Origin of the sequence: Streptomyces sp. NPDC002734 (assembly GCF_040295685.1) — a bacterium.
GTDB lineage: Bacteria > Actinomycetota > Actinomycetes > Streptomycetales > Streptomycetaceae > Streptomyces.
In genome coordinates, this window is record NZ_JBEOVU010000036.1 from 1 (window position 1) to 57,671 (window position 57,671).

At 74.2% G+C, this 57,671-nt stretch carries 37 protein-coding genes and 1 pseudogene (1 of these 38 running past the window's edge); 17 read left to right on the forward strand and 21 right to left on the reverse strand.

Annotated features, from left to right (window positions below; genetic code table 11):
* Positions 1-167: 167 nt before the first annotated feature.
* Genes ABT026_RS26530 through ABT026_RS26550 form a run of 5 tightly spaced genes read right to left on the reverse strand, consistent with a single transcriptional unit; the run spans position 168 to position 5,793 of the window.
* A complete protein-coding gene (locus tag ABT026_RS26530; protein ID WP_351117666.1) occupies positions 168-1,511 on the reverse strand; it encodes a DUF58 domain-containing protein in 1,344 nt (447 codons plus the stop codon).
* The gene (locus ABT026_RS26535; RefSeq protein ID WP_351117667.1) at positions 1,511-2,527 is read right to left on the reverse strand and encodes an AAA family ATPase; all 1,017 of its coding nucleotides are present in this window, start codon (positions 2,525-2,527) and stop codon (positions 1,511-1,513) included. Before ABT026_RS26535 ends, ABT026_RS26530 begins: the two co-directional genes overlap by 1 nt.
* Positions 2,524-3,777 carry a DUF4350 domain-containing protein gene (locus tag ABT026_RS26540; RefSeq protein ID WP_351117668.1) on the reverse strand — a complete coding sequence of 418 codons (1,254 nt, stop codon included), beginning with the start codon at positions 3,775-3,777 and terminating at the stop codon, positions 2,524-2,526. The genes ABT026_RS26535 and ABT026_RS26540 overlap by 4 nt, the downstream gene beginning before the upstream one ends.
* Positions 3,774-4,505, reverse strand: coding sequence for a DUF4129 domain-containing protein (locus ABT026_RS26545; protein ID WP_351117669.1), 732 nt, complete (start codon positions 4,503-4,505; stop codon positions 3,774-3,776). Before ABT026_RS26545 ends, ABT026_RS26540 begins: the two co-directional genes overlap by 4 nt.
* A gap of 4 nt (positions 4,506-4,509) precedes the next feature.
* Positions 4,510-5,793: a glycerophosphoryl diester phosphodiesterase membrane domain-containing protein gene (locus ABT026_RS26550; protein WP_351117670.1), complete on the reverse strand. Its 1,284-nt coding sequence runs from the start codon at positions 5,791-5,793 to the stop codon at positions 4,510-4,512.
* 169 nt (positions 5,794-5,962) lie between these two features.
* On the opposite strand from ABT026_RS26550, the gene mtnA reads away from it, so the two are divergent.
* The 7 genes from mtnA (at position 5,963) to ABT026_RS26585 (ending at position 15,000) form a co-directional block, all read left to right on the forward strand.
* Positions 5,963-7,063 (forward strand): S-methyl-5-thioribose-1-phosphate isomerase, encoded by a 1,101-nt coding sequence (mtnA, locus tag ABT026_RS26555; protein WP_351117671.1) that lies wholly within the window; start codon positions 5,963-5,965, stop codon positions 7,061-7,063.
* A gap of 123 nt (positions 7,064-7,186) precedes the next feature.
* Positions 7,187-7,876 (forward strand): two-component system response regulator MtrA, encoded by a 690-nt coding sequence (mtrA, locus tag ABT026_RS26560; protein ID WP_351117672.1) that lies wholly within the window; start codon positions 7,187-7,189, stop codon positions 7,874-7,876.
* Between the two features lies 1 nt (position 7,877).
* Complete coding sequence (mtrB, locus tag ABT026_RS26565; RefSeq protein ID WP_351117673.1) at positions 7,878-10,004, forward strand: MtrAB system histidine kinase MtrB; 2,127 nt, start codon at positions 7,878-7,880, stop codon at positions 10,002-10,004.
* Positions 10,005-10,131: 127 nt separating this feature from the next.
* Complete coding sequence (locus ABT026_RS26570) at positions 10,132-12,045, forward strand: LpqB family beta-propeller domain-containing protein (RefSeq protein ID WP_351117674.1); 1,914 nt, start codon at positions 10,132-10,134, stop codon at positions 12,043-12,045.
* Positions 12,046-12,208: 163 nt separating this feature from the next.
* Complete coding sequence (locus ABT026_RS26575; RefSeq protein WP_351117720.1) at positions 12,209-12,970, forward strand: ComF family protein; 762 nt, start codon at positions 12,209-12,211, stop codon at positions 12,968-12,970.
* 368 nt (positions 12,971-13,338) lie between these two features.
* Positions 13,339-14,037, forward strand: coding sequence for a ribosome hibernation-promoting factor, HPF/YfiA family (gene hpf / locus ABT026_RS26580; protein ID WP_351117675.1), 699 nt, complete (start codon positions 13,339-13,341; stop codon positions 14,035-14,037).
* 216 nt (positions 14,038-14,253) lie between these two features.
* Positions 14,254-15,000: a response regulator gene (locus ABT026_RS26585; protein WP_351117676.1), complete on the forward strand. Its 747-nt coding sequence runs from the start codon at positions 14,254-14,256 to the stop codon at positions 14,998-15,000.
* Between the two features lie 35 nt (positions 15,001-15,035).
* On the opposite strand, the gene ABT026_RS26590 is transcribed toward ABT026_RS26585, so the two are convergent.
* Together ABT026_RS26590 and ABT026_RS26595 are read right to left on the reverse strand one after the other, a co-directional pair.
* A complete protein-coding gene (locus tag ABT026_RS26590; protein ID WP_351117677.1) occupies positions 15,036-16,241 on the reverse strand; it encodes a winged helix-turn-helix domain-containing protein in 1,206 nt (401 codons plus the stop codon).
* A gap of 9 nt (positions 16,242-16,250) precedes the next feature.
* Complete coding sequence (locus ABT026_RS26595) at positions 16,251-16,835, reverse strand: GNAT family N-acetyltransferase (protein ID WP_351117678.1); 585 nt, start codon at positions 16,833-16,835, stop codon at positions 16,251-16,253.
* 300 nt (positions 16,836-17,135) lie between these two features.
* Here ABT026_RS26595 and secA point away from each other — a divergent pair, with 300 nt between their 5' ends.
* Positions 17,136-19,946: a preprotein translocase subunit SecA gene (gene secA / locus ABT026_RS26600; RefSeq protein WP_351117679.1), complete on the forward strand. Its 2,811-nt coding sequence runs from the start codon at positions 17,136-17,138 to the stop codon at positions 19,944-19,946.
* 97 nt (positions 19,947-20,043) lie between these two features.
* On the opposite strand, the gene ABT026_RS26605 is transcribed toward secA, so the two are convergent.
* Positions 20,044-20,766 (reverse strand): HAD family hydrolase, encoded by a 723-nt coding sequence (locus tag ABT026_RS26605; protein ID WP_351117721.1) that lies wholly within the window; start codon positions 20,764-20,766, stop codon positions 20,044-20,046.
* Between the two features lie 5 nt (positions 20,767-20,771).
* Complete coding sequence (locus ABT026_RS26610) at positions 20,772-21,287, reverse strand: DUF6912 family protein (RefSeq protein ID WP_351117680.1); 516 nt, start codon at positions 21,285-21,287, stop codon at positions 20,772-20,774.
* Between the two features lie 299 nt (positions 21,288-21,586).
* On the opposite strand from ABT026_RS26610, the gene ABT026_RS26615 reads away from it, so the two are divergent.
* The gene (locus ABT026_RS26615) at positions 21,587-22,096 is read left to right on the forward strand and encodes an Rv3235 family protein (protein ID WP_351117681.1); all 510 of its coding nucleotides are present in this window, start codon (positions 21,587-21,589) and stop codon (positions 22,094-22,096) included.
* 626 nt (positions 22,097-22,722) lie between these two features.
* Here ABT026_RS26615 and ABT026_RS26620 read toward each other — a convergent pair.
* Positions 22,723-23,448: a TetR/AcrR family transcriptional regulator gene (locus tag ABT026_RS26620; RefSeq protein ID WP_351117682.1), complete on the reverse strand. Its 726-nt coding sequence runs from the start codon at positions 23,446-23,448 to the stop codon at positions 22,723-22,725.
* Between the two features lie 148 nt (positions 23,449-23,596).
* Here ABT026_RS26620 and ABT026_RS26625 point away from each other — a divergent pair, with 148 nt between their 5' ends.
* The 4 genes from ABT026_RS26625 (at position 23,597) to ABT026_RS26640 (ending at position 26,591) form a co-directional block, all read left to right on the forward strand.
* Entirely contained in the window at positions 23,597-24,517 is a 921-nt protein-coding gene (locus tag ABT026_RS26625; protein WP_351117683.1) for an ABC transporter permease, read from the forward strand.
* A 7-nt stretch (positions 24,518-24,524) separates the two neighbouring features.
* Positions 24,525-25,319 (forward strand): ABC transporter ATP-binding protein, encoded by a 795-nt coding sequence (locus ABT026_RS26630; RefSeq protein WP_351117722.1) that lies wholly within the window; start codon positions 24,525-24,527, stop codon positions 25,317-25,319.
* A 189-nt stretch (positions 25,320-25,508) separates the two neighbouring features.
* Positions 25,509-26,018, forward strand: a complete 510-nt coding sequence (locus ABT026_RS26635; protein ID WP_351117684.1) for a hypothetical protein — start codon at positions 25,509-25,511, stop codon at positions 26,016-26,018.
* A 153-nt stretch (positions 26,019-26,171) separates the two neighbouring features.
* Positions 26,172-26,591 (forward strand): hypothetical protein, encoded by a 420-nt coding sequence (locus ABT026_RS26640; RefSeq protein ID WP_351117685.1) that lies wholly within the window; start codon positions 26,172-26,174, stop codon positions 26,589-26,591.
* Between the two features lie 91 nt (positions 26,592-26,682).
* Here ABT026_RS26640 and ABT026_RS26645 read toward each other — a convergent pair whose 3' ends face one another.
* The 11 genes and pseudogenes from ABT026_RS26645 to ABT026_RS26695 form a co-directional block, all read right to left on the reverse strand.
* On the reverse strand, positions 26,683-31,686 hold the full coding sequence (locus ABT026_RS26645) for an NAD-glutamate dehydrogenase (protein WP_351117686.1): 5,004 nt from the start codon (positions 31,684-31,686) through the stop codon (positions 26,683-26,685).
* Positions 31,687-32,128: 442 nt separating this feature from the next.
* Positions 32,129-33,499, reverse strand: a complete 1,371-nt coding sequence (locus tag ABT026_RS26650) for a glycosyltransferase 87 family protein (protein WP_502968058.1) — start codon at positions 33,497-33,499, stop codon at positions 32,129-32,131.
* Positions 33,496-35,151 (reverse strand): hypothetical protein, encoded by a 1,656-nt coding sequence (locus ABT026_RS26655; protein ID WP_351117687.1) that lies wholly within the window; start codon positions 35,149-35,151, stop codon positions 33,496-33,498. Before ABT026_RS26655 ends, ABT026_RS26650 begins: the two co-directional genes overlap by 4 nt.
* A gap of 650 nt (positions 35,152-35,801) precedes the next feature.
* Positions 35,802-37,046 (reverse strand): annotated as a pseudogene (locus tag ABT026_RS26660) (hypothetical protein); the annotation flags it as partial.
* Entirely contained in the window at positions 37,043-39,310 is a 2,268-nt protein-coding gene (locus ABT026_RS26665) for a bifunctional glycosyltransferase/CDP-glycerol:glycerophosphate glycerophosphotransferase (protein WP_351117688.1), read from the reverse strand. The pseudogene ABT026_RS26660 and the gene ABT026_RS26665, both read right to left, overlap by 4 nt.
* Positions 39,311-39,313: 3 nt before the next feature.
* Positions 39,314-41,689: a bifunctional glycosyltransferase/CDP-glycerol:glycerophosphate glycerophosphotransferase gene (locus tag ABT026_RS26670; protein ID WP_351117689.1), complete on the reverse strand. Its 2,376-nt coding sequence runs from the start codon at positions 41,687-41,689 to the stop codon at positions 39,314-39,316.
* Positions 41,690-41,987: 298 nt separating this feature from the next.
* A complete protein-coding gene (locus ABT026_RS26675; protein WP_351117690.1) occupies positions 41,988-44,216 on the reverse strand; it encodes a bifunctional glycosyltransferase/CDP-glycerol:glycerophosphate glycerophosphotransferase in 2,229 nt (742 codons plus the stop codon).
* A 269-nt stretch (positions 44,217-44,485) separates the two neighbouring features.
* Positions 44,486-45,400, reverse strand: a complete 915-nt coding sequence (locus ABT026_RS26680; protein WP_351117691.1) for a carbohydrate ABC transporter permease — start codon at positions 45,398-45,400, stop codon at positions 44,486-44,488.
* Complete coding sequence (locus tag ABT026_RS26685) at positions 45,397-46,758, reverse strand: carbohydrate ABC transporter permease (RefSeq protein ID WP_502968059.1); 1,362 nt, start codon at positions 46,756-46,758, stop codon at positions 45,397-45,399. Before ABT026_RS26685 ends, ABT026_RS26680 begins: the two co-directional genes overlap by 4 nt.
* Positions 46,759-46,776: 18 nt before the next feature.
* The gene (locus ABT026_RS26690) at positions 46,777-48,147 is read right to left on the reverse strand and encodes an ABC transporter substrate-binding protein (protein ID WP_351117692.1); all 1,371 of its coding nucleotides are present in this window, start codon (positions 48,145-48,147) and stop codon (positions 46,777-46,779) included.
* Positions 48,148-48,549: 402 nt separating this feature from the next.
* Positions 48,550-51,996 (reverse strand): FHA domain-containing protein, encoded by a 3,447-nt coding sequence (locus ABT026_RS26695; protein ID WP_351117693.1) that lies wholly within the window; start codon positions 51,994-51,996, stop codon positions 48,550-48,552.
* Positions 51,997-52,455: 459 nt separating this feature from the next.
* On the opposite strand from ABT026_RS26695, the gene ABT026_RS26700 reads away from it, so the two are divergent.
* The 4 genes from ABT026_RS26700 to ABT026_RS26715 all read left to right on the forward strand — a co-directional run.
* The gene (locus ABT026_RS26700; RefSeq protein WP_351117694.1) at positions 52,456-54,174 is read left to right on the forward strand and encodes a serine/threonine-protein kinase; all 1,719 of its coding nucleotides are present in this window, start codon (positions 52,456-52,458) and stop codon (positions 54,172-54,174) included.
* An 80-nt stretch (positions 54,175-54,254) separates the two neighbouring features.
* A complete protein-coding gene (locus ABT026_RS26705; protein WP_351117695.1) occupies positions 54,255-55,496 on the forward strand; it encodes a serine/threonine-protein kinase in 1,242 nt (413 codons plus the stop codon).
* A 103-nt stretch (positions 55,497-55,599) separates the two neighbouring features.
* On the forward strand, positions 55,600-56,706 hold the full coding sequence (gene prfB, locus ABT026_RS26710) for a peptide chain release factor 2 (RefSeq protein WP_351117696.1): 1,107 nt from the start codon (positions 55,600-55,602) through the stop codon (positions 56,704-56,706).
* A gap of 231 nt (positions 56,707-56,937) precedes the next feature.
* On the forward strand, positions 56,938-57,671 hold the 5' portion of the coding sequence (locus tag ABT026_RS26715; RefSeq protein WP_351117697.1) for a hypothetical protein. It continues 28 nt past the right edge of the window; only the first 734 of its 762 coding nucleotides appear in the window; its start codon is at positions 56,938-56,940; the stop codon falls past the right edge of the window.

Sequence of the window (57,671 nt, forward strand, 5' to 3'; positions counted from 1 at the left end):
ACTGCAGGGGGGACCCTGTGGGAGAGTAGGACGCCGCCGAACAAATATTGGGAAAGCCCCCGCACCTTGTGCGGGGGCTTTCCGCATTTCCGGAGGATTTCCGGAGAAGATGCACGAGGAGACACAAGAAGGGGGGTGCCCGACCGGGCACCCCCCTTCTTCGTTTTCTAGAGCCGTCCCGCCGCCTTGAGGGCGAGGTAGGCGTCGGCGAGGGCCGGCGCGAGGTCCTCGGGGGCGGCGTCGACGACCGTGACGCCGTGACGGCGGAGTTGTTCGGCGACGTGGTGGCGTTCCTCGCGGGCCTGGGCGGCCGAGGCGGCGTCGTAGACGGCCTCGACGCTGCCTCGGCCCTCGGCCATCTCGGCGACGTGCGGGTCGGCCACGGAGGCGACCAGCAGCGTGTGCTGCTGCGTCAGGCGGCTCAGCACCGGCAGCAGGCCCTCTTCCAGGGGTGCACGGTCCAGGGCGGTCAGGAGGACGATCAGGGAGCGACGCGGGGCCGCGGCCACGGCCGTGGTGACGAGCCCTCGTGCGTCGGTCTCGACCAGTTCGGGCTCCAGGTTGGCCATCGCCGCGACCAGCGAGGCGAGCAGGTCGTCGGCCGTGTGGCCCTGGACGCGGGCCCGCACCCGGCGGTCGTAGGCGAGGAAGCCGACCCGGTCGCCGGCCTTGGAGGCCAGGGCGGCCAGGAGAAGGGCCGCGTCCATCGAGGAGTCCAGCCGGGGTGCGTCGCCGACGCGTCCGGCCGAGGTGCGTCCGGTGTCGAGGACCAGGTGCACGTGACGGTCCCGCTCGGGACGCCAGGTGCGGACGGCCACCGACTGCCGGCGTGCGGTGGCCCGCCAGTCGATGGACCGGGTGTCGTCCCCGGGGACGTACTCGCGCAGGCTGTCGAACTCGGTGCCCTCACCGCGGGTGAGGACGCTGGTGCGGCCGTCCAGTTCGCGCAGACGGGCGAGCTTGGACGGCAGGTGCTTGCGGCTGTGGAACGGCGGCAGCACGCGCACCGACCACGGCACCTCGTGACTGCCCTGACGGGCCCACAGTCCCAGCGGCCCGTAGGAGCGGACGGTCACCCGGTCCGGGGAGCGGTCGCCGCGCCGGGTGGGGCGCAGCCGGGTGGTGAACCTGCGGCGTTCGCCCGCGGGGACGTCGAGGACGTGCCGTGAGGGGTCGCCGCCCGGGGTGTCCGCGTGGCCGGCGCCCGCGGTGTGGGCGTCGGCGGGCCAGATGCTGGGCGGCCAGGCGTCCCTCAGGCGGCCCTTGAGGGGCCGGCGGGAGGGGTTGGTGACGGTGAGGGTCACCTCGGCGGTGTCGCCGAGACGGACGGAGGTGTCGCCGGAGCGGCTCAGACGCAGGCGCCGGACGGGGGCGGCCAGCGCGAAGTCGCAGGCACAGGCCGCCGCCAGGGTGCCGTTCACGGCGAGGACGCCGGTCCAGCTGGGCTCCAGCAGGCCGACCGGGAGTGCGCCGATGGCCGCCAGGAGGGCGGCCCGTCCGGTGAGCGCCATCAGCGCGGCACCGGGACCTGGGCGAGGACGGCGGTGATGACGGAGTCCGCGGTGACACCTTCCATCTCGGCCTCGGGCCGCAGCTTGACCCGGTGGCGCAGGGTGGGAAGGGCGAGGGCCTTCACGTCGTCGGGGATGACGTAGTCGCGGCCGGTGAGCCAGGCCCAGGCGCGGGCGGTGGAGAGCAGTGCGGTGGCGCCGCGCGGGGAGACGCCGAGGGCCAGGGACGGCGACTCGCGGGTGGCGCGGCAGACGTCGACGACGTACGCGGCTATGTCGGGGGAGACGGTGGTCTTCGCGACGGCGGCGCGGGCGGCCTCGATGTCGGCGGCGGAGGCCACCGGGCGCAGTCCCGCGGCGGTCAGGTCGCGCGGGTCGAAACCGGAGGCGTGCCGGGTGAGGACGCCGATCTCGTCGTCGCGGGAGGGCAGCGGCACGGTGAGCTTGAGCAGGAAGCGGTCGAGCTGGGCTTCCGGCAGCGGGTAGGTGCCCTCGTACTCGACGGGGTTCTGCGTCGCGGCGACCAGGAACGGCTCGGGCAGCGGGCGGGGCGTGCCGTCGACGGTGACCTGGCGCTCCTCCATGGCCTCCAGGAGGGAGGACTGCGTCTTGGGAGGGGTGCGGTTGATCTCGTCGGCGAGCAGCAGGTTGGTGAAGACCGGGCCGGCCTGGAAGGAGAACTCGGCGTTGCGGGTGTCGTAGACCAGCGAGCCGGTGACGTCGGCGGGCATCAGGTCGGGGGTGAACTGGACGCGCTTGGTGTCCAGTCGCAGGGAGGCCGCGAGGGAGCGGACGAGGAGGGTCTTCGCGACGCCGGGGACGCCTTCGAGGAGGACGTGGCCGCGGCAGAGCAGGGCGACGACCAGGCCGGTGACGGCGGGGTCCTGGCCGACGACGGCCTTGCCGATCTCTGCCCGCAGGCTCTCCAGGGCGGCCCGCGGGTCGCCGGTGGGCGCGGTGGTGTCGGCGGTGGGCTGCCAGGAGCCGGGGGTGATGTCGGCGGTCGGGTCCGTCATGGACGGCTTACCTCTCTTTCGAGGGCGTCGAGTCGGTCGGCGAGGGAGACGAGGGCCGCGTCGTCGCCGGGCGGCGGGCCGAAGAGGAGTTCCTGGAGGGCGGCGGCCCGCGTGGGGTCGCCGATGCGGGCGGCCACGGCGGGCAGCAGGGCCTCCGCGGTGTGGGCGCGTGCGACGGGCACGCCGGTCAGCGGGGCCAGGCGCAGGCGGGTCGCCCCGCGCAGCGCTTCGGCGGCCCGGTCGCGGGCCTTGGCCGCGTGGTAGAGGCGGGCGCGGCCCTCGGTGGTCTCCGAGGCGCGAACGACCACGGGCAGCGGTTCGGCGACCAGGGGGCCGAAGCGCCGGCCGCGCCAGAAGGCGGCCGCGGCGGCGGCGATCAGCAGCTGGAGGGCGGCCCACTGCCAGGAGGCGGGCAGCAGGGAGCCGACCTGGGACATGCCGTCCTGGTCCGCCTCGGCGACGTCGGCGAGGGAGGGGATGTACCAGACGAGGTCGGGCCGGGAGCCGAGGAGGCCGAGGGCCAGGGAGGCGTTGCCGTGCTCGGCGAGGCGCTCGTTGGTCAGGAAGGCAGGTGATCCGACGACCACCGTGTCGCCGCCGGTCTTCGTCGGGGCGTCGGACGGGAGGCGGACCAGGGTGGGCAGGCCGTCGCTGAGGTAGCAGGAGTCCGCCTTCTGCGCGGTGACGCGGTAGCGGACGCCGGTCGTCTCGGCGTCGCCGGCCTGTTCGGCTGCGGGCAGGGCGCAGGAGGGCTCGGCGGTGTCCTCGAAGGCCGGGGTGGTGTCGGCGGCGACGCCGGGGGCCAGGGGGCCGGTGGAGACCTCCGGGGCCAGCAGCACCAGGTTGCTGCCGGTGGCGGTGGCGGCGTCGCGCAGGGAGCCGGCCTGGGTCTCGGTGAGCAGATCGGGGACGGCGACCAGCAGGGTGGTGTCCGGTCCCATGGCGGAGGTGGCGTCGTCGAGGGTGGTGACGGTGCGGGTCTCGACGCCGTGGTCGCCCAGCACCTCGGCGACGGCCTTCGCCCCGCCGGCGCTCGGGGAGCGGGGGTCGAGCGGGCCGTTGTTCCCCGAGCGGGCCGCGGCCATGACGATGCCGGCGACGACGAGGACGGCCAGGACGAGCAGGATGCCTCGTCCGCGGGTCCACAGCTGGCGGGCGGTGGGCGAGGTGGAGGTGCCGCCCTCGGGACGGTGCGCGGTGGCGGGCGAGGTGGAGGTGCCGCTCTCCGGACGGTGCGCGGTGGTGGTCATTCGGCGGCTCCCGGGCTGGTCCAGCCGGCGCGGGAGGCCGTCGCGGCGTCGGCGAGCAGGGGAGTGGTCCTGCGCAGGTCGGCGTCGAGGAGGGCGGTGCGCCGGTAGGTGTCCTCGGTGGCGGTGCGGCCGCCGTAGGTGACGTCGTCGAAGTCGCGGGCGGCGGCGTGCAGTCGGTCCGCGTGGCCGGGGAGGACGCGGCCGGCGTCGGCGGCGGCCTCGTCCGCGGTGCGGCCGGGGCGGACGTCGAGCAGGGTGCGTTCCTCCAGGGAGCGGACCAGGGCGCGGGTGTGCTCCTGGACGGCGCGGGTCCAGTCGCCGCGGGCGGCTGCCTCCTCGGCGGCCGTGCGGTGTGCGGCGGCGCTGCGCGGGCCGTCGGCGAACAGCGCGTCCTGCGCGGCGGCCGCCGGGCGGCGTCCGGGCAGGCCGAGGCGCACGACGAGCAGGACCAGCAGCAGGAGCACCGCCCCGAGGAGCATCCAGAGGCCGGTGTGGCCTCCGGGCGCGAGGGAGGAGGCCCGGTCGAAGAGGTCGGAGACGGCTTCGCCGAGCCACCGCAGGGCGCGCTCGAGGAGGCCGGGGTCGTCCTGGTGGTAGATGCCCTTGGACAGCTCCCTCTCGGCCTCCTCCCGCGCGGGGCCGCGCGGGAGGGTGACCGGAGGGCCGTCGTCGGACGTGGTGTGTGCGGAGGCCGCGACGAGCGCGGCCGTTCCCCCCGCCCAGCTCACCGCATCAGCTCCCCGTGCCGGTGGCGGCGCCGGTCGCGCGGGCGAGCTCCAGGTCGAGCGCCTCGCGGCGGATGCGGCGGTCGATGTAGAGGAGCACGGTGACGCCGGCGGCGAAGGGCAGGGTGATCGTCTGGGCGATCACGCCGCCGATGCTGGTGAACACGTAGTAGGTCGCCCCGAAGGAGTCGAGTTCGCCGCCGAAGTACGAGCTCGGCGAGAAGCCGTCGAGGATCATGCCCAGCACCTCGAACGGCATCTGGACCATGAAGGCGAGCATCCAGGCGATGAGCGAGGCGAGCAGCTGGATGCCGAAGATGCGCCACCAGGAGCCCTTGACGAGCTTGGCGGAGCGGGTCATCGACCGGAACACGGGCTGCTTCTCGAGGATCAGCGCCGGCGAGGCGAGGGACCACTTGAAGTTGAGCCAGGTCACCAGCGGGAGGGAGGCGAAGAGGCCCAGCATGATCAGCAGGAACCCGGCGGGCCGGGCGTCCTCGGAGATCAGCAGGAGGCTGCCGGGGAGCATGCAGCCCACGACCACGGCGACGAGGATCGTCGGGATCAGGACGGTGAGCCCGACGAGGCGGAAGAACTGGGGCTTGGAGGTCCGCCATGCCTGGCCGACCGTCGCGGGGCGGCCGAGGACCGCCTGGCTGATCACCGGGGTGAGCAGGGCGGAGGCCGCGGTGGTGCCGAGAAGCATGACGACCACGGCGACCAGGTAGACGGCGCCCGTCGCGGCCATCAGGCCGGGGAGGTCCTCGGCGTCGACGGCGGCCGGGTCGGAGCTGAGGGTGTTCAGGTCGTCGAGGAGGCTGAGGGCGCCGAGGAGCGACAGGGCCTGGGTGATCAGGGCGACGACGAAGGAGATGCCGAGGACGGGGCGCCAGTAGGTGCGCATGGTGGCGATCGCGCCGTCGAGGATCTCGCCGAGGCCGAGCGGGCGGAGCGGGACCACGCCGGGCTTGGGGGCGGGCGGGGGTCCCCACCCGGGCCCGGGCGGCCCGTAGGGAGCGCCGCCGTAGGGAGCGCCGTAGGGAGCGCCGCCGGGCGGGGCGCCGCCGTAGGGTCCGCCGCCGTACGGGGCTCCGTGCTGGGGTGCGCCGGCGTGGGGCGCGCCCTGTGCGGGAGCGTCCTGGTACGGCCCGCCCTGGTGCGGTACGCCGGGGCCGGGCTGGGGCGCGGCGGCGGGCGGGGGCTGCTCCTTGGACCACTGAGGACCCTGCTCGCCGCTGGGGTCGCCGGCCGGAGAGGATCCGGGCGAGGTCCAGCCCGGCGAGTCGTTCATGGTCGCTCCTTCAGGGTGCTGCCGCGATCGCGGCGCAGGTCAGGTCATCGTGCCATGTGCACGCCCGGGGGTGGACGGGGTGTGAACGATCGGGACGGGACCGAGACAGGACGGTGCGCGGAGCCGTGATCGCCTTACTGGCGCGGCCGTTTCGGGGAAGACTGACGGCATGGCTGATCACGGCGTGCGACCTGACGGCAGCGGACGGACCGACGGCATACCCCTGATCCCGGCGCTTCGCTGGGAGGAGCCCCCGGAGGGGCCGGTGGTGGTGCTCCTGGACCAGACACGGCTGCCGGCCGAGGAGTCGGAACTGATCTGTACGGACGCGGCCGCGCTGGTCGGGGCGATCCGTTCGCTGGCGGTGCGCGGTGCGCCGCTGCTGGGGATCGCGGGCGCCTACGGGGTGGCGCTGGCGGCGGCGCGCGGGTTCGACGTGGAGCAGGCGGCGGGGGCGCTGGCGGGCGCCCGGCCCACCGCGGCGAACCTGGAGGGCGGGGTGCGGCGGGCGAAGGCCGCGTACGACGCCGCGCTGGCCGCGGGAGGCGGCCCGGACGGCGCGGCGAAGGCGGCGCTGGACGCGGCGCGGGCGCTGCACCGGGAGGACGCGCGGGCCTCCGAGCGGATGGCGGAGCTCGGTCTGACGCTGCTGGACGAGCTGCGGCCGGGCGGCGGGCACCGCATCCTGACGCACTGCAACACCGGTGCGCTGGTGTCGGGCGGCGAGGGCACGGCCTTCGCCGTGGCGCTGGCCGCGCACCGGGTGGGCCGGCTGCGGCGGCTGTGGGTGGACGAGACGCGGCCGCTGCTGCAGGGCGCGCGGCTGACGGCATGGGAGGCGGCGCGGCAGCGGATGGCGTACACGCTGCTCGCGGACAACGCGGCGGGCTCGCTGTTCGCGGCCGGGGAGGTGGACGCCGTGGTGGTGGGGGCGGACCGGATCGCGGCGGACGGCTCGGTGGCCAACAAGGTGGGGACGTATCCGCTGGCGGTGCTGGCGCGGTACCACCATGTGCCGTTCGTGGTGGTGGCGCCGTGGACCACGGTGGACGTGCACACGCCGGACGGGGCGTCGGTCGAGGTGGAGCAGCGGGCCGGGCGGGAGGTCACCGAGGTGGGGGGCGTGGTGGTCGCGCCGCTGGGGACACAGGCCCACAACCCGGCGTTCGACGTGACGCCGCCTGAGCTGGTGACGGCGATCGTGACGGAGCGTGGCGTGCTGTCACCGGTGACGGCGGAGGGGATTGCCGCGTTGCAGGGCGGCGCGTAAGGTCCGGCGGCGCGCAGCGCGTACGGTTCGTCGTACGAACGGCTTGTCCCGGACACCGATAAGCGGTGACGGACACACGTGACCTCGCTCACCAAGCGTCCCGGTCACCGTTATCGGAATGGGATGATGTGGTTTATGAAGGGACGAGTCCTTGTCGTCGATGACGACACCGCACTGGCCGAGATGCTCGGGATCGTGCTGCGTGGAGAAGGCTTCGAGCCGGCCTTCGTGGCCGACGGCGACAAGGCGCTGGCCGCTTTCCGGGAGGCGAAGCCCGACCTGGTGCTGCTGGACCTGATGCTGCCCGGACGGGACGGCATCGAGGTCTGCCGGCAGATCCGGGCCGAGTCCGGCGTGCCGATCGTGATGCTGACCGCGAAGAGCGACACCGTCGACGTGGTCGTTGGCCTGGAGTCCGGGGCCGACGACTACGTGGTGAAGCCGTTCAAGCCGAAGGAGCTGGTCGCCCGCATCCGGGCCCGGCTGCGGAGGTCGGAGGAGCCCGCTCCCGAGCAGCTGACCATCGGCGACCTGGTGATCGACGTGGCCGGGCACTCGGTGAAGCGGGACGGCCAGGCCATCGCGCTGACGCCGCTGGAGTTCGACCTGCTGGTCGCGCTCGCCCGCAAGCCGTGGCAGGTGTTCACCCGTGAGGTGCTCCTGGAGCAGGTGTGGGGCTACCGCCACGCCGCCGACACCCGCCTGGTCAACGTCCATGTGCAGCGTCTGCGTTCGAAGGTCGAGAAGGACCCCGAGCGCCCGGAGATCGTGGTGACCGTGCGTGGCGTCGGATACAAGGCGGGGCCGAGCTGACATGCCCGGGGCTCTGCTCGCGGGCGGGCTGCTGCAGGGCGGCGTCCAGGGCAGTCCCATCCTGAGGCTGCTGCTGCGCTGGGTCCGCCGGCCGTTGCTGCCCGTCATACGTCTGTGGCGGCGCAACATCCAGCTCAAGGTGATCGTCACCACGCTGCTGATGTCGCTCGGCGTGGTGCTGCTGCTCGGCTTCGTGGTGATCGGGCAGGTCCGCAACGGCCTGCTCGACGCCAAGGTGAACGCCGCGCAGAGCCAGGCCGCCGGCGGGTTCGCCGCGGCCAAGACGCGGGCCGACGAGGAGGCCGGCCGGGCGTCCGGCACCGGCGCGGCCGACGTGCCGGGGGAGGGCGAGGCGGCCGGATCGGGCCCCATTCCGTGGACCACCGACCTGCTCGACTCCTTGTCCAGCGGCGGGCAGGGCGCGTACGACGTGGTGATCCTGCCGGTCGCCGACACGTTCGGCAGCCCGCGTTCCTCGGGCACCGTCGAGGCCGAGGCGTCCATACCCAAGGCCCTGAGCCAGCGCCTGGAGGACAGCTCGCTGGCCGCGCAGAGCTACACGCGGGTCGTCTACAAGGAGGCCAGGGCCTCCCAGCCGGCGCTGGTCATCGGCAAGCAGATCATCGACCCCGAGGGTGAGCCGTACCAGCTGTACTTCCTCTTCCCGCTCACCCAGGAGGAGAAGTCGCTCAGCCTGGTCAAGACCACGCTGGCGACCGCCGGGGTGTTCGTGGTGGGCCTGCTCGGCGCCATCGCCTGGCTGGTGGTGCGCCAAGTGGTCACGCCGGTGCGGATGGCCGCCGGGGTCGCCGAACGGCTGTCGGCGGGCCGGCTCCAGGAACGGATGAAGGTCACCGGCGAGGACGACATCGCGCGGCTCGGCGAGGCCTTCAACAAGATGGCGCAGAACCTCCAGCTGAAGATCCAGCAGCTCGAGGAGCTGTCGCGGATGCAGCGCCGGTTCGTCTCCGACGTCTCGCACGAGCTGCGCACCCCCTTGACCACCGTGCGGATGGCGGCCGACGTCATCCACGAGGCGCGGGAGGACTTCGACCCGGTGACCGCGCGTTCCGCGGAGCTCCTGGCGGACCAGGTGGACCGGTTCGAGTCGCTGCTCGCTGACCTGCTGGAGATCAGCCGGTTCGACGCGGGCGCGGCGGCCCTGGAGGCCGAGCCGACCGACCTGCGGGACGTGGTGCGGCGGGTGGTGGGCGGCGCCGAGCCGCTCGCCGAGCGCAAGGGCACCCGGATACGTGTGGTGGGCGACCGGCAGCCGGTCGTCGCCGAGGTCGACGCGCGGCGCGTGGAGCGCGTGCTGCGCAACCTGGTCGTCAACGCCGTCGAGCACGGTGAGGGCAAGGACGTGGTGGTGCGGCTCGCGTCGGCGGGCGGCGCCGTCGCCGTCGCGGTCCGCGACTACGGCGTGGGTCTCAAGCCGGGCGAGGCGACCCGGGTGTTCAGCCGCTTCTGGCGGGCCGACCCGGCGCGTGCGCGTACCACCGGCGGCACCGGTCTGGGGCTGTCGATAGCCCTGGAGGACGCGCGGCTGCACGGTGGGTGGCTGCAGGCGTGGGGCGAGCCGGGCGGCGGTTCGCAGTTCCGGCTGACGCTGCCGCGCACCGCGGACGAGCCGCTGCGGGGTTCCCCGATACCGCTGGAGCCGCGCGACTCGCGGCAGTCCCGCCGTGCCCGTGAGGCGGCGCGGGCGCAGCAGCCGGTGACCGTGGACGGCGTGACCTCGTCGTCGGCGCAGGGCGGGGGCCGGGCCACGGTGCCCGTGCAGCCCGCCGGTGACCGGCTGCCGCCGCGGGGGACGCAGGTGGCCCGGCGGCCCGGTCCCGCGGCCGACCCGGCGGCGCTGCCGGGCGACAGCGCGCGGGTGGTGTCCTGCCCGTCGGTTCCGGTGCAGCCGACGGCGGGGCGGGCGGCGTCGGTCCTGTCCTCCGCCGCGGCGGAGGACGGTACGGACCGCCCGGTGGACGGCAGGACGTCCGCTGCGGCGGAGGAGAGGCCGTCCGCTGCGGTGGACGGCGGGGCGGACGGCGGCGCGGACGCCGCGGGTCCGGACCGGCGGGGATCACGGCCGGGAGCACCGGCGGAGCAGGAAGAGGCGACTCGTGGGGGCTGACACCTCTGTCACGGCCGAGCGGGCCGGCAGGGCCGGCGGAGGGGTTCGTGCGGCCCGCCGCCGGGGACCGGGGCGCGCGGCGGTCGCCGCGGCGTGCGGCGTCGCGCTGCTCGCCGGATGCGCCTCCATGCCCGACAGCGGCGACCTGCGGGACGTGCAGTTGAGCCAGCGGCAGGACGCGCAGGTGCGGGTCTTCGCCGTGCCGCCGCGCGAGGACGCCCGGCCGTTCCAGATCGTTCGCGGTTTCCTCGAGGCGCTCACCAGCGACGACCTCGGGTACGAGACGGCGCGCAAGTACCTGACCCCCCGCTCCGCCCGCACCTGGCGGCCGGAGCTGTCGACGACCGTCCTCGCCAGCGGCCCCCTGCCGGAGCCCAGCCGTTCCGACCGGTGGGAGAAGAACGCCGACGAACTGAACTACACGCTCTCCGGCACCCGGGTGGCCGCGGTGGACGCCCAGCAGGCCTACGCCCCGGCCGACGGCGACTACCAGGAGGTCGTCACCCTCAGACGGGACGCCAAGTCCGGACAGTGGCGCATCGACCGGCTGCCCCAGGGCATCGTGATGGGCCAGTCCGACTTCCACCGCAACTACACCTCCGTCAGCCGGTACTACTTCCCCGCGTCCACCTCCGACGGCGGCGGACGCCAGCACGTCGTCGCCGATCCGGTGCAGGTGCGCAAGGTGGACCCGCTGACCGGCATCGTGCGGGCGCTGCTGGCCGGACCCACCGACTGGCTCTCGCCCGCGGTGCGCACCCGCTTCCCCTCCGGGACCGCGCTCGGCGAAGGCGTCACCTCGCTGACCCCCGACGACGAGGGGAAGCTGACCGTCCCGCTGAACGCCGACGCCGCGGCCGCGGGCCACAACGCCTGCGAGATGATGGCGGCCCAGACGCTGCTCACCCTGCAGGGCTACTCCCCGACCGCGGTGAAGTCGGTCGAGCTGAAGTCCGGCGAGCGTCGTCTGTGCGGGATCGACGAGGAGAGGGCCGGGGCCTACGGGCCGTGGGGGGTCGAAGAGCCGCCGGCGTACCTGTACTTCGTGGACGGCCAGCACCGCCTGGTGCGGATCGACGCCGAGTACCGGGAGGTGCCGGAGCCGGACGACACCCCGGTCGAGGACTCCGGGCGGTCCGAGGAGGCGGGGGACCGCGACGCGGGCCGGGACGCCGATGGGGCCGATGGGGAGGACGTGGACCCGTCCGGCTCGCCCGGCGGCACCGCGGCCGAGGACGCCGCGCGGGCCGAGGCCGCCGGGGTCGAGCCGGTGCCCGGCGTGTTCGGCGCCGGTACGACCCCGCTGCGGTCCGTCGCGGTCTCCCGTGACGAGCGCACCGTCGCGGGCGTGCACCTGGACGGGAGCAGGCTGTACGTCGGCCCCCTCGGGGTGGACGGCGAGGACCTCGGGGAGCCGGTGCTGAAGAGCGCGGGCAGCTCCGAGCGCGACCGGCTGACCGCTCCCAGCTGGGACGCGCGCGGGGACCTGTGGATCGCCGACCGGGACCCCGGGAAGTCGCGGCTGCTGATGCTGCCCGGCGGCACCGGCAAGCCCGTGGAGGTGGCGATCCCGGAGCTCGAGGGCCGGGTGGAGGCCGTACGGGTGGCCGCCGACGGTGTGCGGATCGCGCTGGTGGTCGCCAAGGAGGACAAGCGGTCGCTGTGGATCGGCCGTATCGACCGGCGGAACGGCAAGGACGGCACCAAGAACCGGCTGCTCGTGTCGGTGGTGGACCCGCGCGCGGTCGCGCCGCGCTTCGAGGACGTCGCCGCGATGTCCTGGGCGGGCCCCGACCGGCTGGTCGTCGCCGGGCGGGAACAGGGAGGCGTCCAGCAGATGCGGTACGTCCGCGTCGACGGGTCGGCCGTCACCGGAATGGCGCCGGCCGCGCTGTCGGGCGTGCGGGAGATCGCCGCGTCGGAGGACGAGGAGTCGCCGCTGACGGCGTTCTCCGGGACCGACGGGCTGGTCCGGCTGCCGTCGGGGGCGCAGTGGAAGCAGATCGTCACGAAGGCCATGAGCCCGGTATATCCCGGCTGAGCGACTGACCCGGGAGTTTTTCACAGGGGCGAGGGGTGCGGGTGACGGTCGTCCGCACCCCTCGCGGAGTTTTCCACAGGCGTGCACGCCGATCGGTTCTCCGGCGCACAGTGGCCCCATGGACGACATGGACGGCCTGGACGGCCTGGGCGGCGTGGACGGCATGGACGACGTGAGGAACGGGCGGGGTCCGGCGAGCCTGTCGGGTCCCGGGGACTGGTGGCGGGCGCTGGCCGAGCTGGTGCTGCCGGGTGAGTGCGCGGGCTGTGGAGCGCCGCGGTCGACGCTGTGCGGGAGATGCCGGTGGGCGCTGGCACGGGGCTCGCCCCGGCCGGTGCGCCCCAGGGACGCGCCCGGCGGGCTGCCGCCGGTGTGGGCGGCCGTGCCGTACGCCGACGCGGTGCGGTCCGTCCTGCTGGCCCACAAGGAGCGCGGAGCGCTGCCGCTCGCGGGTCCGCTGGGCGAGGCGCTGGCCGCGGCGGTCCGCGCCGCCCTGCGCGGCGGGGCGGCTTCGCGGGACGGGCCGGTGGTGCTGGTGCCCGTGCCGTCGGCGCGGCGGGCGGTGCGGGTGCGCGGGCACGACCCGGCGCGGCGGATCGCGGTCGCGGCGGCCGGGGTGCTGCGGAGGTCGGGTACGCCGGCCCGGACCGCGGCGGTGCTCCGTCAGCGGCGGGCGGTGGCCGACCAGGCGGGCCTGGACGTGGCCGGGCGGCTGGCCAACCTTGCGGGCGCCCTGGAGATCCGGCCCGGCGGCGAGGCGCTGCTCGGGGCGGCAGGGCGGCTGCTGGTGGTGGACGACGTGACGACCACCGGGGCCTCCGTCGCCGAGGCGGCGCGTGTTCTGCGGGGCGCCGCGGAAAGGAAGGGAACGTGCGTTCCCTTTGCTGCGGCGGTCGTTGCGGCATCACCACTTTTCTTCCACTGAAACCGCGATCGATGGAAATTCTCCGAATGCCTCGCCTTGGTTGAATCGGTCAACTGAACGGGCGGTGACCAGCGGATACGGCAGGGTTAATTTGCTTGAACGGAGGTATGTGGCGGTAACGGGTGACGACATCCGGCCGGGCGAGATATGTTCGGTAGTGAGGGAAAAGGCGCAGGCCATGCCCCTCCTGTCGCAATGCCGAGCCGCGGGGACACCGCCCCGTCCCGGCCTCCCCGGGACGGATGACGCGCCCGTGGGGGAGGAGGAGGTGGAGTCACCGAGTCCGAGGTTCCGGAGGACATCCGGAACCTGGTGCTAATGGGAGATGATCCGCCGGTGAGGCGGGCGATCCGGGAACGGAGTTCTGCGTGGACATCGTCGTCAAGGGCCGCAAGACCGAGGTGCCCGAGCGGTTCCGTAAGCACGTGGCCGAGAAGCTGAACCTGGAGAAGATCCAGAAGCTCGACGGCAAGGTGATGAGCCTCGACGTCGAGGTGTCCAAGGAGCCCAACCCGCGGCAGGCCGACCGCAGCGACCGGGTCGAGATCACGCTCCGCTCCCGCGGTCCGGTGATCCGGGCGGAGGCCTCCGCCGCCGACCCGTACGCGGCGCTCGACCTGGCGGCGGAGAAGCTGGGCGCCCGGCTGCGCAAGCAGCACGACAAGCGCTACACCCGACGCGGCGCCGGCCGCGTCTCCGCGGCCGAGGTGGCCGCCCATGTGCCCGACGCCGCGACGCTCGACGCCACGGGCGCGGTGGTGCCCTCCGTCGAGGAGCCCGAGCCCGTGCCCACCAAGCGCATCGGCTCCCTCGAGGTCCAGGGCGACGGGCCGCTGGTGGTGCGCGAGAAGAACCACGTGGCCGCTCCGATGAGCCTCGACCAGGCGCTCTACGAGATGGAGCTGGTCGGCCACGACTTCTACCTCTTCGTCGACGCCGAGACCAAGGAGCCCAGTGTCGTCTACCGGCGGCACGCCTACGACTACGGCGTGATCCACCTTCGCACCGATCCGATGGTGGCCACCGGCGAGCCCTCCCCGGACGCGGGTGGGACGCTCGGCGGCTGAAGCCGCCCGGTGATGCCCCAGGTGCCCCTGGCGGGCGCGCGTGACGCGCCCCTCAGGGGCACCTGTGTGCGCCCCTGTGCCACGTGCGCGGTGGTGTGATCGACCCGCCGCCGGTCCGGGCATGGAATCATGGCGGCACGGCCCAACGGGCTGTTCACCGCCGCATGTTGACCGGGCGGCGGCTTGGACAGGCCTCAGCTCCATGGGGGAGGAACGATGGCGGACACCTTCGGACCGATGCGGGACGGGGGCGCCGGCGACAGTACGCCCGGCACCGAACCGGCCGCGGACGGAGGGCGCGAGGAGCCCATCCGGGTCCTGGTGGTGGACGACCACGCGCTCTTCCGGCGTGGCCTGGAGATCGTGCTGGCGGCCGAGGAGGACATCCAGGTCGTCGGGGAGGCCGGTGACGGCGCGGAGGCCGTCGACAAGGCGGCCGACCTGCTGCCCGACATCATCCTGATGGACGTCCGGATGCCCCGCCGCGGCGGGATCGAGGCCTGCACCTCCATCAAGGAGGTCGCCCCGAGCGCCAAGATCATCATGCTGACGATAAGCGACGAGGAGGCCGACCTCTACGACGCGATCAAGGCCGGCGCCACGGGCTATCTGCTCAAGGAGATCTCCACCGACGAGGTGGCGACCGCCATCCGCGCGGTCGCCGACGGGCAGTCGCAGATCAGCCCGTCGATGGCGTCCAAGCTGCTCACCGAGTTCAAGTCGATGATCCAGCGCACCGACGAGCGGCGGCTGGTGCCGGCGCCCCGGCTCACCGACCGGGAGCTGGAGGTGCTCAAGCTGGTGGCCACCGGGATGAACAACCGGGACATCGCCAAGGAGCTGTTCATCTCCGAGAACACCGTGAAGAACCACGTGCGCAACATCCTGGAGAAGCTCCAGCTGCACTCCCGGATGGAGGCCGTGGTCTACGCGATGCGGGAGAAGATCCTTGAGATCCGCTGACGGGCGCCGGGGTGTCCGCCGGTGCGGGCCGCGGATCAGGCCGTGAGCGCCGCGAGTTCGGCGGCCAAGGGCTCGCGCAGCTCCGGCGCGTCCACCCGCTCCACCCGCACGTCGGCGCAGTCCACCCAGCTCGCCGCCTCGAGCAGGGCGCGGGCGACGTCCCGCACCGCGCGGGGGCCGTCCAGGGAGACCTGCCGGGCCACCAGGGTGCGGCCGGAGCGGGCGGGGTCGACCCGGCCGACCAGTCGCCCGCCCGCCAGCACCGGCATGGCGAAGTAGCCGTGCACCCGGCGGGCCTTGGGCGTGTAGGCCTCCAGCCGGTGGGTGAAGCCGAAGATCCGCTCGGTGCGGGCGCGTTCCCAGATCAGGGAGTCGAACGGCGAGAGCAGCGTGGTGCGGTGGCGGCCGCGGGGCGCCGTCTCCAGGGCCTGCGGGTCCGCCCAGGCCGGGCGGCCCCAGCCCTCGACGGTGACCGGGACCAGGCCCGAGTCGCCGACCACCGCGTCGAACTGGTCGGCGCGCAGCCGGTGGTAGTCCGCGATGTCCGAGCGGGTGCCGACGCCCAGCGCCCGGCCCGCCTGGGCGACCAGGCGGCGCACGCACTCGGTGTCGTCCAGCTCGTCGTGCAGCAGGGCGTCGGGAACGGCGCGTTCGGCGAGGTCGTAGACGCGCTTCCAGCCGCGGCGCTCGACGCAGACCACCTCGCCGTACATCAGGGCGCGTTCCACGGCGACCTTGGAGGCGGACCAGTCCCACCACTCGCCGGTGCGCTTGGCGCCGCCGAGTTCGGTGGCGGTCAGCGGGCCCTCCGACTCCAGCTGCTTGATCACCTGGGCGTAGGCGCCCTCGGGAAGCTCGTGGTTCCACATGGGGCGGGCCCGGTAGGCGCGGCGGCGGAACGCGAAGTGCGGCCACTCCTCGACGGGGAGCACGCAGGCGGCGTGCGACCAGTACTCGAAGGAGTGGGGCCGGCCGTCGCCGTCCCGGCCCCAGTACGCCGACTCCACGGTCCCGCGGCCCACGGCGCCCAGGCGTGCGTAGGGCACGAGTTCGTGCGAGCGGGCCAGCACGGAGATGGTGTCGAGCTGCACCGCGCCGAGGTGCCGGAGTATGCCGCGCGCGCCGCCCCGGCGGTCGGGGGCGCCCAGCAGGCCCTGGGCGCGCAGGGCGATACGCCGGGCTTCGTCGGCGGAGAGCTCGGCGACGGGACGAGGACGAGAACTCGCGGACAGGGAGGCCATGACGGCACCTTAGAGGGCGGCGCCGACAGCCGGGGTCCGCTCGTCGAGGTCCGCGGGCAGCAGGGAGGCGATCCAGGCGTCGTGGCGGACGCCGCCGCTGACGATCGCCTGGCGCAGCACGCCCTCGTGGACGAAGCCGCACCGGTCGGCGACGGCGCGGGAGGCGTCGTTGCCGAGGCCCGCGCGCCATTCGACGCGGGCCGCGCCGAGGGCGTCGAAGGCCCAGCGGCACAGGGCGAGGGCGGCCTCGGTGACGTGACCGCGGCCGCGGTGCTCCTTCACGGCCCAGAAACCGAGCTCGAAGGTGTCCTGGCCGCGCGACTTCAGACCGAGGCAGGCGACGAGGTCGCCCGCGCCGCCGCGCCTGCCCGGGTCGGCGAGGAAGGCGCCGAAGACGTACTCGGCGCCCGAGACCCAGGCGGCGGGGGCGATCTTCCCGGCGAAGGTGCGGGCGTGCTCGGGCAGGTAGGGGGAGGGGACGCCGGTCCAGCGCTGGATCTCGGGGTCCTGGCAGGCCGCGAGGACGGCGCCGGCGTCGCCCGGGCCGACGGGACGCAGGAGCAGGCGTGCTGTGTGGAGGGTGACCGGTTCCATCGACCGATTGTGCGGTCCGCGGGACGGCGGGGACCACAGCATTTTCGCCCACAGTGATATCGGGGCCCGGGGGACGCCGTTTTCCGGCAATTCGGTCGTCCCGCGCGGCACTATCGGCCGCTCCCGCACGTTGTGTCCTGTTGGAAGCAGCTCGTGGCGGCCGTGCGTCGCGGGGCCCTCCGTTCCACCGGGGCGAAGCCAGACCTCCCGGCGTGGCGGGGTCCTCGCATACGATGGCCGTTGCTCAGCAGTACCAGCAAGCGACCGTCCCAGGCCCGACCGGCAAGGAGACCAGCCCCCGTGTCCGTCCTCTCGAAGATCATGCGTGCAGGCGAAGGCAAGATCCTGCGCAAACTGCACCGCATTGCGGACCAGGTCAACTCCATCGAAGAGGACTTCGTCAACCTCTCCGACGCCGAGCTGCGGGCCCTCACCGACGAGTACCGCGAGCGGTACCAGGACGGCGAGAGTCTGGACGACCTGCTCCCCGAGGCGTTCGCCACCGTGCGCGAGGCCGCCAAGCGCGTCCTCGGCCAGCGGCACTACGACGTGCAGCTGATGGGCGGCGCCGCCCTCCACCTCGGCTACGTCGCCGAGATGAAGACCGGTGAGGGCAAGACCCTCGTCGGTACCCTGCCCGCCTACCTCAACGCGATCTCCGGCAAGGGCGTCCACCTGATCACGGTGAACGACTACCTCGCCGAGCGCGACTCCGAGATGATGGGCCGGGTCCACAAGTTCCTGGGCCTCGAGGTGGGCTGCATCCTGGCGAACATGACGCCGGCCCAGCGCCGCGCGCAGTACGCCTGCGACATCACCTACGGCACGAACAACGAGTTCGGCTTCGACTACCTGCGCGACAACATGGCGTGGTCGAAGGACGAGCTGGTCCAGCGCGGCCACAACTTCGCGATCGTCGACGAGGTCGACTCGATCCTCGTGGACGAGGCGCGTACCCCGCTGATCATCTCGGGTCCGGCGGACCAGGCCACCAAGTGGTACGCCGACTTCGCCAAGCTGGTCACCCGCCTGAAGAAGGGTGAGCCCGGCAATCCGCTCAAGGGCCTGTCGGAGACCGGCGACTACGACGTCGACGAGAAGAAGCGCACGGTCGCCATCCACGAGTCCGGCGTCGCCAAGGTCGAGGACTGGCTGGGCATCGACAACCTCTACGAGTCGGTGAACACCCCGCTGGTCGGCTACCTGAACAACGCCATCAAGGCCAAGGAACTCTTCAAGAAGGACAAGGACTACGTCGTCATCGACGGCGAAGTCATGATCGTCGACGAGCACACCGGCCGTATCCTCGCCGGCCGCCGCTACAACGAGGGCATGCACCAGGCGATCGAGGCGAAGGAAGGGGTGCCGATCAAGGACGAGAACCAGACCCTCGCCACGATCACCCTCCAGAACTTCTTCCGCCTCTACGGCAAGCTCTCCGGCATGACCGGTACGGCGATGACCGAGGCCGCCGAGTTCCACCAGATCTACAAGCTCGGCGTGGTGCCGATCCCGACCAACCGGCCGATGGTCCGCAAGGACCAGTCGGACCTCATCTACCGCACCGAGGTCGCCAAGTTCGACGCGGTGGTCGACGACATCGCGGAGAAGCACGCCAAGGGGCAGCCGATCCTGGTGGGTACCACCTCGGTCGAGAAGTCCGAGTACCTGTCGCAGCAGCTGTCCAAGCGCGGTGTGCAGCACGAGGTCCTCAACGCCAAGCACCACGAGCGTGAGGCGACGATCGTCGCGCAGGCCGGCCGCAAGGGCGCCGTCACGGTCGCCACCAACATGGCCGGCCGTGGTACCGACATCAAGCTCGGCGGCAACCCCGAGGACCTCGCCGAGGCCGAGCTGCGGCAGATGGGCCTCGACCCGGAGGAGCACATCGAGGAGTGGGCCGCCGCCCTCCCGGCCGCCATGGAGCGTGCCGAGGCCGCGGTCAAGGCGGAGAAGGACGAGGTGGAGCGCCTCGGCGGTCTCTACGTCCTCGGTACCGAGCGGCACGAGTCGCGCCGTATCGACAACCAGCTCCGCGGTCGCTCCGGCCGTCAGGGAGACCCGGGCGAGTCCCGTTTCTACCTGTCGCTCGGTGACGACCTGATGCGTCTGTTCAAGGCGCAGATGGTCGAGCGCGTGATGTCCATGGCGAACGTGCCGGACGACGTGCCGATCGAGAACAAGATGGTCACCCGCGCCATCGCCTCCGCGCAGTCGCAGGTCGAGCAGCAGAACTTCGAGGCGCGTAAGAACGTCCTGAAGTACGACGAGGTGCTCAACCGTCAGCGTGAGGTCATCTACAGCGAGCGTCGCCGGGTGCTGGAGGGCGAGGACCTGCAGGAGCAGATCCAGCACTTCATGAACGACACCATCGACGCGTACGTCTCCGCGGAGACGGCCGAGGGCTTCCCCGAGGACTGGGACCTGGACCGCCTGTGGGGCGCGTTCCGTCAGCTGTACCCGGTGAAGGTCACCGTCGAGGAGCTGGAGGAGGCGGCCGGCGAGCGTGCCGGTCTGACCGCCGACTTCATCTCCGAGTCCATCAAGGACGACATCCACGAGCAGTACGAGGCCCGTGAGGCGCAGCTCGGCTCGGAGATCATGCGTGAGCTCGAGCGCCGGGTCGTGCTGTCGGTACTGGACCGCAAGTGGCGTGAGCACCTGTACGAGATGGACTACCTGCAGGAGGGCATCGGCCTGCGGGCGATGGCCCAGAAGGACCCGCTGGTCGAGTACCAGCGCGAGGGCTTCGACATGTTCACCGCCATGATGGAGGGCATCAAGGAGGAGTCCGTCGGCTACCTGTTCAACCTGGAGGTCCAGGTCGAGCAGCAGGTCGAGGAGGTTCCGGTCTCCGACGAGGCGCCGTCGCTGTCCAAGCAGGACGCCGTGCCGGCGGGCGCCCGCCCGGAGATCCGCGCCAAGGGCCTCGAGGCGCCGCAGCGGCCGGACCGGCTGCACTTCTCGGCGCCGACGGTCGACGGCGAGGGCGGGGTCGTCGAGGGCGACTTCACCAGCGACGGCGAGCCGGTGCGTTCCGAGGCGGACGGCCTGACGCGTGCCGAGCGCCGCAAGCAGCAGAAGGCGGCGGGGCGTCGCCGCAAGAAGTGACGCCGCACGGCGGGTGACCGCCGGGTGGTGACGACGAGGGGCCGGGTGCGTACAGCACCCGGCCCCTCGTGGCGTTTGCGGTGTCGCGGCCGGCCGGTCAGGGCCGCGCGAGGCGGTCGGCCAGGTGTTCCGCCAGGGAGACCGCCTCGGTGAGGGAGTCCACGACCGGCACGCCGGCCTCCTCCAGGCTGGCCCGGCTGTGCGAGCCGCCGGTGTACAGCACCGCGCCCGCCCCCGCGCTGCGGGCGGCCAGCGCGTCGTCGAGGGCGTCGCCGATGACGACGGTGGTGTCGGGGCGCACGCCGTGGGAGTCGAGGGCGGCGAGGTGGCGGACCATGTGCTCGGCCTTGGTGCCGCCGGAGGGGCCGTCGCGGCCGTCGACCCGCAGGAAGTGCGGCTCGATGCCGAACTCGCGGACCAGCGGCACGAGTTCGTCGTGGCCGTGCATGCTGAGGATCGACTGGCTGCGGCCGGCCGCGTGCCAGCCGTGCAGCAGCTCGCGGGCGCCCTCGGTGAGGTCGCAGGCGGTGACGTGGGCCTTGTAGTGGTGGTGGAACAGCCCGTCCATCACCTCCCACTCGCGCTGGGTGGGCATGCGGCCCATCAGCCGCTCGTAGAAGCGGGGCACCGGGACGCGGTACAGCGTGCGGTACTGCTCCAGCGTGATGGGCGCCAGACCGACCTCGGTGAAGGCGGCGTTGGTGGCCGCGATCGTGGCGTCCAGGTCGTGGAAGAGGGTGCCGTTCCAGTCCCAGACGATGTGCGGGCGGGGGCCGGTGGAGTTGGCGCCGGGGTCCGCCGCGGAACGGGGGGCGGGTATGGCGTTCACGCGCGTCCGCCTTCCGCGTCCGGGCCGTCGACCAGGGCGGGGATCTCCTGCGTGGCGAACCACAGCAGGTCGTGCTCGTCGGCGAGGTCCACGGTGTTCTGCGCGTCGACGTCGTCCTTGTCGGCGGCGTCCAGCGCGGCCGCGGCGGCGGTGACGTCCTGCTCGGCGCCCTGCGCGTCGACGTGCACGGAGGCGGCCTTGGCGAGCCGCAGGGGGCCGGGGACGAGGGCCTCGCCCATCTCCTCGGGGGCCAGGTCCACGGCGCGGTCGGCCACGTCCACGGCGACGACGACGCGGCGGCGGGGCGCGGCCGGGTCGGCGGCCAGCAGGCGCAGCGAGGCGTGCGCGGCGAGGCCGAGGGCGGCGTACTCCAGTTCCTCGGAGTCCTGCGACTCGTACCAGTCGCTCAGCGCGGGGGTGGCCGCGTAGGCGGTGACGCGCTCCCCGCCCAGCTCGCCCGTCCGGTACGCCTCGGCGAGCCCGGGGAGGGTCAGGGGTACGTAGACGCGCATGCGGGCCGCCGCTTTCGGTCGGGGACGAGTGGTCAGCTCAGGATACGTGCGGCGTGCGGGGACGGTCCCCTTTCGGGGTGGCGGCGGGGGCGTGGGGAGAGCGCGCGGCGGCACGGCCGGGAGGCGCGGGGGCGGCCGTCCGCACGGGCCCGGCGGGGGCGGGCGATTGGGCCTGATAGGTGAATCGCGGGGGCGGTCGTGGGCCTCGTGTCGGTCTTTGCCCGGCGGTGAGGGCGGCTCTACAAGATCCACAGCGGGGTTACTCGCCGGTATGTCTCTCGCGGAACGGGGATGTGTTCGTGAACAAGGTCATGACGAGGGTGCGCAGCGGTGGGGCCGGGGAGCGGCCCGGGGGCACGGTGGTGGCGCGGCGGCGGCCGCCGGGGCGGAGGGACGCGCGGCGGCCGGGGGGTGGGGGCGGGTCCGGTGTCACCGCGCGGGAGGGGGCGGGCGCCCGGGCCGGCGGGGTGCCGCGGCGGGTCGCGCCGCCGTCCGACCGGCCGACCGACGTGTTCGCGGAGCGGCTGGTGGGGGTGCTGAGCGGGCAGCTGCCGGTGCACTCGATGCTGCGGCACACGGTGGGCCGCGCGTACGACGACCTGGCGCGTCTCGCGGAACGGGGGGTGCTGCGGACGCGGGGAGGGGTCCGGCCGGTGGTGCGGGACATCGGGTACTACGTGGCGCGGGCGGGGGCGCTCGAGGTGTTCGTGCGGGTGGGGGCGGGGGAGAGGGTGCGGGCGTTGGCCTTCCGGCTGGAGAGGGGGGAGGACCGGCGGTGGCGGTGCGTGGCGATCGACGCGGGGCCGTGACGCCGCCGGTCCCCTCCGCCGGGGCCTGCCCCCGGGGGGCCTTCCGGTTCCCCCGGGGTGGGTGCCCGTACCTCGCCCTCGGCGGCGTGCGGCGCCGCCTGTGCCTCTCTGCGGGGCCTGGGGGCCCGTTGGTGTCCTCTGCCTCTCCGGGCGGCTCAGCCACCCCCCTGCGGGCGGCTGGGCCGCCCAGGGGGGCGGCACGGGCGGGCGCGGGTCCCAGCCTTGGGGGCGAGCGGCTCGCAGCACCCTGCGTAAGCCGACGGTGCCGTACGCACGGGACCCTTGCCGCAGTGCGGCCCGAGGCGTAGGCCCCGGTGGGCAGCACTGTCTTGTTCCCCCGACCCGCCCCCTTCCCAGGAGGGACCTGAGGTTCCGGGGAGCGAGCCGCCTCGTGGGGACGTGAGGCCCTGCGCCCACCCTCCCCCAGACTTCGTCCGGGGGGACCCCCATCGCCCCAGCGGCACGATTGCCCGCAGGGTGTGGTGGGAGATGCTGCCTCGTGTGCCGGCAGGGTGGTGGGAGGTGCTGCCCCGTCTGCTGGTGGGGTGCGGAGGCGGAGGCTTCGGCTGCCCGTTGGGCGTGGTGGGGGATTCCGTCGCTCGGGCCTGGGGGACCTCGTGCTCGTGTCAGAGGGACTTGAGGGCGGCGGTGGTGGCTCGGGTGAGGGTGGGGAGGTGGGACTTGGGGAGGCGGGGCTGGCGGAGGATGACGGTGCGCCAGTAGAGGGGGCCGGTGATGAGGTCGAGGGCGATGTCCTCGTCGAGGCCGCGCCGCAGCTCGCCCCGCTCCACCGCCGCCGCGAGGATCCGCAGGGCCACGCTCTCCTGGCCCGACCGCACCGCCTTGCGCAACGCCTCGTCGATCTCCGGGTTGCGGGCGGCCTCCGCCTGCAGGTCCGGGATGATCTGCGAGGCCACCGGGTGCCGCAGCGCGCGGGAGGTGAACTCGTACAGCAGCCGCAGGTCCGTCTCCAGGGACCCTGTGTCCGGCGCGGGCAGCCCCTCGACGGCCAGCGCGGAGACGATGTCCAGGACCAGGTGCAGCTTGCCCCGCCAGCGCCGGTAGACCGCCGTCTTGCCGACCCCGGCCCGGCGCGCGATCCCCTCGATGGAGGTCCGCGCGTACCCGACCGCCGCGAGCTCCTGGAGCACCGCCGCGCGGATGGCCTGCGTCACGTCCTCGCGCAGTACCGCCGCGCCGGCCGGCGTCCTGCGGCGCGGCGCGGAGTCGCCCCCCGCGGAGGCCGCAGCGCCCGCGGAGCCCGCGGCGCCCGCGGCGCCCGCGGTCCCGGCGGCCTCGGCGGTCCCGGCCCCGGCGGCCCCAGCGGCTTCGACGGCTTCGGCGTCAGTCATGCGATCCAGCATAGGGCGAAGACGTCGTGACGACGGGACGGTTGCGTTGCGACGTGTTCCCGGCCTAGGCTCAGGCCGCGCGGACGACGATACGGTCCCGTTCCGTCGTAACGTCGCCAACACTCCCGCTCGACGAAAGGCCGCGGATGTGAGCCAGGTTCTCGACGCACCGCACGCCGCCGGTCCGGCGGTTCCCGACCACGGGGACCTTCCGGCGCTGGCCGCCCGGCACGGTCTCACGGTCAGCGGGGCCCGCCCGACCCTGACCGGCTACGTACGGCAGCTCTGGGCGCGGCGGCACTTCATCACCGCCTTCTCCACCGCCAAGCTCACCGCCCAGTACAGCCAGGCCAAGCTGGGACAGCTCTGGCAGGTGCTGACGCCGGTGCTGAACGCCGCGGTGTACTTCTTCATCTTCGGCGTCCTGATGGGCACCTCCCGCGGCATTCCGGACTTCGTGCCCTTCCTGGTCACCGGCGTGTTCGTGTGGACGTTCACCCAGTCCTCGCTGATGACCGGCACCCGCGCGATCGCGAGCAACATCGGCCTGGTCCGCGCGCTGCACTTCCCGCGGGCCTCGCTGCCGATCTCGTACTGCCTCCAGCAGCTCCAGCAGCTGCTGTTCTCGATGGCGGCGCTGGCCGTGATCCTGCTGATCTTCGGCGTGCCGGTGGCCTGGTCCTGGCTGCTGGTGGTGCCGGCGCTGATCCTGCAGTTCGTCTTCAACGCCGGTCTGGCGATGGTGCTGGCCCGCCTCGGCGCCCACACCCCCGACCTGGCGCAGCTGATGCCGTTCGTGCTGCGCACCTGGATGTACGCCTCCGGCGTGATGTTCAGCCTGACGCAGGTGGCGCAGCGCACCGACCTGCCGGGCTGGGTGTTCAACATCCTTCAGTGGAACCCGGCGGCGGTCTACATCGACCTGATGCGGTTCGCGCTGATCGACAGCTTCACCGCGAGCCAGCTGCCGGACCACGTGTGGCTGATCGCCGGCGGGTGGGCGCTGCTCGCCGGCCTCGGGGGATTCGTTTTCTTCTGGAAGGCTGAGGAGACCTACGGCCGTGGCTGAGCAGCGGATGGACCTCAAGGACGCAACCGGGGAGCGGATCCCCACGGTGGTCGTCGACCATGTGGACATCGTCTACAAGGTCAACGGCGCGGGCGGCGGACGGGGCGCGGCCACGGCGGCGCTCAGCCGGATCGTGCGGCGCAAGGAGAAGGTCGAGCGGGCCGCCGGGGTGCGGCGGGTGCACGCGGTCAGGAACGTGACGTTCGTGGCGCACCGCGGTGAGGCGATCGGGCTGATCGGCACCAACGGTTCGGGCAAGTCCACCCTGCTGAAGGCGGTGGCCGGGCTCCTGCCGGTGGAGAACGGGCAGATCTTCACCGACGGCCAGCCTTCGCTGCTGGGCGTCAACGCGGCGCTGATGAAGGACCTCACCGGCGAGCGCAACGTCCACCTCGGCGGGCTCGCCATGGGGATGTCGCGCGAGCAGATACGTGAGCGGTACCGGTCGATCGTCGACTTCTCGGGGATCAACGAGAAGGGCGACTTCATCACGCTGCCGATGCGGACGTACTCCTCCGGCATGTCGGCGCGGCTGCGGTTCTCCATCGCGGCGGCCAAGGACCACGACGTGCTGCTGATCGACGAGGCGCTGGCGACCGGCGACAAGAAGTTCCAGAAGCGCTCCGAGGCGCGGATCCGCGAGCTGCGCAAGCACGCGGGCACGGTGTTCCTGGTCAGCCACAACAACAAGTCGATCCGGGACACCTGTGACCGGGTGCTGTGGCTGGAGCGGGGCGAGCTGCGGATGGACGGCCCGACCGAGGACGTCATGCGGGAGTACGAGAAGTTCACCGGCAAGTAGCGGCAGACAGGGCGCGCGTACGCGGCGTGCTGCGGAGGGGCGGTTCGGGGCGTGTGTCCCCGGACCGCCCCTTTGCGCTGCCCGGCGTCGGCCGGTGATCTCAGATCTTGCTCAGGGATCGCGGCGGGGAGGCGCCCGCGCCGTGCGACGGACCTACGCTCGGGCTCTTCGACGAACGGGGGGAATGCGATGCGAGGTCGACGGGGTGCCGCGGTGGTGGTGGCGGCGGTGGTGGCGGCCGTGGCGGGTGCGGCGGGGTGCACCGCGGAGACGTCGTGGGGCGACGGGAGGGAGCTGCCCGCGGCCGCGGACGGTGGACCGGCCCCCTCCGGGCCCGCGGCCGGGCGGGAGCCGTCTGCCGGGCAGGAGCTGCCGGCCGGACAGGAGCCGGTGCCGGAGCAGGAGCCGGCGGAGGCGTTGGAGCACCGGGGGGACGCGAGCCTGGCGTACCCGTCCGGGCGGGCCGGGGACGCCCTCACGCTCACCCTCTCGTGCCGGGGCGACGGGACGGTCGAGGTGCGGGTGCCCCGCGTCGGTACGACCGTCCCGAGCCGGTGCCACGACGGGAAGGTCACCGGGTACGAGCACCGGATCGGGGTCGAGGGGGCGGAGCGCGCCGGCACCGCCGTCGTGACGGCTCCCCCGGAGGTGGAGTGGACGCTCACCGTCACCCGTACCGTGCCGGCTACGTCTCCCTGATCTCGTCGAGGGAGCGCCGCATCGCCTCCCGGGACCTCAGTTCTCCCTCAACCTTCCGGCTGGTGCCGGTGTTCGCGCGGACTTGTGGATCTAGGGTCGGGCCGTTCGACAGCTGAGGGGAGAAGCGTGATGCGTGGTCGGTGGGGTGCGGCGATGGTGGCTGTGCTGTGTGTGGCGGGGTGTTCCGGTTCCGGTGAGCCGTCGCCCGGCACGGCGTCGGAGCAGGTGGCGACGGCGCCCTCGGAGAGCGACGCGGCGGAGCCTCGCCAGGAGGAGGTGCCGCAGTTGGCACTGCCCGACAGCGGGAACGGAAGCAAGGAGTACCCGCGAGCGCGTCCGGGGGACGTGCTGAACGTGGGGATCACGTGCCGGGGCGTCGGCAGGGTGGATGTGTGGCTGCCACGCGTCAAGAAGGTGGTCTCCGGCGAGTGCAGGGACGCAAAGGTGGCCCAGTACCGGCAGCAGTTCTCCGGCGAGGCGGCGGAGCGCTCCGGGACCGCCGTCGTGACGGCCCCCGACACGGTGGAGTGGCTGCTCGTGGTGGGGCGCACGCAGGCGGCACCCGAGGAGTAGGGGAAACGGCCGAGCCGGCCGTCCCGCGGGGCGGAACGGCCGGCTCGGCTCCGGTGCGGCGACGGCCGGGGTTACGACCGCAGGGCCGGGGTTACGACCGCAGCAGGGTGCGCATGGTGCGCATCGCGACCGACAGGTTGGCCAGGTCGAAGCTGTCGGAGCTGTGGATCTCGTCCAGCGTCGTGCGGGCCCGGTTCAGGATCGCGGCGTGCTGTCCCTGCCACGCCTCGAACCGCTGCTCCGGGGTGTCGGAGGGCTCGCCGGCCGCGAGGATCTCCGCGGTGAGGGCGGCGTGCGCGGCGTACAGGTCCTCGCGGATGGAGGCGCGGGCCATGGACTGCCACCGGTCGGCGCGCGGCAGTTCGAGGATGCGGTCCATCAGCTGGGTGATGCGCAGCCGGTCGGCGAGGTCGAAGTAGACCTCGGCGACCTCCAGCGGGTCCCGGCCGATCCGGTCGGCCGTCGCGACGATGTCCAGCGTCGGGAAGGCGGAGGAGAACCCGGCGACCTGCGAGGCCAGTTCCTCCGGCACGCCGGCGCCCGCCAGTTCGTCGTGGATGTGCTGGTACCAGGCCTGGTCCGCGCCGCGCAGCAGCTTGGGCAGGTGGCCCCAGATCTGCTCGACGCCCTCGGCGAAGAACTCCACCGTCTCGGCGATGGCCAGCGGCTGCGGCCGGTTGTTGAGCAGCCAGCGGGTGGCACGCTCGACCAGGCGGCGCGAGTGCAGCCGGATCCGGGTGAGGACGGCCGCCGCGACCCGGTTGTCCAGCGCCTCCACGGCGTCCCAGACGCGGCCGCAGTGGAAGATCTCCCGGGCCACGGTGTGCGCCCGCACCACTTCCTCCAGCGACGCCCCGGTCTCCTCGCGGAGCCGGTGCAGGAAGGTGGTGCCGCCGGTGTTGACGGTGTCGTTGACCAGGACCGTGGTGACGATCTCGCGGTGCAGGGGGTGGTTGTCGATCTGCTCCTGGAACCGCTCGCGCAGCGCCGCCGGGAAGTAGGCGTGCAGCAGGCGGCGCAGGTACGGGTCGTCGGGCAGGCCGGTGCCCACCAGCTCCTCGGCCGCGGTGATCTTGGTGTAGGCCAGCAGCACGGCGGTCTCGGGGCCGGTGAGGCCCTGCCCGTGCTGGAGGCGCTCACGGATCTGCCGGTCGGTGGGCAGGAACTCGATGGCCCGGTCCAGGCGGCCGGAGCGCACCAGGTGGCGCAGGAAGCGCTGCTGCGAGGGCAGCATGTCGTGCGCCTGGGCGGCGGCGTTGCCCAGCGCGGTGTTCTGCGCGTAGTTGTTGCGCAGGACCAGGTGGCCGACCTCGTCGGTCATCTCGGCGAGCAGCTTGTTGCGCTGCTTGACCGTCATGTCGTCGGCGGTGACCAGCCCGTTGAGCAGGATCTTGATGTTCACCTCGTGGTCGGAGGTGTCCACGCCCGCGCTGTTGTCGATGGCGTCGGTGTTGACCTTGCCGCCCTCGCCGCCGTGGCCGGACTGCGCGTACTCGATGCGGCCGAGCTGGGTCAGGCCCAGGTTGCCGCCCTCGCCGACGACCTTGACCCGCAGGTCCCGGCCGTCGACGCGGATGGCGTCGTTGGCCTTGTCGCCGACGTCCGCGTTCGACTCGGTGGAGGCCTTCACGTAGGTGCCGATGCCGCCGTTCCACAGCAGGTCGACGGGCGCGCTCAGCACGGCCTTCATCAGCTCGGCCGGGGTCATCTTGGTGACGCCGGAGTCGATGCCGAGGACCTCGCGGATGTGCTGGTTGAGCGGGATCGACTTCGCGGTGCGGGGGAAGACGCCGCCGCCCGGGGAGAGCAGCTTGGTGTCGTAGTCCGCCCACGAGGAGCGCGGCAGCTCGAACAGGCGGCGGCGCTCGGCGTAGGAGGTGGCCGCGTCCGGGGTGGGGTCGACGAAGATGTGCCGGTGGTCGAAGGCGGCGACCAGGCGGATGTGCTCGCTGAGCAGCATCCCGTTGCCGAACACGTCGCCGGACATGTCGCCGACGCCGACCACGGTGAAGTCCTGCGACTGGGTGTCCACGCCCAGCTCGCGGAAGTGGCGCTTGACGGACTCCCAGGCGCCGCGGGCGGTGATGCCCATGCCCTTGTGGTCGTAGCCGGCCGAGCCGCCGGAGGCGAACGCGTCGCCCAGCCAGAACCCGTAGGCCTGGGCGACCTCGTTGGCGATGTCGGAGAAGGTGGCGGTGCCCTTGTCGGCGGCGACCACCAGGTAGGTGTCGTCGCTGTCGTGCCGCACCACGCCCTGCGGCGGCACGACCTCGCCGCCGACCAGGTTGTCGGTGATGTCGAGCAGCGCGGAGATGAAGGTGCGGTAGCAGGCGACGCCCTCGGCCATCCAGGCGTCGCGGTCCACCGATGGGTCGGGCAGCTGCTTGGCGACGAAGCCGCCCTTCGCGCCGACCGGCACGATGACGGTGTTCTTCACCATCTGCGCCTTGACCAGGCCGAGGACCTCGGTGCGGAAGTCCTCGCGACGGTCCGACCAGCGCAGACCACCGCGGGCGACCTTGCCGAACCGCAGGTGGACGCCCTCGACGCGCGGCGAGTACACCCAGATCTCGAAGGCGGGGCGCGGCGCCGGCAGGTCGGGGATGGCCCGCGGGTCGAACTTCATCGACACGTAGTCGTGCGGCCGGCCGTCGTCGGTCAGCTGGAAGAAGTTGGTCCGCAGGGTCGCCTTGACGACCGTGAGGAAGGACCGCAGGATCCTGTCCTCGTCCAGCGAGGCGACCTGGTCCAGGGCGCCGTCCAGCTCCTCCAGCAGACCCTCGACGATCTCCAGGCCGGCGCTCTGCCGCTCCGGCGACAGCCGCGCCTCGAAGAGCGAGACCAGCAGGCGGGTGGTGTGCACGTTGTCGCGGAGGGTGTCCTCCATGTAGTCCTGCGAGAACGTCGACCCGGCCTGGCGCAGGTACTTGGCGTAGGCGCGCAGCATCATCGCCTCGCGCCAGGTCAGACCGGCGCTCAGCACCAGGGAGTTGAAGCCGTCGTTCTCGGCGCGGCCGGTCCAGGTCGCGGCGAAGGCGTCCTGGAACCGCTCGCGGGCGTCGTCGCCGCCGAGGAACTCCCCGGCCGCGGTGAGCGCGGTGCGCGGCAGGCGCAGACCGAAGTCGTAGATCCACGCGCCGGTGATGCCGTCGTGGCCCTCCGGGCAGCGCAGCTCGTAGGGGCGCTCGTCGGTGACCTCGACGCCGAGCCGGGTGAGGACCGGCAGCACCTCGGACAGGGAGACCGGGGCGCCGTGGCGGTAGATCTTGAAGCGGCGCTCGCCGGGCGCGGCGCCCACCGGCTCGTAGAGGCTGAGCGCGAACTCCTCCTCGACGCCCGCGGTGGTCAGGTGCTCCAGGCGGGCGATGTCGGAGACTGCGGCGCGGGGCGTGTGGTCGGCCTTGTAGCCCTCGGGGAAGGCGTTGCCGTAGCGGCGCAGCAGTTCGGCGGCGCGCTCCTCGCCGAACTCGGCGTGCAGCGCCTCGGCGAAGCCGTCGGCCCAGGAGCGGGCGGCCTCGGCGAGCCGGCCCTCGATGCGCTCCTTGTCGGCGTCCGACAGGTGCGGCAGCTCGGTGCCGAGCGGCACACGGACCACGAAGTGCAGCCGGGAGAGGATCGACTCGGTGTTCCAGGCGGTGAAGTCGACGCTGGAGCCGCCGAGTTCCTCCTTGAGGATGTCGATGATCCGCAGCCGCACGGCCGTGGTGTAGCGGTCGCGCGGCAGGTAGACCAGCGCCGAGTAGTAGCGGCCGTACTCGTCCTGCCGCAGGTAGAGCCGCAGCCGGCGGCGCTCCTGGAGGTAGAGGACGGAGGTGACGATGGAGCGCAGTTCGTCGGCGGGCGTCTGGAACAGCTCGTCGCGCGGGTAGGTCTCCAGGATCTGGAGCAGGTCGCGCCCACCGTGGCTGTTGGGGGAGAAGCCGGTGCCGGACAGCACCTCGGCGACCTTGCGGCGGATCACCGGGACGCGGCGCACCGACTCGGTGTAGGCGGCCGAGGAGAACAGGCCGAGGAAGCGGCGCTCGCCGACGACCTCGCCGTTCTTGTCGAACTTCTTGACGCCGATGTAGTCCAGGTAGCTGGGCCGGTGCACGGTGGCGCGGCTGTTGGCCTTGGTGAGGACCAGCAGCCGGTGCTCGCGGGCCTTGTCGCGGGCGTCGGCGGGCAGCCGCTCGAAGGACGGGCCGGCCGGGTCCGCGCCGCGGTCGCCGTCGTGCTCGTCCCCGCCCGCGCCCTGCTGCGGGTCGGAGCGCAGGATGCCCAGGCCGGTGCCGGGGACGGCGACCAGGGTGTCGTCGTCGACGAGCTGGTACTCGCGGTAGCCGAGGAAGGTGAAGGCGTCGGCGGACAGCCAGCGCAGCAGCTCGCGGGCCTCCTCGATCTCCTCCGTGGGCAGGTCGGAGGCGAGGGGCTCGGCGGGCAGCTCGTCGGCGATCCGCAGGGCCGCCTCGCGCATCTTCTCCCAGTCCTCGACGGCCTCGCGGACGTCGGACAGGACGCGCTGGAGGTCCGCGGTGATCTGCTTGAGGTCCTCGCGGTCGGTCTCGCGGTCCATCTCGACGTGGATCCACGACTCGACGTACGCGTCGTGCGGCAGCTCGACGTCCGAGCCGACGGGGGTGTCGAGGACCTCCAGGAGCTTGCCCGTCAGGTCGCGGCGGACCACGACCTGCGGGTGGACCACCAGGTGGATGCCGCGGCCCTGGCGGGAGAGCTCGTTGGTCACCGAGTCGACCAGGAACGGCATGTCGTCGGTGACGACCTCGACCACGGAGTGGCTGCTGGTCCAGCCGTTCTCCTCGACGGTCGGGGTGTGCACGCGCACCGCGGCCGTGCCCTGCGGCCGGTTGCCGGCCAGCCGGTAGTGGGAGTACGCCGCGCCCAGGACGTCGACCGGATCGCGGTCGGTGAGGTCCTCGGGCGCCGTGTGCAGGTAGTAGCGCTGGAGCAACGACAGCACGGCGGCCCGGTCGGGGCTCCTTCCGCCCTCGTCCGTGGCCCCGGCCGGAAGACGTCCTCCGGCCGGGCTGTTCTCAGCTACCCGGGCCGCCCTCTCGAGCAGCTCGGCCTTGGCTTCGTCCAGCTTGGTCTGCATTGTTCCTTGGCTCCTGTCGCGCGCCGTTGCGTGACGTCGATGGGAAGTCGGCCGGTTGGGCCGAGGTGTTTCCGGCAGTACGTCTTGACGCCGGCCGGTGGAGGCAAACAGCGTCGGTCGCTTCCGACGCTATGCCTGGAGCGGGGACGCGCGTGGGGAATCCAGCCATGCGCGACGTCGATGTCGCGGCCTCCCCGGCCCCTTCGGAAATATCAGCGAGCGGCGCCCGGTCCCGGGTGTCCACCGGGTGCTCCGGGCGCGATGCGAGGGCTGGTGCGCCCGCGCCGGCTATCGCGCTGATCACGCCACAAGGCTATATGCCGGTGAGAGGGGGCCGTCATGAGCCGTATGTGTACAAAACAGGGGGTGCTATTTTGCCGGTCCGCACAGCGCCGGGAAGTGGGGCGGGGCGGTATGGGGGCGCCTTCGGCGCGGGCTTCGCTCAGCCGGGCGGCGGGCCCTGGGGCGTCGCCGTCGGCGCGTGGCCGGCGCCGCGGGAGGCCGGGCCGGGCCCCTCGTGCGGTCCGTCGCCGCGCCCCGGGGTGAGGCGCGCCAGCCGTACGCAGGACAGGACGGCGGCGGCCACCAGCAGGCCGTTGCGGACCGCCATCACCAGGCAGCCGGTCCAGGTGCGGGCGACGACCTCGTCGTAGAGGACGGGATAGGCGAGCGCGCTGACCGCCGTCGCCGCCACGACGAGCAGCGCCACCGGCCGCTGGGCCGAGCGCCGCAGGGTCAGGCACACCGCGGACAGGCCCAGCAGCCAGATCATGTACTGCGGGCTGATCACCCGGCTGGTCACCGTGAGCAGCAGGACGGCCGCCAGTGGGGCGTCGTGGGTCAGGGCCGGGTCCCAGCGGCCCTGCGGGGCGGCGGCGCGGGCGGCCGCGCGGGTGGCCGCGCGGGTGGCGCCGACCACCCGCAGACGCCACAGGACGATCAGCGCGAAGGACGCCGCCGTCAGCGTCAGCGAGGCCGCGGCCACCACCCCGACGCCCGGGCCGACCAGCTCCATCGCCCCGTACTGGTACCGCACCCGCCCCGGCCAGCCGGCGTGCGAGGCGAAGGAGAGCAGCGTGCCGCCGAGCGACTCGATCTGCACGCCCCGCCCGCCCTGCTGCCGGACGAAGGAGAGCGCGTCGGCGAACAGCGAGGCGAGCAGCGCGAGGAGGGTGACGGCGGTGATCCCGGCGGAGGTCCAGGCCCGCCGGGTGGTGTGGCCGGGCTCGGTGCCGGCCAGCACCAGCGCCGGCCACGCCTTGGCCAGCGCGCCGAGCGCGGCCAGCGCGCCGCCCAGCCGGGGCAGGCGGCGCACCACGAGCAGCGCGAGCACGGCGAGCGCGGTGACCTGCACGTCGAAACGGGCCAGCGGGAGGTGCAGGAGCAGCGGGAGCCCCGCGGTCCACAGCAGCGCGCCGAGCAGGCTGCGCTCGCCGTCGCCCCGGGCGTGGCGGGTGAGGCCCGTCCGGACCAGGGCGGCGGCGACGGCGGCGTCCGCGGCCAGGGTGAGCGCGGTGAACGCCCACGGGTAGGGCAGCCGGGGCAGCAGCAGCCCCGGCAGCAGCAGGGCGGCGCCCGCGCCGGGCGGGTACTGCCAGAGCGGGTCGCCGGAGGGGTAGGAGCCGTCGTCCAGGGTCTCCCGCCAGCGGGTGTAGAGCCGTTCCGGTTCGTGCGTGACGCCGCCCGCGCCGAGCCACGGGAGGTGGTCGTGGGTCAGCAGCCAGAGCATCACGGCCCGGGTCAGCAGCCACAGGAGGGCGAGTGCGGCGACGGCCGCGGCGGGGCGGACGCGGCCCGTCGCGGACCTGGTCACCGGCCGACCCGGGCGAGGACCTCGCCCGTCTCCCTGCTCCAGGCCACCACGACCGCCTCCTTCGGGGGCTTCCGCCAACGGGTCAGCAGCAGCCAGCGAACCTGGTAGCGGCGGACCACGGCCTCCCGCCCGGCGCGCCCGGTGGCCGGGTCCAGGTAGCGGGCGGTGGCCTCGGTCCGCCGGCCCTGTTCCGCCTCGCCGAGCGCCGGGTCCGGCCAGGGCGGCGCCACCAGGTCGACGCCGTACCCCGGCAGCAGACGCGGCGCGAAGTAGCCGTCGGCCAGCAGGGTCTCGCCCCGGCCGATGTGCCGGGCCGCCCAGTCGTACGAGGGCCAGCGCGGCGGCTGGTCGAGGCGGCTCCAGGGGACGAGGGCGCCCGCGTGCACGGTCAGCAGCCCGCACACCGCGCCCGCCACGGCCGCCGTGCCCAGCGCCTTGCGCCACCGGGACCAGGGGCGCGGCGCGGCCAGCTCCACGGCCAGGGCCAGCTGGAGCGGGAGCAGGGCGGGGCCGAGCAGGCGGGCGTACGTCCAGTGACCGCTGTACCAGCCGTACGCCAGGGCCGCGCAGTCCAGCAGGAACAGCAGCGTCAGCGGGTCGCGCCAGGGACGGCCGGCCCTGCGCGCCCGCACGGCCAGCGCCGGGACGCCGAGCACGACGGCGAGCCAGAAACGCTCGGGGATGCGGTCGTAGAGCTGGCGGTGCATCACGTCCAGGCTGCGGTCCCCGGCCAGGGCCAGCACGTCCGCGTACGGCCAGGCCACCGCGAGCGCGAACGCGACGGCGGCGGCCGTCGCCCAGCGCCCGAGCAGCGCGGGGGCCAGGTTCCGCGGTGACGCGGCGACGAAGGCGACGGCGCCGAGGGCGGCGGCGACGAAGGTGACCGGGTGGGTCAGCAGGATCAGCCCGTACAGGGCGCCGAGGGCGGCGTAGCCGGGGAGGCCGGGGAGGCCGCGGGGGCCGACGAAGCGGATGCCGGGGCGGTTGCCGGTGCGGTTGCCCGTGCCGGGGCTTGTGCGGGTGCCGGTGCCGGTGCCGGGGCCGGGGCTTGTGCGTGGGCCGGTGCCGTCGGCGGCGTGGGCGCGGGTGGCGGTCAGGGACCAGGCCCAGAGGGTCGCGCCGAGGGCGAAGGCGGAGGGGTAACCGGCGTGCCCCGTGGAGGACATCAGGTTCAGGAACCCGCTCCACCAGGCGCGTTCGGTGCCCCACAGGAGGGTGACGGCGAGGAGGGCCCACACGGGCGCCCACGGGCGGGGGGTGAGGGCGCGGACCAGGCGGTTCAGGCCGGTGAGGAGGACGGCCAGGTTGAACGGGGTCGCCAGACGGACCGTCTCGATGCCGTTCAGGCCGGTGAGGCGGGCGAAGGCGCCCTGGGCGAGCGCGTAGGGGGAGTAGTAGGGGTTGCCGTCGCCCGGGAGGTCCACCAGGGGGTGGCGGGGGTGGAACAGCGACTCGCGCAGGCGCTCGACGACGGCGGCGTGCTGGCCGTAGTCGCAGCACATCGGGACCCGCCAGGAGGCGAGGGTCAGCACGAGCCAGGCGAGGCCGCCGAGGACGGCGTAGGGGGAGGGGTGGCGGGGACGGAAGCGGCGGGAGGCGGTGGAGCCGTGGGGGGTTCTCGTCCCCTTGAGGGGGCGGGTGGTGACGGTCACGTCTTTCCGCCCCCGGGGGAGGGGGAGTCGGTGGTGCCGGTGCCGGTGCCGGTGTCCGTGGGCTTGGTGCGGGGCTTGCCTCTGCGCTTGCGGAGCAGCTTGCCGGTGCGGGGGGCCTTGCCCTTGTCCGGGGCTGCGTCCGGTGCCGGCGGGGAGGCCAGGTGGGCGAGGGTGGCCGGGGGGTTATGGGTGGCGGTGGTCACGGTGAGGCGCGGCGCGCGAGGGCTCGCGGGTGCGGGTTCCGCGACGGCGGGAGTCCCGGCGGTGCGGGCTTCGGCGGCGCGGGGTGCGGGGGGTGTGCCGGTTGCCGGCGGCGCGGTGCGGGGGGCTGACGCGGCGTTGTGCGAACCGTCGCGTGCGAACTCGCCGCCTGCGCCCGCCCTCCCCCAAGCTCTCGACTCCTCCCCCGAGCTCTCGGCTGCGCTCGAGCAGGGGGGACCCCCATGAGCAGGGGGTGCCCCCATCGCCCCTTGGGCGGCCCAGCCGCCCGCAGCAGGGGCGAGGGTGGCGGGAGCAGGGTCCGGTGTGTCGGTCGGGGCCGAGCGGGGGGGCCACAGGGCGGGCCTGGGGGAGAGGGAGCCGGAGGCCGGGTGGGGGAAGCGGAGGGGGATGCTGGTGGGGGAGAAGGGGCCCTGGCGGGTGGTCAGGGACTCCAGGAGCAGCGGGAGGCCCACCACCGGCAGGAGCCAGGCGATCACGATGAGGCGGCCGCCCCAGATGCCCATGTCGGGGTGCGCCGCCTGGGTCAGCACCCCCGTGCCCGCCGCGCCGACCAGGAACACGCCGAAGGCGGGACGCCTGCGCAGCGCGCCCCACGCACCGGCCGCCAGCGCCGCGGCGAACAGCGGCTCCCACAGCTGGCGGCGGGTCCACTCCACCCAGAAGTTGAGCTCCAGGTGCGCGAACTCCCGCCACGGCGCCGCCCGGTCGGGCCGCTGGAAGTGGTCGGTGAGCAGGTCCTGCACGCTGTCCGTCATGGACGGGTGGTCCAGCGCCCACGCGGCGACCACCGTGGCCAGCGCGCCGTACGCGGAGGCCGCCGCCACCGAGACCACCCCGCGTCCCACCGGCCGTGCGCGCCGCAGCCGGCGCAGGGCGACCGCCGTGCCCGCCGCGGCCAGGCACGCCCCGAGGAACAGGGCCTGCGAGTGCTTGACGGTGAACAGCGCCGCCAGCGACAGCGAGACCAGCATCGTGCCCGTCCAGCCACGGCCGCGCAGCGCCAGCGCGCAGCCCCACAGGGCGGACAGGGTGAACAGGAGCAGCAGTCCCTCGGTCATCGGCCGCATCGCCGTCACCCCGCAGGGCAGCGCGTAGAACAGCGCCTGGCCGGTGAGGGCGAGGGTGCGGCGGACCCGCAGCGAGCGCAGGACCAGGAAGGCCAGGATCCCGCACGAGGAGGTGATGGTGACGCCCGCCGCCCACAGGCCCCACTTCACGCCGAAGGTGGCCACGAACGGGACGAGGAACGCCGGGTAGCCGGGGCGGACCTCGAAGATGCGCTGGAACCGCTCGGACATGAAGGGCGTGGTGTGCCCGCCGGTCTGCCCGGCCTTCAGCCGCTCGTCGACGGTCCGCCAGTGGTCGGAACGGCAGGTGGAGGCGACGTCCCGGGCGGGCGAGGCCCGGTGGAAGCGCTCCACGTCGACCTTCTGGTCGCGGCGGGCCACGGAGGCCTGTCCGGCGCAGGCGTACTCGATGGTGACGCCCGCCGCCTCCCGCTTGTCCTGCCCCAGCAGGCTCATCGTGTACGAGAGGTAGTTCTTGGTGTCGGGGGTGTCCCGGCCGCTGACGTTGGCGAGCTGGAGCACGGCGAAGACGGCGGCCAGCAGCAGTACCCAGCCGCGGGTGCGGCGGGGGCGCAGGGCGGCCAGCGGGGAGGCGGCGGCGCTCATGACCGCTGGAGGAGGTCGTCGCGGCCGGCGGCCGGAGCGGGCAGGGAGGCGGAGCCGTCGGCGGCGGACCCGGCGGGGGCCGGGGTGGCGTGGGCCGGCATCGGCTCGCCGAGCATCAGGGTGCGCACCACCCGCTCGGCGGCCCTGCCGTCGTCGAACTCCCCGTACACGGCCCGGAAGCGGGCGCGTCGCCGGGCGGACCGCTCGTCGCGCCAGGCGTCGCCGGCGAAGAGCTCGGCCAGCTCCTCGTAGCCGCGGGTCACGTGGCCGGGCGGTTCGGCGGTGACGTCGAGGTAGAGGCCGCGGCTCGCCGCGACCGCGGCCCGGTCGCCGGCGTGCACGACGACGGGCCGGTCCAGGTTGACGTAGTCGAACATCAGCGACGAGTGGTCGGTGACCAGGACGTCGGAGGCGAGCATCAGATCCTCCACATGGGGTTCGTCGGTGGCGTCGACGAGGACGCCCCGCCGGTGCAGCTCGGCGAGGGAGAGGCCGCGGGCCGGGCCGTCGGCGAGCGAGGGATGGAGGCGGACCACCAGGGTCCGCCCGGGGCCGAGGTCGGCGGCGAGACGCGCCGGGTCGAACGGCTCCGTGTGGCCGCCGCGGACGTGGTCGCGGCGGGCCGGGGCGTACAGCACCACGGTCTGCCCGGCGGGGATGCCGAGGCGGGCCCGGGTGGCCGCGCCGCGGGCGGCGTCACCGCGCACCAGCACGTCGTTGCGCGGGCTGCCGGTGCGCAGCGAGGTGAAGTGGCAGGGATAGGCGCGCTCCCAGACCCGCTCGGAGTGACGGTTGGCGACCAGGCTCCAGTCCCAGAGGTCCGCCCTGCGCAGCATCCGCGGCACGTCCTGCCCCAGCCGGGCTCCGGGCTTGGTCAGCAGGTCGGCGCCCTGGTACTTCAGCGGGGTGCCGCGGTGGGTCTGGATGTGCACGCTGCCGGGGCGCTTGACCGGCATCCAGGGCCAGGGGACGTCGTTGACGAACCAGGTGGCACGGGCCTGGAGGGCGAGGTGCCGGGGTGAGCCGGGGGTCACGTGCTCGATCCCGTCGGGGACCTGGTGGGCGTGTTCGGGGCGCACCACCCACACGCCGCGGACGTGCGGGGCGAGTTCGCGGGCCGCCCGGTGGATCGCCGCCGGGTCGCCGAGCACGCCGCGGTGGTGGAACGAGGAGTACAGCGCGAGTTCGGGGTCCAGGCCGCGGCGGCGGTGGGCGAACTGCAGGACGCGGCCCGCGCGTTCGGCGGTGATTCGGCGCGCGCGGCGGGCCGTCCCGGCGGCGCGGCGGCGGATCGCGGCCGTCTGCCGGGTCAACCGGTAGGCGGCGTAGGGGCGTTCCAGTACGCGCAGGGCCGGGTCGGTGACGGTGCCCGGGGGCCGCAGTTCGCGCAGGAGGCCGGCGGTGGCGCGGAAGAACTCGGCCTTGGCGGAGGGCGGCAGGCGGTCCGGCTTGCCCAGCACGTCCAGGCAGTGCTCGCCCGCCCGCCGGTGCAGGTAGGGCTTCCACGCCTCCAGTTCGGGGTGTTCGTCGACGAAGGCGAAGACCCGGTGGTACTGCTCGTGCAGGTCGAAGTGCTTGCGGCTGGTGGTGGAGAGGATCGAGCCGGTGGGCCGCTGGCGGTAGCTGAGGCACACGCGGTCCAGGGCGGCGATCCGCCCGGCGGTGAGCAGGACCGGGAAGGTCCAGGGGGTGTCCTCGTAGTAGCCGGGCGGGAAGCGGAAGCCGTGCTGCTCGACGAACGCGCGGCGGTAGGTCTTGTTCCAGACCACCATGAGGAGTTCGAGGATCTCGGGGTGCTCGGCGGCGGTGAAGACGTCGCCGGGCGCCGGGGCCGCGCCGGTCTCCGCGAGCACGTGGGCGAGGGCGTTGCGGCGGATGCCGCCCCACCAGTGGGCCCGGACGTAGTCGAAGACGAGGACGTCCGGGTCGCCGGTCTCGTCGAGGCGGTCGGCGATCGCCTGGAGGGCGCCGGGGGTGAGGGTGTCGTCGCTGTCCAGGAAGAGGAGGTGGTCGCCGGTGGCGTGCGGGAGCGCGGCGTTGCGGGCGCGGCCGAGGCCGACGTTCTCCGTGAGGTGGAGCACCGTGATCCGGGGGTCGCGGGCGGCGTACTCGTCGAGGATCTCGCCGCTGCGGTCGGGGGAGTGGTCGTCGACGGCGATCAGTTCCCAGTCCTGGTGGGACTGGGTGAGGACGGAGTCGAGGCACTCGCGGAGGAAGCCCTGTACGCGGTGGGCGGGGACGATGATGCTCAGGCGGGGCGGCACGGGTCAGTTCCTCACGGGGGGTGCGGTGCGGGGGTGGGGCGCGTTCGCCGGGGCCGGGGGTGCGGCGCGGGGGGCCGGCGCGGCGGGCGGCGAGGCGTCACGCGAGTCCTGACCGTCTGCGCCCGCGGTCGGCACGCGTCGCCGCTCGGGTGGTGCGGCGGAGGGGGCCGGGGTGCGGGAGGGGAGAGGGGTGACCGGGGGGAGGGCGGCGGGAGGTTCGCCGAGGAGGACGTGGCGGACCACGCGTTCGGCGGCGTGGCCGTCGTCCCAGGGGCAGAAGCGCGCGCGGAAGGCGGCGCGCAGGCGGGCGGACTCCGCGGAGGTGTGGGCGCCCTCGGCGAGGAGGCGGTACAGCTCCTCCGAGGTGCGGGAGACGGGACCGGGGGGCGAGGCCAGGAGGTCGAAGGTGACCCCGCGGGTGGCGCGGTAGACGTCCAGGTCGGAGGCGTGGACGACGATCGGCCGGTCCAGGTTGGCGTAGTCGAACATGATGGACGAGTAGTCGGTGACCAGCATGTCCGCCGCCAGGCAGACGTCCTCCGCCGAGCGGTGCGAGGTCACGTCGATCACCCGCGGTGAGGCGGTGGCGCGTTCGTGTCCGGCGCGGTCGTGGAAGTAGTGGGCCCGCAGCAGCACCACCGCGTTCTCCCCGGCCGCCTCGGCCAGCCGCTCCGGGTCGAGGAGGCCGTCGTGCGCCGCGTCGAAGCCGTCGGCGTGGTCGCGGTGGGTGGGGGCGTACAGGACGGCCGTGGCGCCCTCGGGGACGCCGAGTTCCCGGCGGATCCGGGCCACGTCCCGCGCGGTCGCCGTGCAGTACACGTCGTTGCGCGGATAGCCGTACTCCAGCGTCGTGTGCCCGCCGGGGAAGACCCGCTCCCAGGTCTCGGTGGAGTGCGGGTTGGAGGACAGGTTGTGGTCCCAGCGCTGGACGCGGGCCAGCAGCTTGGCGAAGCTCCCGGTGGCGGCGGCGACCACCGGGTGGGCGGCCTGGTCGAGGCCCATCCGCTTCAGCGGCGTGCCGTGCTGGGTCTGGAGGTGGACGGTGCCGGGGCGCTTGACGACGGCGTCGGCGAAGTTGGCGTTGGAGACGAGGTAGGTGGCGCGGGCCAGCAGCTCCCAGTACGCACGCGTGCCGATCACGGCGTGCTCCACGCCGGGCGGGAGCGTGGGGACGGCCTCCGGCTCGACGAGGAAGACCCCCCGCAGGTGCGGGGCGAGTTCGCGCGCCTTGGCGTGGATCGCCGCCGGGTTGCAGGCGTAGCCGCGGCCCCAGTAGGCGCAGTACACGACGAGGTCCGCGTCGAGCGGGCGGCGCAGCGCGCGGCGGTAGTGCAGGCGGGTGCGCAGCCCGCGCAGCGGAGCGGGCAGGACGGCGAGGGCGCGGAGCCGGCCGGCCACGCGGTGGGCGGCGCGCAGCAGGCGGAACGCCGGGTGGCTGCCCGCGGCGAGCAGCCGGTGCTGGACGCCCAGGCTGCCGCGGGGCGGACGGAACCCGGCGGGCCGGTGACGGCGGTACAGACCGGCCGCGGCGGCGAAGAAGGCGCGGCGGTCGGCGGCGGGCAGGCGGCGCGGGTCGGCGGCGGTGCGCAGGACCAGCGCGAACAGGTCGGCGAAGAGCGGCCCGGTCCGGGCGGCGGGCAGTCCGGCCGTGCGGCGCAGCAGGTCCCCGGCCCGGTCGAGCAGGTCCCGGTGGTGCGGCCCGGGCTCGTTGAGACGGCTGCCCTGGCGTCGCACCCGGTGCTCGACGACGGTCCGGCGCAGCACCGCGATCCGGTCGGCGGCGAGCAGTGCGGCCGGGGTGAAGGACAGGTCGGTGTACCAGCCGTCGGCGAAGGCGAGGCGGTGGGCGGCGACGAAGGCGCGGCGGTAGGCGGCGCTCCAGGCGGGCAGCCGGACGCCGGTGAGGGCGGGGACCTCGGCGGGGTGGAACGGCCCGTCGGGGGCGTGCTGTTCGGGCAGCCGGGGGCCGGGTCCGGGCGGCCGGGCGGGGGTCCACCAGGGGGCGCGTTCGTGGCCGAGGACCAGGACGTCGGGGTCGCCGGCGGACGCGAGCCGGGCGGCGACCGCGTCGAGCGCGCCGGGGGTGAGGACGTCGTCGCCGTCGAGGAACAGCACGTAGTCGCCGCGCGCGGCGGCCAGTCCCGCGTTGCGGGCCGCGCCGAGCCCGGCGGAGGGCGGGGAGAGCACGGGACGCAGGGGCGGGTCCTGGCCGGCACGCGTCGCGAGGACGTCGGCCTCGGGGGCGTGGGAGCCGGCCGGGCCGTCCAGGACGACGATCACCTCCAGGTCGGGCCGGCGCTGGCCGGCGACGCTGTCCAGGGCCTCCGCCAGACGGTGGGCGGTGCCATGGGCGGGGATCACGACGGAGAACCGGGGCATGGTTCGCGCGCCTCCTCTTCGCGGTGGTTCGCGGGTGGGCGTCTTCCCGGGGCGGTGCGGTGCGGGGCCGGGCGGTACGGGGCGGGTGTGCGGGGTGCGGGGTGTCAGCGGCTCGCGTGGGGTCGGTTCGCGTGGGGCCGGTTCGCGTGGGGTCGGCTCGCGGCGGGGCGTTGCGCGGCGGGGTGGCGGCCCACCACGGGGCGGTGGCCGTGGTGGGGGCCCGGTGGGCGCCCCGGTGGCCGCCAGGTGGAGGGGCGGGTCGGGGTCGGGCGTGACGTGGGCATCGGCGGCGTTCCCCTCAGTGCTGTTCCGCCAGGCCGTAGCCCGCGGCCGGCCGTGCGGCGGGCAGGGCGGCGGGGCCGGTGCAGGCCGTGCCCACCGGGGCGGCCGCGGGGGCCGGGCGGCGCTCGGCGGGCGGGGTCACCGCGGGCAGGCCGGCGCTCTCGCCGAGGACCACCCGCCGCACCACCCGCTCGGCGACCCGCCCGTCGTCGTAGGGGCAGTGCCGTTCGCGGAAGGCCGCGCGCAGTTCGGCCTGGGCGGGGCCGTCACAGGCCCCGGTGACCAGCAGCCGGGCCAGCTCCGCGGTGTCCCGGGCGACCGCGCCCGGCACCTGGACGGGGTACAGCCCGCGCACCGCGTCCAGCGCGGCCCGGTCCGGGCCCCAGAGGACCACCGGCCGGTCCAGCGCGGCGAAGTCGGCGATCAGCGGGGAGCAGTCGGTGAGCAGGACGTCCGCCGCCAGGCAGAGGGTGGCCGCGGGCGCCGCCGTGCGGGACACGTCGATCACCCGGCCGGGCGGATAGGTGCCGGGGTCGGGGACGGCGGTGAGCAGCACGAACCGCTCGCCGAGCCGCCGCGCCAGTTCCTCCACGTCCAGCGAGGGCTGCGGGTGGGGGCGCGGGACCGGGGCGTACAGCACCGCGGTGCGCTCGGGCGCGACGCCCAGCAGGGCGCGCCCGCGGGCGACGTCCTCGGCGGTGGCCCGCTGGTAGGCGTCGGTGCGGGGGCGGCCGAACTCGAGGGTGGTGTACCGGCCGGGGAAGCCGCGTTCGTGGACCAGCGTGGTGTGGGCGTCGCCGGACAGGCACAGGTCCCAGGTGTCGACGTCGGCGAGGACGGCGTCGACGTCGGGCCGGGCCGCGTCCAGTCCGGCGCGGGTCAGCGGCAGGCCGTCGAGGGTGTGCAGCAGGACCTGCCCGCGCCGGGGGCGCACCGGGCGGCCGAAGCCGGTGTCGGTGACCAGGTAGCGGGCGCGGGCCAGCGCCGTCCACCAGGCGAGGGAGTCCGGGGTGAGGCGGGAGGTCTCCGGCGGCACGGTGTCGGCGAGGGCGCGCGGGGCGGCCCAGGCGGTGCGGGTGCGCGGCGACCACATCCGGAACGCGGTCTCCAGCGCGCCCGGGTCGCCGCCGTAGGGCGCGGCGCCGTCCCCGGCGGTGAAGAGCGCGAGGTCGCGGGTGGGCAGCAGTCGCTGCACGGCGTAGTGGGCGCGCAGCAGGAGCGCGCGGGCGGCGCGGAGGGCGGCGCGGGCCGGACGGCCCGCGCGACGGGACGCGGCCAGGGTGAGCCGCAGGGCGCGCCAGAGCGGGACGCTGCCGCTGCTGATCACCAGGTGACGGCCGCGTGCGCGCAGCCCGGCGGGCGGCGGCCCCGGCACACGGTGGCGGCGGTGGTGGTCGCGGGCGCGGCGCAGGAACTCGCGGTGGGTGCCGGGCGGCAGCCGGTCGGCGCGCTGGAGGACGGTGACGTAGTGGTCCGTCATGCGCTGGAACAGCGGTCCGCGCCAGTGCGCCAGGGCGGGCCGGGCGTCGAGGAAGGCGAAGACCCGGTCGTACTGCGCGAAGACGTCGAAGTGCTGCCGGCCGGGAGTGCCGAGGATGTTGCCGAGGCGGCGCTGGCGGTAGTGGAGGCAGACCCGGTCCAGGGTGGCCAGGGAGGCGGCGGCCAGCAGGGCCGGGTAGGTGAACGGGGTGTCCTCGTAGCAGCCGTCCGGGAAGCGGAGCTTCTCCCGCTCCACGAAGTCCCTGCGGTAGGCCTTGTTCCAGACGACCATCAGCAGGTCCAGCAGCCCGGGCCTGTCGTCGAGCAGGAAGGGCGCGGGACCGTCCTCGCGCAGCTCGGCGGCGAGCCGGTTGCGCACGGCGGTGCCGTCCAGGTGGAGGCGGGCGTAGTCGTAGACCAGCACGTCCGGGTCGCCGGTGCGCTCCAGCCGCTCGGCGATCGCCCGCAGGGCGTGCGGGGTGAGAGCGTCGTCGCCGTCGAGGAAGACCAGGTAGTCGCCCGACGCCCTCTCCATGCCCGCGTTGCGGGCCGGTCCGAGCCCGGTGTTGCGCTCCAGGTGGACGGGGCGGACCCGGTCGTCGCGGGCGGCGAACTCGTCGATGATCGCCCCGCACCGGTCCGGGGACCCGTCGTCGACCGCGATCAGCTCCAGGTCCGTGTACGACTGCCCCAGCACCGACTCCAGGCAGGAGTGCAGGTACGCCTGGACCTGGTACGCGGGCACGATGACACTGAACCTGGGCAACGGCACATCCAGGGGGTGACGGGGGCGGTCGGGCTCGGGCGCCGGGCCGACGGGACCGGTACCGGAAGATCCGAAGGTGTGACCTGGATACGCCTTGTCGCCCTGACAGGTGGCGACGCCGGACGCGTGTCGGGGCGGCCCGTTGACCGGACCGCCCCTTCAGGTGAACGGATTCGCCCGCTTGCCGGACGCTTCCGATCGAGTGACGCGCTTCGCTGACACCACGTCACGGGCCCCTGTCCCGGGACGCGGTGTCCGCCGCACGGGGCCTACTTCACGGCGCCCGCCATCACCCCGGAGACGAACTGCCGCTGGAAGGCGAAGAACACCGCCAGCGGGATCGCCATGGAGAGGAACGCGCCCGGCGCGAGCACGTCGATGTTGCTGCCGAACTGCCTCACCTGGGTCTGCAGCGCCACCGTGATCGGCTGGCTGCCGGAGTCGGCGAAGACGAGCGCGACCAGCATGTCGTTCCACACCCACAGGAACTGGAAGATGCCCAGGCTCGCCACCGCCGGGCCGCCCAGCGGCAGCACCACCCGGGTGAACAGGCGCAGTTCCCCCGCGCCGTCCAGCCGGGCCGCCTCGAGCAGCTCGCGCGGGATCTCCGCGAAGAAGTTCCGCAGCAGGAACACCGCGAACGGCAGGCCGAACCCGGTGTGGAACAGCACCACACCCGCGATCGACCCGAACAGGCCCAGGTCGCCGAAGAGTTCGGCGATCGGCAGCAGCGCCACCTGGACCGGCACCACGATCAGGCCGACCACGCCCAGGAACCACCAGTCGCGCCCGGGGAACTCCATCCAGGCGAAGGCGTAGCCGGCGAGCGCGCCGATCACCACGACCAGCAGGGTGGCCGGCACGGTGATCAGCAGGGTGTTGAACAGCGAACCGGTGATGTCGTCGTTGCCGAGCAGGTTCGTGTACGACTCGAGGGTCATCCGCGAGGGCTCGGTCAGGACGGTCCACCAGCCGCTGTCCGCCATGTCCCGCGGCGAGCGCAGCGAGGAGAGCAGCAGACCCACGGTGGGCATCAGCCAGAACAGGCCGACCACCACCAGGAAGAGCTGGACCAGCGTCCCGCCCAGCCCGGAGACCGCCCGCGAGGCGAGCGAGGCCTTGCGCGGCGGAGGGCTCCCGGCCGAGGACGCGGCCGGCGCCGTCGGCGTCGAGGTCGAGGTCATCGCTGTCGGCCCTCCTGCCTGATCCGCCGGACGTTGAACCACATCACCGGGACGACGAGCAGCAGCAGGAAGACCGAGATGGCGCTGGCGACGCCCGGCTGGTCCTCGGCGAAGCCCTTCCGGTAGAGCTCCAGCGCCAGCACGTTGGCGTCGTCCTGCGAGGAGCCCGGCGGGATGATGTAGACCAGGTCGAAGATCTTCAGCACGTTGATCATCAGGGTGACCAGCACCACGCCCAGCACCGGGGCCAGCAGCGGCACGGTGATCCGGCGGAACACCTGCCACTCGGTGGCCCCGTCCACCCGGGCCGCCTCCATCAGCTCCCGCGGCACCCCGGCGAGGCCCGCGGCGATCAGCACCATCGCGAACCCGGCCCACATCCACACGTACGACCCGATCACCGCCGGGGTGACCAGCGACGGACCGAGCCAGTCGATCCCGTTGTACGGCTCGCGGAAGTTGTCGGCCGGCAGCCGCAGCAGCGCCCCGTCGGCCTCGGCGGACAGGCTGAAGGAGCCGTCCGAGGCCGCCGTCGCCCGGTCCACCACCTTGCCGTCCTTGACCGCCTCGATCCGCATGCCCGGATAACCGACCTCGGTGGCGTCGGGCTCGTTGAGCGTGCCGACGCCCTTGCCGCGGGTGAAGTCCTGCCAGGTCACCCCGGTGATCCGGTCCTGCCCGGCCTTCGCCGGGCGGGCCGGGGAGGCGTCGTCGGGCATCACGTCGGGGGCGACGCCCACCAGCGGCAGGGACACCGGCGTGCCGACGCGCACCGGGTCGGTGGTGACGAACGCGCCGCCGCCGGCCGGCTTCAGCGGCGACTCGCGCCCCGGGTGCGCCTTGGGGAAGGCGGAGGACTCCGCGAAGGTGTCGTGCACCCCCACCCACACCGCGTTGGCGACGCCCTTGTCCGGGTCCTGGTCGTAGACGAGGCGGAAGATGATGCCCGCGGCCAGCATGGAGATCGCCATCGGCATGAAGACGACCAGCTTGAACGCCGTGCCCCAGCGCACCCGTTCGGTGAGCACGGCGAAGATCAGGCCGAGTGCGGTGGCGACGGCCGGGGCCACCACCACCCAGATCAGGTTGTTGGTCAGCGCCCGCAGGATGCCGTCGTCGGTGAAGAGCTCGACGTAGTTGTCGAAGCCGGCGAAGTTCTCGCCGGTGCGGTCGAAGAGGCTGCGCAGCAGCGAGTACCCGATCGGGTACACCACCAGCGCGCCCAGCAGCACCAGGGCGGGCAGCAGGAACAGGAACGGGAGCGCGGACGCCCGTCTCCGGGACGCCCGGCCGCGGGGGGACGGCGGGGCGGGGGGCGCCCCGGCGGGCTCAGCCGCCGGGGACCCCTCCTTGGTCACGGCCGGATCCATCGGGCCTCAGTCCCCGTAGGCCTTGGCCGCGGCGGCCTCCAGCTTCTTCTGGGCGCCCTCGACGTCCTTCGGGTTCTTCAGGAAGTCCTGGAGGATCTTCCACTCGCCCTTGCCGGGCGTGCCGCCGAAGGCCTGCGGGGCCTGGTCGGACATGTCGAACCGGAAGTCGTCACCGGCCTGGATCAGCGCCTCGGCCATCTTGCGCTGCACCTCGTTCGGGTAGGCGGACGAGTCCACCGCCTTGTTCGGCGAGAGGTAGCCGCCCAGCTTCGCCTGGATGCCGGCGGCGTCCGGGGAGGCCAGGAAGGTGGCCAGCGCCTGCGAGGCCTTGGAGTCCTCGAGGATCACCGCGGCGTCGCCGCCGGAGACCACCGGAGCGCTGTCGCCGACCGCCGGGAAGGGGAACACCTTGGCGTCGGTGCCGACCTTCGCGTCCGTCTCACCGATGTTGACCTGCACGAAGTCGCCCTCGTAGACCATGGCGGCCTTCGGCTGGTCGCCCTTGGTGAAGGTCTGGGTCACCGAGGCGGGGAACTCCGTCTGCAGCGCGCCGTCGGCGCCGCCCGCGACGTAGTCCGCCTTGCCCCACACCTGGGCCAGGGTGGTCAGGGCCTCCTTGACCGACGGGTCGGTCCACTTGATCTCGTGCTTGGCCAGCTGGTCGTACTTCTCCGGGCCGGCCTGCGAGAGGTAGACGTTCTCGAACCAGTCGGTCAGCGTCCAGCCGTCGGCGCCGCCCACCGAGAACGGGGTCACGCCGGAGTCGTAGACGGCCTGCGCGGTGGCCATCAGCTCGTCCCAGCTCTTGGGCTCCTTCGCGCCCGCGTTCTCGAAGACCTGGGTGTTGTACCAGATCAGGGACTTGTTGGCGGCCTTGTAGTAGACCCCGTACGGCTTGCCCTCGTGGGAGCCGAGGTCCTGCCAGCCCTGGCTGTAGTTCTTCCCGAGCTGCGCCTTGGCCTCCTCGCCGAGCGGCTTGGCCCAGCCCTTCTCCACGGCCTGGTGGATGGCGCCGACCTGCGGCAGCATCGCCACGTCCGGCGGGGCCCCGCCGGCGATCTTGGAGCCGAGGAAGTTGATGATCGGGTCCTGGGCGGGCACGAACTTCACCGTCGCGCCGGTCCGCTTCTCGAACTCCGCGAGGACCTTCTTGAAGTTCTCCTGCTCCGTGCCGGTCCAGACAGCGGCGACCTCGAGGGTCTCCCCGTCGAGCTTTGGCAGGTCGACGGTCTCCTTCGCCGCTCCGCTGCCGCCGGCCTTGTCCTTCTTCCCGTCGTCGCCGTCACCGCCGCCGCAGGCCGCGAGGGCGAGGGCGAGGGAGGTGGCCACCAGGGCGGTGGGTATCCGAGAGGTTGTCAGCGCCTTGCGTACGCGCATCGTTGCCCCGTTCTTCGTTCGTCGCTGAACGTGTCGGTGGACGTTGCGACTTGCGCCTTCCCAGGGGAAGTGCGGGTTACGCGCGTGCGCTGACGCGGCGTCGGCGGCACGGGCGTGTCGCCCCTGATTGTTGCCCCGCCGTTACTTTTCACCCCCGGGGCGGCCCGTACCGCCGGGGTCACCGCGGCGGCTTGCGGATCCACGCTCCCCGCCCCCCTGCGGGCAATCGTGCCGCTGGGGCGGCACGGGTGGGCGCAGGGGCCCACGTCCTCGGGGGACGGTTCGCTCCACGCGACGTAAGCCCCTCCGGGAAGGGGGCGGGTCGGGGGATGAACAGTGCTGTCCACCAGGCCTGGGCTTGGGCGGCACGGCGGACATGGCCCGGGCGCCCGTGGGAGGTGGCTAGCGGGCGGCGGCGGAGGGGATCGTGGAGGTGGGGTGCTGGGCGGCGGCGCGGGTGAGGGCGCTGGTGAGGAGGGCGAGGTCGGTGGGGCCGTTGCCGAGCTCGCGGACTGGGCGGCGGGTGGGGGGATCGCCCATGCGGGACCAGTCCAGGGGCTGCACGGTGGGCCGCAGCGTCCCCGTGCGGGGGATACGGCCCGTCACCCGCCCGCCCTGGAAGGGCGTGACCGACCCGCCGGGGGCGAGGAGGCGTCCGCGCCCCGTCGGCGCGCCGTCGTCGAGCAGGACCCGCAGGGAGGACAGCCGCCCGGCCTCCGAGCCCTCCGCCGAGACCGCCGCCGCGACCAGGTGGACGCCCAGCCGCCCGCCGTCCCGCGCCACGGCCTCCAGCGCCCGCACCACCGAGCCCGCGGACGGGCGGCCCGGCGCCCCGAGCGCGGGGTGCAGCAGCGCGTCGAGGTCGTCCACCACGACCACCAGCCGCGGCATCGTCACCGGATCGGCCGGCCCCGCCGCCGCGGACCCCCGCTGCGGCACGACCCGCGCCGGCATCCGGCCCGCGTGCCAGGAGGCGAAGTCCATCAGCCCCAGCGCCTCGCCGCGCCGCTTCAGTTCGGCGCTCAGCGACTGCGCGAACTCCCGCATGACCAAGGGGTCGTTGGCGATCAGCCGTCCCGTGACGTGCGGGATCTCGGCGCACGGCTCCAGCCCCTGGGCGCGCGGCGACGCGGAACCGTCCACCAGCAGCACCGCCAGCCGCTCGGGCCGTTCCGCGGACGCCAGCGAGGCGACCACGGCCCGCAGCAGCTCCGTGCGCCCGCTGCCGACGGCACCCTCGACCAGCAGGTGCGGCCCCTCGGCCGCGAGGTCCACGGCGACCGGCCCGTGCGGACCCGCGCCCAGGACGGCGACCGCGCGGCCGCCGGGGGAGTCCGGGTCGTCCGCGGCGTCGGCCCAGCGGGCCAGGAGCGAGGACGGGGTGGCGCGGGCGAGGCCCAGTTCGTCGAGCAGCCGCGCCGCGTCGGGCAGCGGCTGCGAGGGCCCGGGCTGCGGCCCTCGGGCGCCCGCAGCCCTCGGCGACGGGGACGGCGGCGCGTCGGCCCGCAGCGGGGCCAGCGCCCGGGCGAACCGCTCGGCCCACGCCGGCGACACCGCGTCGACCGCGCCCACCGTGCCGTGGCCCACCGGAGCGGTCCGCGGCAGCACCGGCCCGGCCGTGGCGGCGGAGCCGGGGCCCGAACGCGGCGACGGGACACCGGCCACCGGCACCACCCGCAGCAGCCGCAGCGCCGTGGCGACGTCGCCGCTGAGCAGTGCCACCGCCCCGCAGGCGCGGAAGGCGGGGACCAGGGAGCACGCCGTCTCGTAGGTCTCGGTGAGCGGGGAGGCGGGGGAGGCCGGTGCGGTCTCGGCCAGGCACAGCACGTGCACGCCGGCCCGCGGACCGTTCAGCGTCAGGCGGGACACCGCGTCCCGCACGTCCGCGCCGCCGGGGTCGCCGTCGACCACCAGCACCGTGGAACGCAGCCCGCCGGGACGCGCGGCGGCCGGGCCGCCGGGTCCGTTCGGGGCGGGTGACGGCGCGGCCGCGGAGTCGGCGACCCGGCGCAGCAGTTCCTCGGTCCGGGCGGCGGCCTGGTCGCGGTCGTGCGCCAGCAGCAGGCGGCAGTCCTGGCCCTGGGTGGGGCGCACGTGGGGGAGCAGGCCGAGCCAGGCCCACTCCGCGGTCCGCTCCTCCAGGGGGCGCGAGCGGTCCGCGCTGATCAGCACGATCTCCAGGGTGTCCGGGGAGTGCAGCGCGGCGAGCTGCGCCAGCACCGCGCGGGCCAGCCCGGCCAGCCGGGGGCGGGGCCCCGCGAGCCCCAGCGACCCGGCCTCGCGCAGGGCGGCGGTCACCGGCACGGCGGGCAGCAGGCCCTCGCCGTCGGGGGACGGCCGGTCGGCGGTGCCGAGGCGGACGGTCAGCGCCTCGGGGTGGTCGTGGTCGCGCTCCCACAGGCGCGGGCCGGGGCCCAGCGCGGTGAGCAGCAGCTCGGCCGGGTCCGGCCAGGTGTCGGGGCGGCGGGGGACGGTGGCCCAGCCGTCGGTGTGCGCGGTCCGTTCGGAGGAGGCGGCGTCGGCGCGCTCGCCCCCGCTCCGGCCGGCGGTCAGCCGCCGGGCCCACGCCGTTATGCCCCGCCGCCGGGCGGGCTCCCCGGCCTCACCGGGGGCCGTGGCCGCACCGGGTGCCGCGGGGGCGCCGGGCTCGTGCGCGAGGTCCTGGTCACGGAACACGGGGGACGAGGCCGAGGCGGCCGGGTGGACGCCGGGCGCCCCTCCGTACGCGACTCCGGTGGGACCGTCGGCCGCGGGCGCGTCGCCCCGGCCGCCGGTGGCCGCGGCCGCCCCGGGCCGCCCGGAGTGTCCGCCGCCGGTGGCCGCGGCCGCCCCGGGCCGCCCGGGGTGTCCGGAGTGTCCGGAGTGAGCCCCGGGGAACGCGTCGGGGCTGCCCGGCAGACCGGCGGCCTCCCCGGCCGGGCCGCCGCCGGTGCCCCGGGCGGCCGCGCCGCCCCGGGTCTCCCGGGCGTCCCAGCCCTCCTGCCGGTACCGGTCCTCCTGCCGGACCCAGCCTCCTTGCCGTTCCCACGCCCCCCTCGGCTCGTGCGCCTCCTGCGCGCCGGTGGCGCCAACGGCACCACCGGCCCCGCCGGTCGCCCAGGCCCCGTCGCCCACCTCGGCCACTCCGTCCGCCCCGGCGACGCCGGTCGCACCGGGGCCCGCCGTGGCGTCCGGCCCGCCCGAGCCGGCCCCGCCGGGCCCCACGGACAGCCGGAGGCACCCCTCGCCGTCCGGTGTCACCGGCGAGGGCGGCACGGAGGCGGGCAGGGCGAGCCGCAGCGTGGACTCCCCGACCCGCAGCAGCGCGCCCGGCGCCAGCGGCACCGGTCCGCGGTCCAGCAACCGGCCGTCGAGCCGCGTGCCGTTGGTGGAGTCCAGGTCGGCCACGGTCACCGAACCGTCCGGGGCGACGGTGACCGCGCAGTGCGTGCGGGAGACGTCCGGGTCGTCGAGGGGGATCTCCGCGTCGACGGAGCGGCCGACGGTGACCTGGCCCCCGTGCAGCAGATGGACGCCGCCCGCGTCGGGGCCGGCGACCACGTGCAGCTCGGCGACCGCGGCCGGTCCGATGCCGTCCTCCGCGCCGAGGTGGCCGTCGGGGTCGGCGGGCGCGCCCAGCGACAGCACCGCGCCGTCCACCAGAGGGGGCTCGCCCAGTACCCGGCGCACCGGGTCCAGCCGCTCGGCCCCGGCGTACAGGGCGGTCCCGCCCCCGTCCCCGCCGGGAACCGCCGTGGCCAGGTCCGCCGCCACGGCCGCCAGCGTGGTGCCGGCGGGGGCGGTGACCAGCACGTCGCGGCTCGCGGCGGTGGGGTTCAGCGGGTCTACGACGGTCAGCCGGATCTGCATCGCCGTCAGCGATCCCTTCCGCTCGGGCGCCCGTGGCAGTGGTCGACGCCCCGGGTCCCCCACCGCGCCGTCCCCAACCGCCCGCAGAGCACGTCGGCCTGTAGCTGTAGCAGGGTGCATCCTCGCACCCGGGACGCGGCCCGCGCCCGCGGGCCACCCTCAAGTGATCTTGATTGGTCACCTCTGTCCTGGAAAGTGGCCCATTCAACACCTGTTCATGACTGATTACGCTCGCTCCCGGAAACCAAGCGACCGGGATGCACGTCTTTCCGTGCGGGGAGCCCCACCGCGCCCCGCCCGGCGGGAGCCACCCGGTACCGCCTCACCGGCCGTGTCCGGACCGAGACGGATCCGGGCACGCCGACGACCGCCGCCACCGGGCCCCACGGCCTTACAGTGGGCAGGACCGGTCGTCGAAGCGCCGGTGCGAGTGATCACGACCAGCAGGGAGCGCATGACGTGCGGCCGGTAGGCAGCAAGTACCTGCTCGAGGAGCCGATCGGACGCGGCGCCACGGGCACCGTCTGGCGAGCCCGCCAGCGTGAGACCGCGGGGGCCGAGGCCGCCGTCGCCGGGCAGCCCGGCGAGACCGTCGCCATCAAGGTCCTCAAGGAGGAGCTGGCGAACGACCCGGACGTGGTGATGCGCTTCCTCCGGGAGCGCTCCGTCCTGCTCCGGCTCACCCACGACAACATCGTCCGGGTGCGCGACCTGGTCGTCGAGGGCGACCTGCTCGCCCTGGTGATGGACCTGATCGAGGGCCCCGACCTGCACCGCTACCTGCGGGAGAACGGCCCCTTCAGCCCGGTCGCCGCCTCCCTGCTCACGGCGCAGATCGCCGACGCGCTGGCCGCCAGCCACGCGGACGGCGTGGTGCACCGCGACCTCAAGCCCGCCAACGTCCTGCTGCGCCAGACCGGCGGCGAGCTGCACCCGATGCTGACCGACTTCGGCATCGCCCGCCTCGCCGACTCCCCGGGCCTGACCCGCACCAGCGAGTTCGTCGGCACGCCGTCGTACGTGGCCCCGGAGTCCGCCGAGGGCCGCCCGCAGACCTCCGCGGTCGACATCTACGGCGCCGGCATCCTGCTCTACGAGCTGGTCACCGGCCGCCCGCCGTTCGGCGGCGGCAGCGCGCTCGAGGTGCTTCAGCAGCACCTCAACGCCGAGCCGCGCCGTCCCTCCACGCTGCCCGAGCCGCTGTGGACGGTCATCGAGCGCTGCCTGCGCAAGAACCCCGACGAGCGCCCCGGCGCGGTCGGCCTGGCCCGCGCGCTGCGCGTGGTCGCCGACGGCGTGGGCCTTCGGGCGAGCTCGGCGCAGATCGTGGCCGCCGACAACGTCGGGGCCCTGCTCGCGCCCGACCCGGCCCCCGCGCCGGTGCCCGGCACGCCCCAGCCCGCCGGGGCCTCCGAGCCCACCCAGGTCCTCCCGCACGGGCAGGGCCAGGGCTTCGGCCAGGGCGGCGCGTACGACCCGAACGCCGCCACCACCGTGATGCAGCACCCGCCGGGCGGGTCCGGCGGCGACGCCGACCCGACGCAGATGATGCCGCCGCAGGGCGCCGGCGCGGGCCCCGAGCAGCCGCACCCCTGGCAGACCCAGCTCAGCGCGGCCCGCGAGCGCAACGAGCAGACGCAGGTCCAGCAGTACGTCCACCCCGACGACGACTCGGGGGACCCGTTGCGCCGCCGCCGGCCGCAGCGGCAGGTCGCCCCGCGTCCGCAGCAGCCGCCGCGCTCCCAGCAGCAGCAGTACGGCTACCCGCCGCAGCACCAGCAGCCGGTGCAGCGTCCGGCGCCGCGACCGGTCCAGCGGCCCGCGCAGCGGCCGGTCCAGCCCCAGCCGCAGCGCTACGCGGCCCCGCCGCAGCAGCCGCCGGCCGCCCCGCGCGAGCGGCGCCGCAGCGCCAACCCGGTGCGCATCCCCGGTCTGGGCTGCCTCAAGGGCTGCCTGATCATGATCGTGGTCTTCTTCGTGGCGGGCTGGCTGGTCTGGGAACTGTCGCCGCTGCAGGAGTGGATCGGCACCGGCAAGGGCTGGTGGGACCAGCTGACCACCTGGATGGGCGACATCTCCGACTGGTTCACCAGCATCGGGGACACCGCCAAGGACGTGCAGAACGGCGTCGACGACGTCCAGAAGGGCGTCGGGGACGCCCAGGACGCCCTGCCGTAGCGGGTGAATTCACCGGCTGCCGTGAGGGAGGACCCCGTGGGCGCGTAGGTTTGCACCAACACGCTTTCACAGGAGCTCTCTTGGCACGGAAGATCGGCAGCCGGTACACCGCCCACCAGATCCTCGGACGGGGCAGCGCCGGCACGGTGTGGCTCGGCGAGGGGCCCGAGGGGCCCGTGGCGATCAAGCTCCTGCGCGAGGACCTGTCCTCGGACGAGGAGCTGGTCGGCCGCTTCGTCGGCGAGCGGACCGCGCTGCTCGGCCTCGAGCACCCGCGGATCGTCTCGGTGCGTGACCTGGTCGTCGACGGCAGCAACCTCGCCCTGGTCATGGACCTGGTGCGCGGCACCGACCTGCGCACCCGCCTGGAGCGGGAGCGCCGGCTCGCCCCGGAGGCGGCGGTGGCCGTCGTCGCCGACGTCGCCGACGCGCTGGCCGCGGCGCACGCCGCCGGGGTGGTGCACCGGGACGTCAAGCCGGAGAACGTCCTGCTCGACATGGACGGCCCGCTCGGCCCCGGCAACTCCCACCCGGCGCTGCTGACCGACTTCGGGGTCGCCAAGCTCATCGACGTGCCGCGGCGCAGCCGGGCCACCAAGATCATCGGCACTCCGGACTACCTGGCCCCCGAGATCGTCGAAGGGCTTCCGCCGCGCGCCTCGGTCGACATCTACGCCCTGGCCACCGTGCTCTACGAGCTGCTGGCCGGGTTCACGCCGTTCGGCGGGGGGCACCCCGGGGCGGTGCTGCGGCGGCACGTGACCGAGACGGTGGTGCCGCTGCCGGGGATCCCCGAGGAGCTGTGGCGGCTGATCGTGCAGTGCCTGTCCAAGGCCCCGGCCTCGCGGCTGCGGGCCGCCGAGCTGGCGGAGCGGCTGCGGGAGGTACTGCCGCTGCTGGCCGGGATGCCCGCGCTGGACGTCGAGGACGTCGACCCGGAGGAGGAGCCGGAGGCTCCGTTCCCCGACGCTCCGGCCGATGCGGACCGCCTCGCGCCCCAGGCCGTCTCCCGGCGCGGGGCCGTGCCGCTGGTGCGGGGGTCGCGGCCGGACTCCAACCGGGACACCCACACCTCGATGCGGGTGCCGGAGCCGGACGAGCTGGCCGGCGGCGCGCTGGGGACGGCGCGGGCCCCCAGGGCCGCCGGAGCCCCGCGGCCGGGCTCGGCCCGCAACCGGCCCGCCGCCTCGCGGCGGCGTACGGTCACCGCGGCCGGACTGGCGGTCGCGGCCGCGGCGGCGGCCACGGCCTGGTGGCTCGCCGCCCCTTCCGGGGACGCTCCCGCCCCGCCCGCCCCCGGCGCCTCCTCAGCGGCTCCCTGACGGCCGCCGGGGTGACGACGGCCAGGACGCCCGCCGGGCGCGGGCCGTCCCGCGCCCAGGGGTGTGGCCCTGGCCGCCGGACGGAGCCGTTACGCTGGAGGGCGTGGCAGTCGTCGATGTATCCGAAGAGCTGAAGTCCCTCTCCTCGACCATGGAGTCGATCGAGGCCGTCCTGGACCTCGACAAGCTGAGGGCAGACATCGCCGTGCTCGAGGAGCAGGCGGCCGCGCCCTCCCTCTGGGACAACCCGGACGAGGCGCAGAAGATCACCAGCAAGCTGTCGCACCTCCAGGCCGAGGTCCGCAAGGCCGAGGCGCTGCGCGGCCGGATCGACGACCTCGGCGTCCTCTTCGAGATGGCCGAGGAGGAGGACGACCCGGACACCAAGGCGGAGGCCGAGACCGAGCTGGTCGCGGTGCGGAAGGCGCTCGACGAGCTGGAGGTCCGCACCCTCCTCTCCGGCGAGTACGACTCCCGTGAGGCGCTGGTCAACATCCGTGCCGAGGCCGGCGGCGTCGACGCCGCGGACTTCGCCGAGCAGCTCCAGCGCATGTACCTGCGCTGGGCCGAGCGTCACGGCTACAAGACGGAGGTCTACGAGACCTCCTACGCGGAGGAGGCCGGCATCAAGTCGACCACCTTCGCCGTCCAGGTCCCGTACGCCTACGGCACCCTCTCCGTCGAGCAGGGCACCCACCGTCTGGTGCGCATCTCCCCGTTCGACAACCAGGGCCGCCGCCAGACCTCCTTCGCGGGTGTCGAGGTGCTGCCGGTCGTCGAGCAGACGGACCACATCGAGATCGACGAGTCCGAGCTCCGCGTGGACGTCTACCGCTCCTCCGGCCCCGGCGGCCAGGGCGTCAACACGACCGACTCCGCGGTCCGCCTGACCCACATCCCGACCGGCATCGTCGTCTCCTGTCAGAACGAGCGGTCGCAGATCCAGAACAAGGCGACGGCGATGAACGTCCTCCAGGCCAAGCTGCTCGAGCGGCGCCGCCAGGAGGAGCAGGCCAAGATGAACGCCCTGAAGGGCGACGGCGGCAATAGCTGGGGCAACCAGATGCGGTCCTACGTCCTGCACCCGTACCAGATGGTCAAGGACCTCCGGACGGAGTTCGAGGTCGGCAACCCGCAGGGTGTTCTGGACGGCGAGATCGACGGATTCATCGAGGCGGGCATCCGCTGGCGCAAGCAGCAGGAGAAGTAGCCGCCGGTCACACCCCACTTTTCAGCCAACTGCCGCCTTTAGGGCGGCAGTTGTCGTTTTGTGTATGTGACGTGAAGCAACTTGACGATGCTTTGGTTTGTCGGAAGGGTTAGATCGGCATGCGTGTGACCGGGGGCGCATGTGAACCGGGGGGCCGGCGAAGGCGCCCCCGTCGATCACCGCCCCCGGGACGCGGCCTACCTGACGACAGCTACTGGGGGTAGCAAGCACATGACGAAGAGAACACGGGTCCGCCTCGCGCGGATCACCGCCGGTGTGGTGATAGCGGCCGGCGCGTCGCTCACCGCGGCGGGTGCGGCGTCGGCGTTCGAGACCGGCGGCAACGACGGCGGGGTCACCGCGCAGGAGACCGACGGCGGCACGTCCGAAGGCGGCGACAACGGCGGTGGCGGTGAGGACGGCGGCGCCACGATCGACGGTGTCATCGCGGGTGGCGACGGCGGCCTGATCGCCGGCGGCGACGGCGGCGGCGATGTCGGCGGCGGTGACGTCGGTGGCGGTGACGTCGGCGGTGGCGACGTGGGCGGCGGTGACGTCGGTGGCGGCGATGTCGGCGGTGGCGACGTGGGCGGCGGTGACGTCGGTGGCGGTGACGTCGGCGGTGGCGACGTGGGCGGCGGTGACGTCGGCGGTGGCGATGTCGGCGGCGGTGACGGCGGCAACGGCAACGGTGGCGGCAACGGCGGCAACGGTGGCAACGGCGGCGGCGGGAACAACAGCGGTGGCGGCAACGGCGGCCCCGACGGCCCCGGCCCCAACACCGGCGGCGAGGAGCCCCAGGGCGGCGACGGCAACCTCGTCGACACCGGCTCCGACTCCACCACCCCGCAGGGCGGCGGCGACGAGCTCGCCGAGACCGGTGCCGCGGAGACCTCGTTCCTGCTGATCGGCGCCGCGACGATGATCGCCGGCGGCATCGGCTTCCGGGTCCTCCCGCGCCTGAT

Excerpts from the sequence above, each read along its gene's own strand:
- ABT026_RS26530 (WP_351117666.1), bottom strand. The coding sequence starts at position 1,511 with ATGGCGCTCACCGGACGGGCCGCCCTCCTGGCGGCCATCGGCGCACTC.
- ABT026_RS26535 (WP_351117667.1), bottom strand. The coding sequence starts at position 2,527 with ATGACGGACCCGACCGCCGACATCACCCCCGGCTCCTGGCAGCCCACC.
- ABT026_RS26540 (WP_351117668.1), bottom strand. The coding sequence starts at position 3,777 with ATGACCACCACCGCGCACCGTCCGGAGAGCGGCACCTCCACCTCGCCC.
- ABT026_RS26550 (WP_351117670.1), bottom strand. The coding sequence starts at position 5,793 with ATGAACGACTCGCCGGGCTGGACCTCGCCCGGATCCTCTCCGGCCGGC.
- mtnA (WP_351117671.1), top strand. The coding sequence starts at position 5,963 with ATGGCTGATCACGGCGTGCGACCTGACGGCAGCGGACGGACCGACGGC.
- mtrA (WP_351117672.1), top strand. The coding sequence starts at position 7,187 with ATGATGTGGTTTATGAAGGGACGAGTCCTTGTCGTCGATGACGACACC.
- mtrB (WP_351117673.1), top strand. The coding sequence starts at position 7,878 with ATGCCCGGGGCTCTGCTCGCGGGCGGGCTGCTGCAGGGCGGCGTCCAG.
- ABT026_RS26570 (WP_351117674.1), top strand. The coding sequence starts at position 10,132 with ATGCCCGACAGCGGCGACCTGCGGGACGTGCAGTTGAGCCAGCGGCAG.
- ABT026_RS26575 (WP_351117720.1), top strand. The coding sequence starts at position 12,209 with ATGGACGACGTGAGGAACGGGCGGGGTCCGGCGAGCCTGTCGGGTCCC.
- ABT026_RS26585 (WP_351117676.1), top strand. The coding sequence starts at position 14,254 with ATGGCGGACACCTTCGGACCGATGCGGGACGGGGGCGCCGGCGACAGT.
- ABT026_RS26590 (WP_351117677.1), bottom strand. The coding sequence starts at position 16,241 with ATGGCCTCCCTGTCCGCGAGTTCTCGTCCTCGTCCCGTCGCCGAGCTC.
- ABT026_RS26595 (WP_351117678.1), bottom strand. The coding sequence starts at position 16,835 with ATGGAACCGGTCACCCTCCACACAGCACGCCTGCTCCTGCGTCCCGTC.
- ABT026_RS26610 (WP_351117680.1), bottom strand. The coding sequence starts at position 21,287 with ATGCGCGTCTACGTACCCCTGACCCTCCCCGGGCTCGCCGAGGCGTAC.
- ABT026_RS26620 (WP_351117682.1), bottom strand. The coding sequence starts at position 23,448 with ATGACTGACGCCGAAGCCGTCGAAGCCGCTGGGGCCGCCGGGGCCGGG.
- ABT026_RS26630 (WP_351117722.1), top strand. The coding sequence starts at position 24,525 with ATGGACCTCAAGGACGCAACCGGGGAGCGGATCCCCACGGTGGTCGTC.
- ABT026_RS26635 (WP_351117684.1), top strand. The coding sequence starts at position 25,509 with ATGCGAGGTCGACGGGGTGCCGCGGTGGTGGTGGCGGCGGTGGTGGCG.
- ABT026_RS26640 (WP_351117685.1), top strand. The coding sequence starts at position 26,172 with ATGGTGGCTGTGCTGTGTGTGGCGGGGTGTTCCGGTTCCGGTGAGCCG.
- ABT026_RS26645 (WP_351117686.1), bottom strand. The coding sequence starts at position 31,686 with ATGCAGACCAAGCTGGACGAAGCCAAGGCCGAGCTGCTCGAGAGGGCG.
- ABT026_RS26670 (WP_351117689.1), bottom strand. The coding sequence starts at position 41,689 with ATGCCCCGGTTCTCCGTCGTGATCCCCGCCCATGGCACCGCCCACCGT.
- ABT026_RS26680 (WP_351117691.1), bottom strand. The coding sequence starts at position 45,400 with ATGACCTCGACCTCGACGCCGACGGCGCCGGCCGCGTCCTCGGCCGGG.
- ABT026_RS26690 (WP_351117692.1), bottom strand. The coding sequence starts at position 48,147 with ATGCGCGTACGCAAGGCGCTGACAACCTCTCGGATACCCACCGCCCTG.
- ABT026_RS26695 (WP_351117693.1), bottom strand. The coding sequence starts at position 51,996 with ATGCAGATCCGGCTGACCGTCGTAGACCCGCTGAACCCCACCGCCGCG.